The organism is Pseudarthrobacter phenanthrenivorans, assembly GCF_036455295.1.
GTDB classification, from domain to species: domain Bacteria; phylum Actinomycetota; class Actinomycetes; order Actinomycetales; family Micrococcaceae; genus Arthrobacter; species Arthrobacter phenanthrenivorans_C.
On the sequence record NZ_JAYXNX010000005.1, the window covers coordinates 51628 to 109298 of the forward strand.

Consider the following 57671-nt stretch of genomic DNA (forward strand, 5'->3'; position numbering starts at 1 on the left):
GGGCCCCACCACTGGTGGGGCCCGACGTCGTTTTACGTATTTTGCTTAGTGCGCGTGGTCGCCGCGGCTGTATTCATACACCCAGCCAACGAGAGCCACGATGGCGATGCCGCCTGCAATGAAGATGATCCAGGCACCTACAGCCAGGCCGAGGAAGCCGGTAGCGCAGGCAATCCCCAAAACCAGGGGCCACCAGCTCCAGGGGCTGAAGTGCCCCTGCTCGCCGGCGCCTTCATGGATTTCAGCGTCGCTGCGGTCCTCGGGCCGGAGGCCTACACGCTTACCCGTGAAGCCAAGGTACGCGCCGATCATGCCGGCGAGGCCGCCCACCAGCAGGATGCCCAGCGTACCCACCCACTCACTCCAGCTGGTGAGGAAGCCGTAGACGAGTGCGACGGGGACGAAGAAGAAGACTCCGGAACCAAAAATCCAGGATTCGATTTTCACAGTGCGGTGTCCTTCTGGTCGGCGTTGCCGAGAACCGCTGCTGCGGGAGCCGGCGACTCAGCGGTGTGGACCTGGCGGAGTTCGGGGTGGTGCAGGTCCAGTGCGGGACGCTCCGAACGGATCCGGGGCAGGGACGTGAAGTTGTGGCGCGGCGGCGGGCAGGATGTGGCCCACTCGAGTGATGCACCGAAGCCCCACGGATCATCAACCTGGACACGCTCTGCACTGCGCCAGGTGATGTAGATGTTCCAGAAGAACGGGATGAGGGACGCACCGAGAACGAACGACGAGATGGTGGAGAACTGGTTCATCCAGGTGAAGTTGTCCTCCGGCAGGTAGTCGGCGTACCGGCGGGGCATACCCTCGACACCCAGCCAGTGCTGGATGAGGAACGTCCCGTGGAAGCCCAGGAACAGGAGCCAGAAGTGGATCTTGCCCAGGCGCTCGTTGAGCATCTTGCCGGTCCACTTGGGCCACCAGAAGTAGAACCCGGCGAACATGGCGAACACCACGGTGCCGAACACCACGTAGTGGAAGTGCGCCACCACGAAGTAGGAGTCCGAAACGTGGAAGTCCAGCGGCGGCGAGGCCAGGATGATGCCGGTAAGGCCGCCGAAGAGGAACGTGATCATGAAGCCGATGCTCCACAGCATGGGGGTCTCGAAGGTCAGCGACCCTCGCCACATGGTGCCGATCCAGTTGAAGAATTTCACGCCCGTGGGCACTGCGATCAGCATGGTCATGAAGGAGAAGAACGGCAGGAGGACTGCACCGGTGACGTACATGTGGTGCGCCCAAACCGTCACCGACAGCGCGGCAATGGCGATGGTGGCGTATACCAGACCCTTGTAGCCGAAGATCGGCTTGCGGCTGAAGACCGGGAAGATCTCCGAGACGATGCCGAAGAACGGCAGCGCGATGATGTACACCTCGGGGTGGCCGAAGAACCAGAACAGGTGCTGCCAGAGGACAGCGCCACCGTTGGCGGGATCGAAGATGTGCGCACCGAACTTGCGGTCAGCACCCAGGGCGAACAGGGCGGCGGCCAGCGGCGGGAAGGCCATGAGCACCAGGATGGCGGTGATCAGGGTGTTCCAGGTGAAGATGGGCATCCGCCACATGGTCATGCCGGGGGCCCGCATGCAGATGATGGTGGTGATGAAGTTGACCGCACCGAGGATGGTGCCGAAGCCGGACAGCGCCAGGCCGAAGACCCACAGGTCACCACCGATGCCGGGGGTGAACGTGGTGTTGGACAACGGCGCGTAAGCGAACCAGCCAACGGACGCAGCACCCTGCGGGGTGATGAATCCGGAACCGGCAATGGTGGAGCCGAACAGGAAGAACCAGACCGCCAGCGCGTTCAGGCGCGGGAACGCAACGTCAGGGGCACCGATCTGCAGCGGCATGATCACGTTGGCAAACCCGGCGAACAGCGGGGTGGCGAACATCAGCAGCATGACCGTGCCGTGCATGGTGAACAGCTGGTTGTACTGCTCCTTGGTCTGCAGGATCTGCATGCCGGGCTCAAACAGCTCGGCGCGGATCAGCAGCGCCATCACGCCGCCCAGGCAGAAGAACACGAAGGACGCAATCAGGTACATGTACCCGATGGTCTTGTGGTCAGTGGAGGTGATCCAGTTGACGACGATGCGCCCCTTGGATTTGGGTACCACGGGAGCCGGCAGGACTCCCGCTGGTGCGGATTGGGTGTACGTAGCCACGTCGCTCCCCTTACTTGGTTTCGTTCAGGTTCGGGTTGCGGTCGTACTCCACGCCGAGCAGGCCGGTGTTGCCTTCAGCCTTGAGCTGGTCCATGTGGGCCTGGAATTCGGATTCCGACACCACCTTCACGCGGAACAGCATTTCGGAGTGGTACTCGCCGCAGAGTTCGGCACACTTGCCGTCGTAGGTGCCCTCTTTAGTGGGGGTGAACCGGATGTAGTTGGTCTTGCCGGGGATCATGTCGCGCTTCTGGAGGAAGGCGGGGACCCAGAAAGAGTGGATGACATCGCGGGAGTTAAGTTCAAGGTCAACGGACTTGTTGACCGGCAAGTACAGGGTGGGGAGCTGTTCCTTGTCAATGGGGTTGCCCGTGAGGTGCGCCTGGACGCCGGCCTCGTGAAGGTCTTCCTGGATGACGTTGCCGGACTTGTAGTTGAAGTCCCAGGCCCACTGCTTGCCGCGGACGTCAACTACGACGTCGGCCGGCTGCGAACGGTCATCGATGGCCTGCTGGTCGCGGTCGGTGAAGTAGAAAAACACCAGGACCATGAAGATGGGGATGGTCAGGTAGAAGACCTCGAGCGGGAGGTTAAAGCTGGTCTGCCGCGGGAAACCTACGGTTCCCTTGCGGCGGCGGTAGGCAACCAGGCACCAGATGATCAGGCCCCATGTAATGGTGCCCACCACGAGCGCAGCAATCCATGAGTTGACCCAGAGGTCCATGATGCGGTCGGTGTTGCTGGTGGTGCCACGTTCAGTGGGCATCCACCCTTTCTCTACCTCTGGCGAACATCCGGTCAAAACCAACGCGCCGGCAATTGCCAAGCTTGAGATCGTGGTGATCGTTTTGCGTCGGCTGCCGGTTCGGTTCTGCGAACTCACAGACGGCCCTTCCTACTTGTTGCTGTTGACCGGGCAGCCAAAGGCGCTCCGGGCACAAAAAAAGTTTTACTACTCGGTGTAGAGCTTACCGCTCCGCCGGGCGTTTCGCCCACATGTCCGCGCCGAGCCCCCGTACCGTTTTGGACGGCAGGAAACCCGGCGCGGACATCAGGCGAAATAACCGGCTTAGTGGAATGAATCGCCGCAGGCGCAGGAGCCGCCGGCGTTCGGATTGTCGATGGTGAAACCCTGCTTCGAGATGGTGTCCTCGAAGTCGATGCTGGCGCCGCTCAGGTACGGGACGCTCATCTTGTCGACAACAACCTCGACGCCGTCAAAGTCGCGCACGGCATCGCCATCAAGGAGCCGTTCGTCGAAGTAGAGCTGGTAAATCAACCCTGAGCATCCACCGGGCTGCACTGCCACGCGCAGGCGCAGGTCCGTCCGGCCTTCCTGCTCAAGGAGGCTGCGTACCTTGCCGGCGGCGACATCGGTCAGATTGACCTCGTGAACGGGCAGTTCGTCGCTGGCCACGGTGGTGGCGGTGCTGGTTTCGTTGGTTGAGGTGCTCATTGGCCTACCTTCTTAGGACGGTCTGGCGGCGCCGCCGGAACGGCGCCTGCCCCTACAAATACGGTATGGGCTATAGCTACATGCTACGCGCGGCAGTCCTGTAGCTCTAACTCCTGGCGTAACCGTCAAAGCACTCCGGTTGTTCCCTGGAAGCCCGCACGGTTCGCCCTGCCCAAAAAGGAGCTCAGTGCTGCGCAGCAAGTCCTTCGCCGTTGAAACGGGCAAGCATCAGCGCCTCTGCCAGGATGGCGTTGCGGAAGTCGCCGATATGAAGGGACTCGTTGGCGCTGTGGGCCCGCGAATCAGGGTCCTCCACGCCCGTAACCAGGATCTGGGCAGCCGGGTACAGCTCGGTCAGATCGGCAATGAACGGAATGGAGCCGCCAATTCCGGTCTCCACGGCACTAACGCCCCAAGCCTCCCCCAGGGCCCACAGGGCCACGGACGCGGCGGCGGAGGAAGTGTCGGTCCGGAACGGGTTGCCGGCCTCCCCCGGGGTGAAGACGACCCTGGCGCCGAACGGGGCGTGCGATTCCACGTGCCGGCGCACTGCTTCCATGGCTTCCGCGGGATCCTGGCCCGGCGCCAGCCGCAGGCTGAACTTGGCCCGCGCGCGCGGCAGCAGGGTATTGGATGCCACGTCCACGGCGGGGGCATCGAACCCGATGATGGAGAGTGCCGGCTTGGTCCACAGCCGGGAGGCGATACTTCCCGTCCCGGCAAGCCTGACGCCGTCGAGCACCGAAGCGTCGCTGCGGTAGTCCGCTTCCGGCATCTCGACCGAGGCCGTGTCCCCGGTGACCAGGCCCTCGATGGCCACGTTGCCGTCGTCGTCGTGAAGCGTTGCGATGAGACGGGACAGCAGGGTGGGTGCGTCCAGCACCGGACCGCCGTACATGCCCGAGTGCACGGCGTGTTCCAGGACCTGCACCTCTATGCTGCCGTCCACCAGGCCGCGAAGGCTGGTGGTGAGCGCTGGGATCCCGACCTTCCAGTTGCTCGAATCGGCCACGACGATGACGTCGGCCCGCAGCAGTTCCCGGTTTGCCTCAAGGAACGGGCGGAACGTGGGTGATCCCGCTTCCTCCTCCCCTTCGATGAAGAAGGTCACCCCAAGCCCCAGGGAACCGGCCAGGACGTCAGCGACGGCGGTGTAGGCAGCGATGTGCGTCATGATCCCGGCTTTGTCGTCGGCGGCGCCCCGGCCGTACAGGCGGCCGTTTTTCTCGACGGCGGCGAACGGCTCGGTTTCCCAGAACGACTCGTCGCCCACCGGCTGGACGTCGTGGTGGGCGTACAGGAGGATGGTCGGTTTTCCTTCGGCGGCCGGACGGCGCGCGACGACGGCCGGGCCGCCGGGGGTGCCGTCCGCTTTGTTGACGGAGAGTACCTGGACATCGTCAAGGCCGGCGCCACGGAGGAGTTCGGCGACGGCGTCAGCGCTGCGTTCCAGCGGTGCACGGTCGAAGCTGGGCCACGCTATGCCTGGGATGGACACGAGATCCTTGAGCCTTGAGAGCGTCCGGTCGAAAGAGCGGTCTACTGCCGAACGGAGATCTTCCGTCCCAGCAGTTGTCCCGGTGTCCGTTCCCGGGGTGTCTGCGGTGCTGTGCGGGGTGGCCGCGGGTGATGAAGTCATGGCCAAAACATTACCCCCGTCACATTCGGCGGCCGTCCGGGGCAGCCGCGGGCACCGGCAAAGGGTGCCCCGCTGCAAGGTATTCTGGTCAGGTGTTCGGACGTAGAAAAGAAGCGCCCACGGCGCAGGAAACCATAGACCAGCAGGCAGCGGAGGCGGCCGCACGGCAGAACAGCGCCGTCGGAAAGGGGGCGCCCACCCCTACGCGCAAAGCCCAGGAAGCTGCCCGCAAGCGCCCGCTGGTGCCCGAGGACCGCAAGGCCTCCAAAGCTGCCGAACGCCAGGCCGTCCAGGACCAGCGCCTCAAGATGCGCCGGGCCCTGGATACCGGCGACGAGAAGTTCCTGCCGCTGCGGGACAAGGGTCCGCAGAAGCGCTTTGCCCGTGACTTCGTGGACGCGCGGTTCAACCTGGGCGAGTACCTGATGTTTGGCGCCCTGGTCTTCGTGCTGGTGTCCCTGGTGGTCCCGGCCTCCAGCGACATGATGATTTACGTCCTCGGTGCTTTCTGGGTGATGTTCCTGGCCGTTTTCGTGGACGTCTTCATCCTTTCGCGGAAGCTTCGCAAGCGGCTGGCCGAAAAGTTTGGCGCAGTGGAGGGCGGTACCGTCTGGTACGGCTCCATGCGCTCCCTGCAGTTCCGCAAACTGCGGCTCCCCAAGCCCCAGGTGCAGCGCGGGCAGTACCCCGCCTGAACCGTCACCACTTCAAGACAGAAAACCCCGGCGGGATGATCCCGCCGGGGTTTTCTGCCAGTTAATCGTTGCCACGCTGCCGGGGTGCCCGCGGCACCCCAAGGGTCAGGAGCGGCGGTTCTTTGCCAGCTGCCTGTTGATCCTGGCTGCCCAGAACGGTCCCTCATACAGGAAGGCGGTGTAGCCCTGCACCAGGGTTGCACCGGCGTCGAGCCGTTCCTGGACGTCCTGCGCCGATTCGACGCCGCCGACCGCAACCAGGGTCAAAGCATCTCCGGTAGCTTGTTTGAGCCGCTTCAGCACCTCCAGCGAACGCTGCTTCAACGGTGCGCCGGACAACCCGCCTGCACCGCATTTCTCCACCTCGTCCGCAGGCGAGGTCAGTCCCGTCCGGGCGATGGTGGTGTTGGTGGCGATGATGCCGTCCAGCTTCAGGTCCAAGGCAAGCCGGGCAACGTCATCGATGTCCTCGTCGCTGAGGTCAGGGGCTATCTTCACCAGCAGCGGCACATGCCGGCCGGCGGCGCGGTCGGCTTCCTGCCCGACGGCGGTAAGCAGGGGACGCAGCGACTCCACGTCCTGGAGCAACCGCAGTCCCGGCGTGTTGGGCGAACTCACGTTCACCACGAGGTAGTCCGCGGCAGGTGCCAGGCTGCGGGCGCTGACCAGGTAATCGTCCACAGCGTCGGCAAGCTCCACAACCTTTGTCTTGCCGATGTTGACGCCGATGACCGGCCGCACCGCCGGGTAGCGGCGCTGAAGCGCGGCACGCGCTGCCCTCAGCCGGGGGGCCACGGCCGCGGCGCCGTCGTTATTGAATCCCATGCGGTTGATGACCGCCCGGTCCTTTACCAGGCGGAACAGCCGCGGCTTGTCATTGCCGGGCTGGGCCTGCCCGGTGATGGTGCCTACCTCCACGTGGCCGAAGCCAAGCTCAGAGAGCGCCTCGACGCCGTGGCCTTCCTTGTCGAAGCCCGCGGCCAGCCCGAAAGGCGAGGGAAAAGTGACGCCGAAAGCCGTGGTCTGCAGCGCCGGGGACGGCGCGGTCAGCTTCTGCAGCACCTTCCCGGCACCTGATGCATGCGCGAGGCGGATGCCTGTGAATCCGATCTTGTGGGCGCGCTCGGCGTCCATCCATGAAAAGGCCAGCCTGAAGAAAGTGGGGTAAACGCGCATGCCTACAGTTTCCCGTTCTTGGGGCGCGGTTCCAAAACGAGGAAGCCGGCCGCATGACATGCGTACCGGGCCCTCCGGTTTAGCATGAGGGCATGCAGTGGGAGCAGGACATCCTGGGCGCGGACTTCGAGTCCCATTCCTTCGTGGCGTCGGGACCTGACGGGGTGGAACGCACCGCCACCCTGGTCCGGCTCCGGCCACCGCGGCGGGACGGCGCGGCCACCCTCCCCCGCCGGGCTGTGCTCTTCCTGCATGGCTGGAGCGATTACTTCTTCAACAAGGACCTGGCGCGGTTCTGGGCTGCGGCCGGCTACGACTTCTACGCCCTGGACATGCACAACCATGGACGGAGCCTGCGTCCGGAGTCACCGGGTGGTTACGTGGGCGACCTGGCTGCCTACGATGCCGAAATCGAGGAGGCGTGCCGGCTCATCAGCCTTGAAGGGGCGCCCGGACCCGTGGCTTTGATGGGCCATTCCACCGGCGGCCTGGTGGCGGCCCTGTGGACCAGCAGGCATCCGGAGGCGGTATCGCTGCTGGTCCTTAACAGCCCGTGGCTTGAGATGCATGGCAGTTCACTGGTGCGTCGTGCCGCTTCCGGCATGGTGGGCCCCGTGGCCCGTCTCCGGCCGCAGACAGTACTCCGCCTGCCGGAGCGGGGCCACTACTGGCGCACCATCAGCAGTGCGGCCGACGGCGAATGGCCGCTTGACGAGCGCTACCGGCCCCGGCTGGCTTTCCCCGTGCGGGCGGGCTGGCTAAGTGCGGTTCTGGCCGGGCACGCTAGGGTGGCACGGGGCCTGGAGATCGAGGCGCCGATACTGGTGCTGCTCTCCAAGGGCAGCGCAAACGGGTTGCTGTGGTCGGAGGAAATGCGCCGCACCGACGCCGTCCTGGATGTCAACACCATCAGCGCCAGGGCACTGAGCCTGGGCCGCACGGTGACTGTGGAGCGAATCGACGGCGCCCTCCACGACGTGCTCCTGTCGCCCGAGCCCGTCCGGTCGGATGCCTACTCCCGGCTGTCCCGCTGGCTGCGGGCGTACGGGTGACGCTACTGCGACGGAAGACCCCCACCGGAGTTCGCGGGCGCGGCGGCATCCACCGCACCGCCGTAGCGCCGGTCGCGCCGGGCATATTCCTCAACGGCAGCCCAGAGCGTGCGCCGATCCACGTCAGGCCACAGCGTGTCCATGAACACGAACTCCGCGTAGGCCGACTGCCACAGCAGGAAGTTGGACAGCCTCTGCTCCCCCGAACTGCGCAGGAAGAGGTCCACGTCCGGGAGGTCCGGTTCGTCGAGGTATTTCTGGATGGTCCGTTCGGTGATGGCGCCCGGTTTTAGCTTGCCGGCCGCAACGTCGGCAGCGATCGCGGACACGGCATCAGTGATCTCAGCGCGGCCGCCGTAATTAACACACATGGTCAAATTACACGTCGAGTTGCCGGCAGTGAATTCCTCGGCCTCCTCCAGTTCCCGGATCACGGAGCCCCACAGCCGCGGCCTCCGTCCTGCCCACCGGATCCTGATTCCCCAGTCATCCAACTGGTTCCGCTGGCGTCGCAGCACATCCTTGTTAAATCCCATCAGGAAGCGGACTTCCTCAGGAGACCTGCGCCAGTTCTCGGTGGAGAAGGCATAGACACTGACGTACTCGATGCCCAACTCGATGGCACCTGCCATGACATCCAGCAGCGCGGGCTCGCCCGCCTTGTGCCCCTCGATCCGCGGCAGGCCCCGCTGATTGGCCCAGCGGCCGTTGCCGTCCATGACGATGGCCACGTGCCGGGGAACGAATTCCGCCGGGATGGACGGCGCCACCGCGCCGGAGGGGTGCGGGTAGGGCGCCACCACAGGATGGGTGCGCCTGCGGGCTGCGTTGTTCTTTTTTCCCAGGGCCACTGTCAGCTACGCTCCACATGTTTGAGGGACTTCAATACTCGTTCCAGGTGCCACTGCAGGTATGCGGCTACCAATCCCGCAGCTTCCTTACGGTGCTGGGGCAGGGAAGCGTCCGCCGTCGTCCACTCCCCGGTCAGTAACGCAGCCAACAGGATGACGGTCTCGGGCGCGGGCGCGGGGGACCCCGGCGGGCGGCACTGGGGGCAGACCATGCCGCCCAGCGGTGCGGAAAACGCGGTGTGCGGACCGGCCACACCGCACCGGGCGCAGTCGGTGAAGCTGGGAGCCCAACCGCCGGTAGCAAGGGCGCGCAGCAGGTAGGAGTCCAGGATCAGGCCGGCCGCATGTTCGTCGCGGCTCAGGGAAGCAAGGGCCCCCACCAGCAGGTTGTACTGCGCAGTTCCGGCCTCACCGTCCACGTCCGTAAGCTTTTCCGCCGTCTCTGTCATGGCCGCGGCGACGGTGTACCTGCCGTAGTCAGCGGCGATGCTCCCGCCGTACGCACCTTTGGCGACAGCCTGCGTGACAATGTCCAGCGTGCGGCCCGAGACCAGCTGGAGGTCCGCCACCATAAAAGGTTCAAGCCGGGCGCCAAAACGGCTGCTGGTGCGCCGGACCCCCTTGGCGACGGCGCGAACCTGCCCGTGGTGCTTGGTCAGGAGGGTGATAATCCTGTCCGCCTCGCCCAGCTTGTGGGTACGGAGCACCACGGCGTCGTCCCGGTACGCGCGGGAGGCAAAAGACTGTTGGACCACGCTCTATCTTCCCATCCTGCAGTGGCAGGAGCCGGCAGGACCCGGCGGTGCCGCCGGAGCGAACCGGCGGCACCACTGTCCCGTATCAGGCCTGGGCGTCCCGGATGGCACGGTTGACCGCTGAGATAACGGCCTTGAGCGAGGACATGCTGGTGTTGGCGTCGATGCCGACACCCCACAGGACGCGCTCACCAACAGCACATTCGACGTAGGCCGCGGCCATGGCGTTGCCGCCTTCGGACAGGGCGTGCTCGCTGTAGTCCAGCACCCGGACGTCCACGCCGTCCTCGTGCAGGATGTTCAGCAGGGCGGCAATAGGACCGTTCCCGGTGCCCGTCCGGCTTACCTGCGCACCGTCAATGGTGAGCGAAGCATGGAGCGTCATGCCGCCGTCGGCGTCCGTCTCCGTTTTGACCCCACCCAGGGAGTAGCGTCCCCACTGGCCGTCCGCCTTGCCGGAGGGCAGGTACTCGTCCTGGAAGATCTGCCAGAGCTGGGCGCCGCTGACCTCCCCGCCCACGGTATCCGTGCGGCGCTGGATGACTCCGGAGAACTCGATCTGTGCGCGGCGCGGCAGGTCCAGGCTGTGTTCGTTTTTCAGCAGGTAGGCTACGCCGCCCTTGCCGGACTGCGAGTTCACGCGGATGACGGCCTCGTAGCTCCGGCCCAGGTCCTTCGGGTCAACCGGGAGGTACGGAACCTGCCAGGTAAAGTCGTCCACGGCCTTGCCGGCGGCGGCGGCATCCCGCTCCAGCGCTTCAAACCCCTTCTTGATGGCGTCCTGGTGGGAGCCGGAGAACGCCGTGAACACCAGGTCCCCGCCGTACGGGGAGCGTTCCGGGACTGGCAGCTGGTTGCAGTACTCAACGGTCCGGCGGACGTCGTCGATGTTGGAGAAATCGATCATGGGGTCAATGCCCTGGACGAACAGGTTCAGGCCCAGGGTGACCAGGTCCACGTTTCCGGTACGCTCGCCGTTGCCGAAGAGGCAGCCCTCGATGCGGTCGGCGCCGGCCATGTAGCCCAGTTCGGCCGCAGCCACTCCGGTGCCGCGGTCGTTGTGCGGGTGCAGGGAGAGGATGATGCCCTCACGGGGGTGGAGGTGGCGGCTCATCCACTCAATGGAGTCGGCGTAGACATTCGGAGTGGCCATTTCGACCGTTGCGGGCAGGTTGATGATCACCTGTCGGTCGGCGGACGCTTCGAAGACGTCAGCCACTGCGTTGCAGACCCGCACGGCGTATTCGAGCTCGGTGCCGGTAAAGGACTCCGGGGAGTATTCGTACGTGACGTGCGTGTCAGCGAGCGTTTCCTCGTACTTCTTGCACAGGCGGGCGCCCTGGAGTGCGATGTCCAGGATGCCGTCCTCGTCCTGGTTGAAGACCACGCGCCGCTGCAGGACCGAGGTGGAGTTGTAGAGGTGGACGATGGCCTGCTTGGCGCCTACGAGGGACTCATAGGTGCGTTCGATGAGGTGTTCGCGTGCCTGGGTCAGGACCTGGATGGTGACGTCGTCAGGAATGTGGTTGCCCTCGATGAGCTGGCGGACAAAGTCGAAGTCCGTCTGCGAAGCGGACGGGAATCCAACCTCAATCTCCTTGTAGCCCATGCGGACCAGCAGGTCGAACATCTTCATCTTGCGGGCCGGGCTCATGGGGTCGATCAGCGCCTGGTTGCCGTCGCGCAGGTCCACTGCGCACCACCGCGGAGCCTTGGTGATGACCTTGTCCGGCCAGGTGCGGTCCGGGAGTTCAACCTTGATCTGGTCCTGGAACGGCGTGTACCGGTGGGCAGGCATTCCTGAGGGCTTCTGTGCGTTTCGCATGATGTTCGTGGCCTTTTCTATCGATCTTCAGTGAAAGGGTGGCCGGGCAACACAAACTCCGCAGCGAGGGTGGGCCGTGCGCTAGATAGCGTCTGTGGCCTCGCCGCGGCAGCTAAGGAGAAGGAGCTCTGCACGCACTCTTTGAGGGTAACACGGGTGCGTAAGATGAAAGGGCACTACCGTCCGTAAAGTCCAGCATGCAGACGCCTCGGGTGTATCGCCCGGCAGCGGCGTCCCAGCAAAAGGAGTTGCAGTGCCCATTTCGGGGATCGATCTGTCCACCTTTGATCACACAGTCCGGCCGCAGGACGACCTCTACCAGCACGTGAACGGCGCCTGGCTGAAAACCACCGAGATTCCTGACGACCGGCCCCTTGAGGGTACCTTCACGGCACTTCGGGACGGGTCCGAGATCGCCGTCCGGGACATCATCGAGGAAGCTGCGGCCAAGGGCGCGGACGCCAGCGGGATCGAGCGGAAAATCGGGGACCTCTACAACAGCTTCATGGACGAGGCGACAGTGGAAGCCAAGGGCATGGAGCCCATCCGGGGCCGGCTCGCTGAAGTGGCTGCCACCGGATCGGTGCCGGAACTCATTTCGCTGGCCGGCCGGTTATTCCGTGCCGACGTGGGCGGCCTGTTCTACATCTATCCTGCTCCCGATGCAGGAAACCCCGACCGGGTCCTGTTGTACACGGGGCAGGGCGGGCTGGGCCTGCCGGACGAGTCCTATTACCGGGAGGAGAAGTTCGCGCCCGTCGTTACGGCCTACACGGCGCACGTGGAGAAGATGTTCGAACTGGCAGGACTTCCGGATCCCCACGGCGCTGCCGGCCGGGTGGTCCAGCTGGAGACAAAGCTGGCCTCGCACCATTGGGACAACGTCACGCTGCGGGACCCGCAAAAAACGTACAACCTTAAGACCGCGGACGAGGCCAATGCGCTCTTCCCGCTCCTGTCCACCTGGTTTGACGCTGCCGGAATCGACCCGGACAAGCGCGCCGAAATCGTGGTGAGTACTCCTGACTTCTTCTCCGGAGCTGCGGCGCTCCTGGACGAAGTGCCGCTGGCCACGTGGCAGGAATGGCTGGCCATGCGCGTGGTCAGCGCCGCTGCACCATACCTGTCCCCCGCGTTCGTGGACGCCAATTTCGCCTTCTATGGCACCACCATCAGCGGCACGCCCCGGAACAAGGACAGGTGGAAGCGCGGCGTCGCCGTCGTCGAAGCCGCCCTTGGCGAGGCAGTGGGGCAAATATACGTGGCGCGCCATTTCCCCGAGACGCACAAGGCGCGCATGCAGACCCTGGTGGCCAACCTCATCGAGGCCTACCGCCGCAGCATCAATGACGTCGGCTGGATGGGTGCGGACACCAAGGCAGAGGCCCTCCGCAAGCTTGAAGCCTTCCGGGCAAAGATCGGCTACCCGGACGAATGGATCGACTACTCCGCCGTGGAAATCGACCCCCGCGATCTGCTGGGAAACGTGGAACGGGCCCACAACGCGGACGTCGACAGGCACCTGGACGAGGTGGGCAAGCCGGTGGACCGGAACAAGTGGCTGATGACACCGCAGACGGTCAATGCGTACTACCACCCGATGATGAATGAGATCGTGTTCCCGGCGGCCATCCTGCAGCCTCCGTTCTTCACTGCCGACGCGGATGACGCGGTCAACTACGGCGGCATTGGCGCCGTGATCGGCCACGAAATCGGCCATGGCTTTGATGACCAGGGATCACAGTTCGACGGCGGGGGAGCGCTGCGGAACTGGTGGACGGACCAGGACCGCCAGGCATTCGAGGCACTGACGGCCCGGCTCGTGGCGCAGTATGAGGCGTTGTCCCCCACTGCCGCGCCCGGGCACCATGTCAATGGCAGGCTCACGCTCGGTGAGAACATTGGAGACCTGGCGGGCCTCACCATCGCCTACAAGGCGTACCTGATCAGCCTCGACGGCAAGGAACCGGAGGCCCTGGACGGCATGACGGGACAGCAGCGTTTCTTCGCCTCGTGGGCTGCCGGGTGGCGCCAGGTCATCCGGCAGGAAGAGGCCATCCGGCGGCTGGCCACTGATCCCCACTCCCCCAACGAGTTCCGGACCAATGCGATCGCGAAAAACCTGGATTCGTTCCACGAGGCATTCGACGTCACCGGCGAGGACGGCATGTGGATGCCCCCCGCGGAGCGGGTCAGCATCTGGTAGCCGGAACCCAATGCACGATGGGCCCCGCCTTTGACGGCGGGGCCCATCTCCTTAGTTGGCTGAAGCCTGGTCCGAACGGACTGCGGCGGTGCCGTTACTGCCGGACGATGACGTTCGGATTGGCCTGCTGGCAGACCTTGTCGCCTGCCGTCTGGTTGACGATGTCCTGCGGCAAAGCGGCCGCGCCGGCGCCCCCTGCGCCGGCCCCGAAAGCGGTGCCGGTGGTGAAATCGCTGCCGACGTACACCTGGACTCCTGTCACGGCGGGAGCCGGAATCATGAGGGTTGAAGGGATCCCCAACAGCGCGGCGACGTCAGCCGCCACATCATCGAAGCCGTTGCCGTAATAGACAGCCGTCTTCGCGACGGGCTGGGCGAGGAACTGTCCGGTCTGGGTGAAGCCGCCGGCGACGAGGGCCTGCACGAGTTCCTGCGCGCGGCCGTTGACGCCGCTGCCGTTCGCAACGGTTACGGGCTGGATGGCTTTGTTGTAGGGCGGCACCGGCGGCGCCGTCGCCGTTGGAGACGCGGACGGGGATGGCGTCTCATTTGGCGACGGAGTTGTTGGCGCGGTGGGGTCGGTCAGGTCAACGTTCTTCCGCAATGCCGAGAAAAGCTGTGCGCCGGCAGGCTCCGCGATGACCAGCCGGTTGGGGTCGATGGGCGCGGGCGTGGTGGGTACTGCCACGAACGCGACCTTGCTGATGTCGATGTTCTTGAGCCGGTTTCCAATGGTCAACAGGGCTGGAACGGAAGCAAGCCCCTCGTCAACGGTCAGGTTCTGCGTCACCACATCGGCAATCTTCAGCATTTTCGCCGGATCGGACAGGGTTCCGTCGTCCTTGATCTTCCGGGTCAGCGACGACAGGAAGCTTTGCTGCGCCTTGATGCGGCCCAGGTCGCCGCCGTCGGCAAAGGCATGGCGGGCGCGGAGGAAGGCAAGGGCCATCTCCCCCTGCACAGAGGATGTCCCGGCGGGCAGCCGCAGCCCTGAGTCGGGATCATATACTGCGTCACTGATGCAGACCTCAACACCGCCCACCGCATTGGACAGCTCCTTGACGGCGTTGAAGTCGGCCATCATGAAGTGGTCCACCTGCATACCGGTGAGTTTGTTGACGGTGTCCACGGCACAGCCGATGCCGGCCTCGCTCATGGCGTCGTTGATCATGACGCCGGTACGGGCCGGGTAGTCCTTGTTGGTTTTCCTGTCCTTGCAGTCGGGAATGTCCACCAGCAGGTCGCGTGGGAAGCTGATGACGTTGACGCGCTTGTTGTCCTCGGAGATGTCCATCAGCATCATGACGTCCGACTTGCCGTAACCGGTGGAATCATCAGCGGTCCCGTACTGGGAGTTCTTTCCGTCCCGGGTATCAGAACCAAGAATCAGGATCTGCAGCCGGCCCGTGGCATCGTTCCCGGGTGACTCGGTGGTCTCGCCGCCGGCGTTCAGGGGTGCTTTGGAAATATTGTTCTGGAGCCTGAAGAACCAGAACCCGGCAAATACGATTCCGGCCACCAGGACCAGTGCCACCACGCCGGTGACGGCCTTCAGCCACACCGGCATCCCGCGCAAAGGTCCAAGGTGCCGGGCAGCCCCAACAGCCCCGCCGTCTGAATGGCGGGACACCGGTCCCGGCCCGGCTGACAGGTCAGCCTCGTTGTCGCGCTGATCGCGGCCTTGACCCACGTGGTGAACCTTCCTCTAGATTCGAACCCGGCCCAACTTGGTGGTCCAGCTCGGAGAACTTCCCCGCCCCGCTCCCCGGGGGCCCCCTTGTCGTGGGTCAGAAACCCAATTTAACCAGCTGCTTGGGGTCACGCTGCCAGTCTTTGGCCACTTTGACGTGAAGGTCCAGGTAGATGCGAGTGCCCAGGAGGGCCTCGATGCCCTTGCGGGCGTTGGTGCCCACCTCACGCAGCCGGCTTCCGCCCTTGCCGATGATGATGGCCTTCTGCGATGGCCGCTCAACATAGAGGTTTACGCGGACGTCCAGCAGGGGGTTGTCTTCCGGCCGGTCCTCCCGGGGGACTATTTCCTCTACCACCACGGCCAGCGAGTGGGGAAGCTCGTCCCGGACCCCTTCCAGGGCGGCTTCGCGGATCAACTCAGCCACCATGACGGCTTCGGGTTCGTCCGTGAGCTCGCCGTCCGGGTACAGCGGAGGGGACGGCGGCATGTGGCTGATCAGCACATCGGCAACGGTCTCCACCTGGAAACCGTCTGTGGCGGAAACGGGAACAATGTCCTTCCAGCCGTCCTCCCCCATCACCTCACGGCCAAGGGCCGCCACGGCAAGGAGCTGTTCCGTCAGTGCCTGCTTGTCCACGAGGTCTGCCTTGGTGACGATGGCAATAACCGGCTTGCGGCCGACGGCGGCCAGCTGGGCGGCGATGAACTTGTCACCCGGGCCGATTTTCTCGTTGGCCGGAAGGCAAAATCCGATGGCGTCAACTTCGGCGAGGGTGTCCGCGACGAGGTCGTTAAGGCGCTTGCCGAGGAGGGTACGGGGGCGGTGCAGGCCCGGTGTATCCACGAGAATCAACTGGGCGTCGTCCCGGTGCACAATTCCCCGGATGGTGTGCCGCGTGGTCTGCGGCTTGGCGGACGTAATGGCCACTTTCTTACCCACCAACGCGTTGGTGAGGGTGGATTTGCCCGCGTTGGGGCGCCCCACCAGGACGGAAAACCCTGCGCGGAAGCCGCCAAAGTCGTCCGTATCCGCAACCTTATTTTTCTTGCTCACGTGGAACTCCCTGCTGGGTTGCTTCGGCCTCTTCCAGGAGGCCTTCAAGGTCAGTCTCTACTCTTGGTACCGGTGCCGCAATGATGTGGCTGACACGGTTTCGCCGGCCTTCCAGCCGGTCCGCACGCAGGGACACGCCCTGCACCTCAACGCTGCTGCCGACGATCGGGACCCGGCCAAGCGCCTTGGCGAGGAGGCCACCAACGGTGTCCACTTCGTCGTCGTCAATTTCCAGGTCGAAAAGCTCGCCCAGGTCGTCAATGCCCATCCGCGCACTGACGCGGTAGGACCCGTCACCGAGGGCCACCGCGTCCGCGCTCTCGGTGTCGTATTCGTCCACGATCTCGCCCACAATTTCCTCGATCAGGTCCTCGAGGGTCACCAGGCCGGCCGTGCCGCCGTATTCGTCGATAACAATGGCAACGTGTGTGGATTCCTTTTGCAGTTCGCGCAGGAGGTCGCTGACCGGCTTCGATTCCGGCACGTAACGGACCTCGCGGGCCAGTGACTCCACCAGGGGCGGCTGCTGGCCTGCGCCCAGCTGGTGGACGACAGCGGCAACATCCTTGAGGTAGACGATGCCAAGGATGTGGTCCGTGTTTTCGTTGATGACCGGAATCCTGGAATAGCCTGAACGAAGGAACAGGGACATCGCCTGGTGCAGGCTTGAGCCGGCTTCAATGCTGACGATGTCCGTCCGGGGCACCATCACGGCCCGCACCAAGGTGTCTCCGAAGTCGAATACGGACTGGATCATCTCCGCCTCGGTGTCCTCGATCATGTCGGACTCGCTGGCCCGGTCCACAAGTTCCCGGAACTCCTGCTCGCTGAAGAACGCGTCGTCGCCGCCGGGCGCACCAGGAGCTGCAGAGCTTCCCAGGGCAACCAGCCAGCCCGGAATCGGTCCCAGCACGCTGGTGAGGAACCGGACCATCGGAGCGGTGAAGCGCACCACGGCCCTGGAATGCAGCCGCCCGAGCTGCCGGGGTGACACGCCCACGATCACGAATCCCAGGAGAGCCATGATGCCGGTGGCCACCAGCCCGGCCAGCCACACGTTGTCGAGGAGGCTCGCGATCAGGACTGCGACAGCGACGGCCGAGGCCATCTCGAACCAGACACGCCAGAACCGAAGGGCCCGGGTGTGGGCTACGGGTTCGGCCAGGATCCGCCGCATGGCGGTGCCGCGGCTTCTGTGCAGGGCCTCTTCGGCGTCGTGCCGGGGAAGGAAACTGAACGCGGCCTCGGCAGCTGTCAGCACGGCCGCGACGGCAAGGAAGACCAGTGCCACCGCTACCAGGAGCAGTTGCGTCACTGGGTGGTCTCGGCGGGTGCTTCTTTGCCGGTGAAGCCGGACAGCAATTCACGCTGGAGACCGAACATCTCCGCCTTCTCCTCGGGCTCGGCGTGGTCGTAGCCCAGCAGGTGGAGGATGCCATGCGTGGTCAGCAGCAGCATCTCGTCCTGGAGCGAGTGGCCGGCGTTCCTGGCCTGGACCTTCGCCACCTGCGGGCAGATGGCGATGTCGCCCAGCATGCCCTGCGGGGTGGGCCGGTCCGGGGTTCCGGGAGTCAGTTCGTCCATGGGGACCGACAGCACGTCCGTGGCACCCGGCTCGTCCATGAGTTCGATGTGCAGCTTTTCCATGGCTGGTTCATCCACCAGAAGGATGGACAGTTCGGCCTGCGGATGAATGTAGAGCTGCTCGAAAATGTACCGCGACAGGGCAACGAGCTCCGATTCCTCCACTTGGATGCCGGACTCGTTGTTCACCTCGATGCTCACGCGTGTTCCCCCCGTTTTTCCCTGCTTGCTGAATGCTTGACACGGTTCCGCTGGGTTTCATCCCAGATGCTGTAGGCGTTGACGATGTCCCCCACGAGCCGGTGCCGCACAACGTCTGCGGCGTCCAGGACCGAGAAGCTTACGCCGTCGATGCCCTGGAGGATTTCCTCAACGATCCGCAGCCCGGAGCGCGTCCCGAAGGGCAGGTCCACCTGCGTGACGTCTCCGGTCACCACCATCTTGGAACCGAAGCCAAGCCGGGTGAGGAACATTTTCATCTGCTCGGGCGTCGTGTTCTGGGCCTCGTCCAGGATAATGAAGGCGTCGTTGAGGGTCCGGCCGCGCATGTAGGCCAGCGGCGCAACTTCGATGGTTCCGGCGGCCATCAGCCGCGGGATGGACTCTGGATCCATCATGTCGTGCAGAGCGTCATAGAGGGGGCGCAGGTAGGGGTCGATCTTGTCACTGAGCGTGCCGGGCAGGAACCCAAGCCGCTCCCCTGCCTCAACCGCGGGACGGGTCAGGATGATCCGGCTGACCTCTTTCTGCTGCAGCGCCTGGACTGCCTTGGCCATGGCCAAATAGGTCTTGCCGGTGCCGGCAGGGCCGATGCCGAAGATCACGGTGTTGGCGTCAATGGCATCAACGTAGTTCTTCTGGTTCAGCGTCTTGGGCCGGATGGTCCGTCCGCGGCTGGAGAGGATGTCGTGGGTGAGCACCTCAACCGGGTTCTGCAGGGATTGGGTGCGCAGGAGGGACACCAACTGCTGCAGCACGGCGGGAGTGATAACTGTGCCGCGCGCCACCAGGCCACGGACCTCCTGGAGCAGCCGCATGATCCGCGGCACGTCGCTGACCGGGCCGCTGATGGACAGTTCATTGCCGCGGGCGTGGAAGTTGACGTCCGGGAACTGCTCTTCGATGAACCGCAGGGCCTCATCATGGCTGCCGAGTGATTGAACCATCTGGTCGGAGTTCTCAAAGAGGACTACTTCTGTCCGGATGCCGGGCATGGAGTGCGGGAATTCCCCCGGACCGCCTTCGCCCGTATTGAGCCGGCGCTTACCATTCGCTGATTCAGTCATGGTGCTGGCCCGCAGGCCCGTGGTCCCCTCGAAGTTCGACGTCATTAGTTTTTGTTGCTGATGCCGGCTCCCGTTGCCCGGAGCGCCGTGCCCAGCGATCCCTTTATCTTACGCCAGCACCTGGACGCTCCCCATACCGGGAAGGCGCCGCCCGGGCGGAACAGTCCTTCCAAGGGCTTTCAGCGGCCGTTAGGTATCAACTTCATATCGGCCTCATATCGTTCCCGTTGCAGTTGTGCCGGAAGGGGCCGGCAGCGGCTGTTGTTGCGCACCGCTGTGCAATGCTGGAAATCCAGCATCTGTTGGAACACCAGGCCGCCAGGGGATCGGCCAGCCACGCCAGGAAAGGACAAGGGCAGTACTGTGCCGGTAACCTCTGCGCCCTATGGGGCAGGACGATACAGGGCCCGCCTGCGCCCGGCTGTCCTGGCAGGGATCCTGGTGCTGGTTCCGGCCCTGGCGGGCTGCACTGCCGACGGCGGGTCCTCCCCCGTAGCCACCGTCGCGTCCGTCCCCGCATCCGGGGGCACCATGCCTGATGCTCCCGCCACCAGCGCTCCGCTCGAAACCACCCAGTCCTCCAACAAAGCCCCGGTTTACTGGATCGGCCGCAGCGGCGGAAACATCTTCCTGTACCGCGAATTTCGCGACGTGCCGGAGCAGGAGAACCCCGTCACACGGGCCCTGCGGGCCATGATGTCGGAGAAGCCGCTGGACCCCGACTTCTTCACCCCGTGGCAAAACCCGGACAAACTTGCCACGTCCATTTCCGGCAAGGACGTCATCACAGTGGATGTCTCCTCCGACGCCTTCAACAGCAACCTGGACGCCGACATGGCGGCCCGCGCCATCCAGCAGCTCATCTACACGGCAACGGCTGCTGCTGCCAGTTCGGGGCTGATCGACGCGGGGCAGCAGGTCCGCGTCCGGATCCTAGTGGACGGCCACACGGACTATGTTGCGTTCGGCAAGATCCAGTTGGGGTCCCTCATGACCCGGGCTGCCGGGCTGGTGGCACCGGTCTGGATCATCGACCCCCAGGAGAACACCGAGGTGCCGGCAGGCAGCGTCAAGATCACCGGACGCAGCACCTCTCCCGGGTCCAAACTCCACTGGCAAATCCTGCAGTCGACAGACGGCGGCAGCAAGGCGCCGTTCCTGACCGGCGAAACCACGGCGGCCACGGACCCTGCCGGTGCCTTTACCCTTGCCCTCAATCTGCCCGTGGGCGACTATGAACTGAGGGTGGCCCAGGCAGGCCAGGATGGCCAACCGGACCGGAACGAGGACACCAGGTCCTTCAAAGTGCGCTAGCGGCCCATCGGCCGAGAATGTCGCTGGCCAATACGACGGCGGCCGGCCCGGCCGTGGAGGAGCGCAGGACGTGGTGCCCCAGCAGGGCAGTCACGGCACCTTTGTCGCAGAGTTTCGTCACTTCGCGCGGTCCGATCCCGCCCTCCGGCCCAACGATCAGGAGGACTTCGCGGGGACCGGCGCCCTCCCCGGAGTGCCATTGCTCAAGGACGGTCCGGAAGGGGCGGACGGCGTCTTCATGCAGGATGACGGCCAGGTCGGCCGCCTTCACCGCAGCGGATAGCCCTGATGTGTCGACGGCGGCCCGCACCTCCGGGATCCAGGCCCGCCGTGCCTGCTTGGCAGCGGCGGCAACCGAGGACTCCCACTTGGCGTGCGCCCGGGCGGCCCGTTCACCTTTCCAGCGCACAATGGATCGTTCGGACTGCCACGGTATGACGGCGTCGATCCCGAGCTCGGTGGCGGTTTCGATGGCAAGCTCGTCCCGGTCGCCCTTGGCCAGGGCCTGGACCAGCACCAGCCGGACCTCCGGCCTTTCTTCCACTGTCAGCGAACCGCACTCCACCTCCATCCCGGAGGCGGCGGCGGAGACGACCTTCCCGGCCATGCGGGCGCCGGCACCGTCGACGATGTCCACCGCCTCCCCTGGGGACAGCCGTTTGACGGTTACGGCGTGGCGGGCTTCCGCACCATCGAGCACGAAAATATGCCCAGGCAGCATCCCGGCCAGCGAACCGGGCGATGTGAAGAAGACTGGGTTGCTCACCGCTACAGGTTACCGAACCGGTCCCGCAGCTTGGCGAACATGCCGCCGCTGGCCGCCAGCTTGCCTTCGGTGATCTGCTCTCCACGCAGTTTGGCCAGTTGGCGTAGAAGGTCTTCCTGGGCGGAATCGAGTTTGGCCGGGGTATCCACCTGCAGATGGACCTTCAGGTCGCCGCGGCCGTAACCCCTCAGGTGGGTGACGCCCAGGCCGCGGAGGGTGATGATTTCACCGGACTGGGTGCCGGGCTTGACGTCGATTTCCTGGGCACCGTCGAAGGTCTCCAGGCTGACATCCGTGCCAAGGGCCGCCGCTGTCATGGGGATGTGCAGGGTGGCGTGCAGGTCGTCGCCCTCGCGTACGTAGGTGGCATCGTTGTTGACCCGGATCTCGACGTACAGGTCACCGGCGGGTCCGCCTGCGGGGCCGGCTTCGCCCTGCCCGGACAGCTGGATCCGGGTTCCGGTTGCGACTCCGGCAGGAACCTTGATGGTCAGGGAACGGCGGCTGCGGACGCGGCCCTGACCGCTGCATTCGTTGCAGGGGTCCTTGATGACCGTGCCGAAGCCTTCACAGGTGCCGCAGGGGGCTGCGGTCATGACCTGTCCCAGGATGGAGCGGACGGCCCGCTGCACCTGGCCGCTGCCGCCACAGATGTCGCAGCGTTCAGGCTGGGTGCCGGGGCGGCAGCAGGATCCGTCACAGGTGGGGCATACCACTGCGGTGTCCACCTCAAGCTTCTTGTTGACCCCGAACACGGCGTCACGGAGGTCGATGCGGACACTGATGAGCGCGTCCTGGCCGCGGCGCACGCGTGAAGCAGGTCCGGTGCTTCCGCCGGCGCCGAAGAAGGTGTCGAAGATGTCCTGGAAAGCGAACCCCTGGCCGGCATACCCACCGCCACCGAACCCGTTGTCCGTTCCGTTCTCGTTGCCGGTGGTGTCGTAGATCCTGCGTTTTTGGGGATCGGAAAGGACCTCGTAGGCGTGGGTTACGGCCTTGAAGCGTTCTGCAGCGTCCTCCCCGGGGTTCACGTCCGGGTGGAGGGTGCGGGCCAGCTTGCGGTAAGCCTTTTTGATCTCTTCGCCCGTTGCTTCGGGTGAGACTCCAAGGACGTCATAGTGGCTGCTCAAAGTTCGTGTCTCTTCCTTGTTGTACTGCGTTCAGATGGGCGCCCCGGCTTCATTGATGGGCAGCCGGAGCGGGCTCCGGCTGCAAAAAGTCAGGGCCCCAGAATCCTGGAAAGGTAACGGGCCACGGCCCTGACGGCGGCCATGGTGGTGGGGTAGTCCATCCGGGTGGGGCCCAGGATGCCTACTTTTGCGGCGCTGTCCGGGCCGTAGCCGGTGGCAACCACGGATGCTTCCGCAAGGCCGTCATACGGGTTTTCCCTGCCGATGCTAACGGCCACGCCACGGTGGTCCTGCGCCATTTCGCTCAGCAGCCGCAGCATCACCACCTGTTCCTCCAGCGCCTCGAGCACCGGACCGATACTCAGGGGGAAGTCCACATTGGACCTGGCGAGGTTGGCGGTCCCGGCCATGACCATGCGGTCTTCGCGGCTGCTCTGGGCCAGCCCCTCCAGGCCCAGGGCCAGGGCATGTGCTGCCTGGCGCTGCGGATGGGGAGTTGCCGCCACCACCGCGGGCAGCGCCTGGGCCAGGTGGCTCAAGCGCGTTCCGCCCAGGGCCCCAAGGAACCGGGTGCGCAGCGCTGCCACCGTTTCGTCACCAAGGTCCTGTCCAACGTCGATGACCCGCTGCTCCACTTTGCCGCTGTTGGCGATGAGGACCACCAGGACCTTCCGCGGGGCCAGCAGGACGAATTCGATATGCCGGACAAGTGCCCTGCTCAGGTGCGGATACTGCACCACCGCCACCTGGTTGGTCAGCTGGGACAGCAACCGGACGGTGCGGTCCAGCACGTCGTCGAGATCGTCGGCACCCTCGAGCAGGGTCTGGATGGCGCGGCGTTCAGGTGCCGAGAGGGGCTTCACCGCGGAGATCTGGTCGACGAAAAGCCGGTAGCCCTTGTCCGTGGGAATCCGGCCGGCGCTGGTGTGGGGGGCCGTAATGAGCCCCTCATCCTCCAGGGCTGCCATGTCATTGCGGATGGTGGCACTGGAAACGCCAAGGTGATGCCGCTCCACCAGGGCTTTCGACCCGACCGGCTCGCGGGAGTGGACGTAGTCCTCCACGATGGCCCGCAGTACTTCCAGTTTGCGTGGCTCGCTCACTCTCCACCTCCATTCATGGTCCGGGCACATGCCCCTACCGGTGCAACGCAAGGGTTAGCACTCGACATGCCTAAGTGCTAACAGTCTATTATGCCTTGGCCCGTTGTTAGCATTGGTACCGCTCCGGGCGAAATTCCGGACGAAGGACCTAGCGCTAGGCGGATCGATTCCATGGATTACCAGAACTGGGGGCCTCGCGGCATTTCCACTCCCAAACGGACGGAACTGCCCGAAGTGCCCGTGGAGCGGGGCATGGTGCTCGAGGAAGTGCAGTCCGGGTGGGTAGGAGCCGTCACCCGTGTGGAGAAATCCGGCGGGATGCATGTGGTGGCCCTGGAGGACCGGAGGGGAAAGTCCCGGTCATTCCGGCTTGGCTTCGGCTTCCTCCTTGAGGGCCAGCCCATCCGGCTGATGCCGCCGGCGCCGAAACCCGCTGCCGGTGGTCCGCCCTCCGGCAGGACTGCCTCGGGATCAGTACGCGTGGAAGGCCAACGCGCACAAGTGGCGAAGGCCAGCCGGATCTGGGTGGAAGGCAAGCACGACGCCGAACTGGTGGAAAAGGTCTGGGGTGACGACCTGCGCGTGGAGGGCATCGTCGTCGAACCTTTGCATGGCATCGATGACCTGGCTGCAGCCGTGGCGGACTTCAGGCCCGGTCCGGGCCGCCGGCTCGGTGTGCTGGTTGACCATCTGGTTCCCGATTCCAAGGAATCACGCATCGCGGACGCCGTTATGGCCTCCCCCGGGGCTGCCGGCAACGTGCTGATCGTGGGGCACCCCTACGTGGACGTCTGGCAGGCGATCCGGCCTGCTGTCCTGGGGATCGACAAGTGGCCCGCCGTGCCCCGGGGGCAGGACTGGAAGACGGGCATCCTCAAAGCCTTCGGGTGGCCCCACGCCACGAAGGAAGACGTCGGACTCGGGTGGCAGAAGTTGCTGGGCGCCGTCCGCACCTACGCGGACCTCGAAGCCTCGCTGCTGGGCCGCGTTGAGGAGGTCATTGACTTCCTCACCGTGCCCTGACGGGCGGCACGGCCCCGAAAGCCAGTATTCTTGGTAGTTGTCAGCACCACTTGCACCCCGAAGGAAAACGACTGTGGCAGAAAACGCACGTGATCACAGGGACGGCCAGGGCCGTTCCGAGTACCATGGCGTCCCCGCCAATGCCCTGCCGCTGACGGCCAGCGAAGACCGCCAGTGGGCAACCCTGGCCCACTTTGGGGGGATCCTGGGATGCGTGCCCTCCCTGTTGATCTACCTGATCTTCCGCGACCGCGGGCCGTTCACCGCCCAGGAGTCCAAGGAAGCCCTGAACTTCAGCCTGCCGCCCACCATCGCCGCGGTGCTGGCCAACATCCTGGTGTTCATCCCCTACGTGGGGAACATCTTCGCGGTCATCGCCACCCTGATCTGGGTTGCGCTCACGTGCTTCTCCGTGGCCGCGGGCATCCACGTCAACAAGGGCCAGCCGCACCGCTACCAGTACAACCTGCGCTGGATTAAGTAGCCGAGCCTCCCGCGGGCCACCGGCCCCGCGGGGCGGCCCGACGGGCGTGGGCCCACTCAGTCGGGCAGGATGCGGCGGACTACTGCGTCCGCCAGGAGCCGGCCTTTGAGCGTGAGGACCAGGCGCCCCTGGAAGGCAGCCGCAGGTTCCACCAGGCTGTCCGCTATAAGTCCGGCCACTTGGTGCCGTCCCGCAGGGCTAAGCGTGGAAATGTCCAGCCCTGACTGCAGGCGCGCCTCCAGCATCACCTTCTCCAGGTTCCGGGTTTCAGCGTCCAGGGTTTCCCGGCCGGCGGCCGGTGAGAGCCCCTGTGAAAGCCTGTTTGCATACGCGGACGGGTGCTTGACGTTCCACCAGCGCACTCCGCCCATGTGCGAGTGGGCGCCTGGGCCGATCCCCCACCAGTCGTCACCGCGCCAGTACGCCAGGTTGTGACGGCACGCATGCTCCGGACTCCGCGCCCAGTTGCTGACCTCGTACCAGCCGAGCCCGGCTGCGGTGATGAGCTGGTCGGCGAGCTCGTACTTGTCGGCGTGGTCGTCGTCGTCAATTCCCGGGACCTCGCCGCGGCGCATCTGCGCTGCCAGCTTGGTGCCGTCCTCGACAATCAGGGCGTAGGCGCTGATGTGGTCCGGTCGGTAGGACAGGGCCGTTTCCAGGGAGTGCCGCCAGTCGTCGAGTGACTCCCCCGGCGTCCCGTAGATCAGGTCCAGGCTGACATCAAGTCCGGCTTCGCGCGCCCACTGCACCACCTGGGGTACACGGCTGGGGGTGTGGGTCCGGTCCAGGACCTTGAGCACATGCGGAACAGCTGACTGCATCCCGAACGAGACCCTGGTGAAGCCCGCCTCCTTCAGGATGGCGAGGGATTCGGGCGTGACCGAATCGGGGTTGGCCTCGGTGGTGACTTCGGCGCCGTCCTCGATCCCCCACTGGCCGATGGCAGCGCGAAGGATCCGGGCAAGGTCGCCGGCCGGCAGCAGAGTGGGCGTGCCGCCCCCGAAAAAGACCGTGCTGAGCTTCCGCTCCGGCACTCCGGAACGTGCCAGCACCTTGGCTGCCAAGGCCACTTCCGATACCGCGGTCTGCGCGTACGCATCCTGTGACGCGCCGCCGCCCAGTTCCGTGGCGGTGTAGGTGTTGAAGTCGCAGTAGCCGCAGCGCACGGCGCAGAACGGGATGTGGACGTACAGGCCGAAGGCCCGGGCCGCCGCACCGTCCGCAGCCTGGGCAGGCAGCAGACCGTCCGACGGCGCCGGGTCGCCGAGGGGAAGCACGCTGGGCATCAGCGCGTTCCCCGCTGTGCGGTGGTCACTTCTTCTTGGCCTTGTCCTTTGATTCGTCGGTGGTGAGGGCGGCGATGAAGGCTTCCTGCGGCACCTCGACGGTACCCACCATCTTCATGCGCTTCTTGCCTTCTTTTTGCTTCTCCAGCAGCTTGCGCTTACGCGAGATGTCACCGCCGTAGCACTTGGCCAGCACATCCTTGCGGATGGCCCGGATGCTTTCGCGGGCGATGATCCTGGAACCAATGGCCGCCTGGATGGGCACCTCGAACTGCTGCCGCGGGATGAGTTCGCGGAGCTTGCCGGTCATCATCACACCGTAGGCGTAGGCCTTGTCCCGGTGCGTGATGGCACTGAAGGCATCCACCTGTTCACCCTGGAGCATGATGTCGACCTTCACAAGGTCGGCAACCTGCTCACCGTCGGCCTTCCAGTCCAGGGAGCCGTAGCCCCGGGTCTTCGACTTGAGGATGTCGAAGAAGTCGAACACGATTTCCGCCAGTGGCAGGCGGTAGCGGATTTCCACCCGGTCCTCGGAAAGGTAGTCCATGCCGTTCATGACGCCGCGGCGTGACTGGCACAGTTCCATGATGGCGCCCACGAACTCGTTGGGGGCCAGGATGGTGGCGGAGACCATGGGCTCGCGTACCTCGGCGATCTTCCCGGTGGGGTACTCGCTGGGGTTGGTCACGCGGACCACCTTCTTGTCCTCCAACGTCACCTCGTACTCCACGTTCGGCGCGGTGGAGATGAGGTCCAGGTTGTATTCGCGCTCCAAGCGCTCGCGGGTGATCTCCAGGTGCAGGAGACCCAGGAACCCCACCCGGAACCCGAAGCCCAGCGCAGCCGAGGTCTCCGGCTCATACACCAGGGCCGCGTCATTGAGCATGAGCTTCTCGAGGGCGTCGCGAAGTACCGGGTAGTCGGCACCGTCCAGCGGGTAAAGGCCGGAGAACACCATGGGCTTGGCATCGGCGTAGCCGGGGAGCGACTCGGCTGCGGGCTTGGCCAGATTAGTGACAGTGTCACCAACCTTGGACTGCCGGACGTCCTTTACGCCGGTGATCAGGTAGCCCACTTCCCCGACGCCGAGACCCTTGGAGGGCGTAGGTTCCGGCGAGCTGACGCCGATTTCCAGGAGTTCGTGCGAAGCCTTGGTGGACATCATCTGGATGCGTTCACGCGGGTGGAGCATGCCGTCCACCACGCGCACATACGTCACCACGCCGCGGTAGGTGTCGTAGACCGAGTCGAAAATCATGGCACGGGCCGGCGCATCGGGGTCGCCCTTCGGTGCCGGCAGGTCGCGGACGATCTTGTCCAGGAGGGCTTCGACGCCGATTCCGGTCTTGCCGGAGACCCGCAGGACATCCTCGGGGTCGCCGCCGATCAGGCTGGCCAGCTCTGCCGCGTACTTCTCGGGCTGCGCCGCCGGCAGGTCGATCTTGTTCAGCACCGGGATGATGGCAAGGTTGTTTTCCATGGCCAGGTACAGGTTCGCGAGCGTCTGGGCCTCGATACCCTGGGCTGCGTCCACCAGCAGGATGGCGCCCTCGCACGCGGCAAGCGAACGGGACACCTCATAGGTGAAGTCCACGTGCCCCGGGGTGTCGATCATGTTCAGCGCATAACTGACGCCGTCCACCTCCCACGGCATGCGGACCGCCTGGGATTTGATGGTGATGCCGCGCTCGCGCTCGATGTCCATCCGGTCCAGGTACTGGGCCTTCATGTCGCGCGCCTGGACCACCCCGGTGGACTGCAGCATGCGGTCAGCCAGGGTGGACTTGCCGTGGTCAATATGCGCGATGATGCAAAAGTTCCGAATAATTGCCGGATCTGTCGCGGCGGGCACCGGTGCGGTGCGGGCCATGGGAGACACGCAGGGTCCTTACTGTTGGCTTTTCTGCAGCCATCCGCCAGGCACACAAAAAGCGCCCGCGGGCCAGCCGCACATCTTCAACGTCCAGTGTCCCACGTCCGGGACGCCGCCACCGCATCGCTGCCGGAGCTTATTCGGGGTTCGGGTGGACAGCCGCCTAGGCTTTCGGGATGGCCCTGAATCTCCGTTCCCTTCAAAAGGCAGTGCGCCGCGGTCTGCGGATGCTCCAGAGCAGGCAGTCCGCGCCCCCGGCCCCTGCCAGCGCCCGCCGTCCACCGGCAGGAACCCGCCGCACAACAGGTGGGCCCGAAGGTGCCGGCTACCCCGGCGACTACCAGGGCCGTGCCACGGTCCGGTACGCGCCGCAGCCTGACGGGGATCCGGACCCCGGCGAAGTTGTGTGGGCCTGGGTTCCCTACGAGGAGGACCATGCCAGGGGGAAGGACCGGCCGGTCCTGCTGGTGGGGCACAACGGCCCCTACCTGCTGGCATTGATGATGACCAGCAGGGACAGGATCCCGGCCGGAACCACTTCGGACGGGTATGTGGACCTTGGCGCCGGCGGCTGGGACAAGGCGGGCAGGGCCAGCGAGGTGCGGCTGGACCGCGTCCTGCAGATCCGTCCGGACAGCATCCGGCGGGAAGGGGCGGTGCTGGACAGTACGCGGTTCGAAAAGGTGGCGGCCGGGCTGCGCCGGAGACACGGCTGGTCCTGACCCGTGTAAATGGCCAGTCCCGCCACTGACCTGCTATTCTTTATTGCTGTGTGTCCGTGCAGGTCGACGGTCACTGATGGTTGGCCGCCATAGGTATCCCCACGCCGCTCAGTCAAGGCCAGCCTGAAAGCCCTCTAGACCATTTCCGCATTACAAAGAGAGTTCACACGTGGCGAATATCAAGTCCCAGAAGAAGCGCATCCTGACCAACGAGAAGGCTCGCCTGCGCAACAACGCAGTCAAGTCTGAGCTGAAGACTGCCATCCGCGCCGTCAACACCGCCGTTGAGTCCGCTGACAAGGAAGCTGCTACTACTGCGCTCGTTTCTGCCAGCCGTAAGTTGGACAAGGCTGTCAGCAAGGGTGTTCTGCACAAGAACAACGCAGCGAACCGCAAGTCGGCGATCTCCAAGAAGGTCAACGCACTCTAAGGTTTCCAGTTCCCACGAACTGATGGTCTGGCCGGTACCCTTGGGTACCGGCCAGACGCCTTTTAAGCCCTGATATGCACCGCCCCGGACTCCGCGGCAACCCACCCCGTCGGGCGGCTTGGCCCATCCGGCGCTGCTACCGGCCCTGGACAGACATGGCGATCACGGTCACGGCATGTTCGACGGCGTAGACGGGGTCCCGGGACAAGCCTTTAACCTGGGCGTCCGCCTCGGCAGTTGCCTGGATCGAGCGCACCAGCCCATCCGGCGTCCAGCGGCGGACGTCACGCTGCGCCTGCTCCACCAGCCAGGGCTGCATTCCGAGTTCCGCGGCGATCTGCGCGGACGACCCGGAGGCACCGGCCACACGGGCCACGGTGCGCAGTTTCGCTGCCAGGGCGGCAACCAGTGGCACGGGGTCAGCACCGGTGGCAAGCGCGTGGCGCAGCGTTGACAGTGCCAGGGGCGCGTTGCCGGCCATTGCTGCGTCGGCAACTTTGAACGCCGTGGCCTCGATCCGCCCGCCGTAGTACTTGTCCACGGTCTCGGTGGTAACGGTGCTGCCCGCGTCCGCAATCAGTTGCGCGCAGGCAGCAGCAAGTTCGGACAGGTCTGCCCCTACGGCGTTCACCAGCGCCTGGATGGCGTCCTGGTTGATGCGGCGCCCGGCTTCCTTGAACTCAGCACTAACGAACTGCACCTTGTCCGAATCCTTCTTCAGCGGCTGGCAGTCGATCACCGGCCAACCGCTTCTCCTGACGGCGTCGAGGAGCTTCTTGCCGCGGTTGCCACCGGCATGCCGGAGCACAACGACGGCGTCCTGCTCCGGGTGCTGCAGGTAGGTGAGCGCATCTGCCAGGAACGCGTCGTTCATTCCCTCCACGGCCTCCACCTCGATGAGTTTGCTTTCACCGAAGAGCGACGGACTCACCTGCATGGCCAGGGCTCCGGGTTCATAACCGGCAGCGTTCATCCGGCTCAGTTCGACGTCCGGCGCGGCGGCCCTGACCCGGGACCGGATGCTGTCCATGGCCCGGATCCCCAGGTATTCCTCGGGGCCGGTGACCAGCACGATGGAGGCCGGGGCCGCGTCCCGCCAGGATGCTGCATTCGATGCCGGGGAGCGGGTTGCTCGCTTTTGCACAGCGGCCATCGACGGTCCCTTCCGGAGGTTTTATTGCAATATCCCAGCCTGCCACGTCTGCGCCCGCCGTCCAAGCCGTGCATCCCGGCAAGCCGTTGCAGCCGCAGTTCCACCAGCTCTATCAGCGCCATGGTGACCGTGTGGGCCTCCGTTACCTTGTGGAGGAGGCGGGCGGGCCCTGTGGCCATCCATACAGCGGCAAGTGTCACCAAGGACATCAGCACCATGGAGACCAGCCCGGGAACCCCTTCGGGCCAGGGAAGAGCGGAGCCGGGCAGGTGTGCGGCGAACCTGGCTATGGCAGCGACGCCGGCACTGAACAGTCCGGCCACGGCGATCAGTGCCGCTGCTGCCCAGGGCAGCAGGCCTACCAGGGGCACGGCCACCGTGCCGAGGAGGGTCACGGGCGCCACCAGGGGCGAGGCAACCACATTGGCCGGCAGGGAATACGTTGCGAATTGCGGCTGCAGGAGGATGATGACGGGGCCGCACAGCAGCTGGGCGGACAACGGGACCGCCACGGCTGCTGCCATCCACCGTGGCACGGGCGCCGGGATCCAGCCGACGAACCTGCTCCCCAGAAGGATGATCCCCAAGGTGGCCAGGACGGACAGCAGGAATCCGTAACTTGAGCCCAGCGCGGGATCGGTCAGCAGCAGGGCGATGACAGCCAGGCACAGGAAGCTCAGCCCGCGTCCAGAGCGGCCGCCGGCGAGGGAGGCGACACCGATGGCACCCATCAGTGCTGCGCGCAGGACACTGGCATCGGGTCCCACCAGGACCACGAAGAGGGCCAGGCCCGTGAGGGCGCAGGCGGCAGCGGCAACCCGTGGCAGCCGGAACCGCCTGCACAGCACCAGCAGCGCCCCCAGGACCAGGCTGCAGTTGGCCCCGCTTACGGCTGTCAGGTGCGTCATTCCGACCGCCTTCATCGCGTTGCCCAGCCCCTCATCAAGGGCGCTGGTGTCACCGGTGACCATTCCCGGGAGGAGCCCGCGGGCGTCCGGCGCAAGAAAGGCCGACGCTGAGACGAACCGCGCGCGCAGGTCCCGCGCTCCCGCTTCAAGCAGGGCACCGCCCGTGGCCTTGCCCGGTGCGGCCGAGGCGGCCAGTTTCCCTGCCGCCTGCTCCCCGGGTTCTGCCTGCCGGAGTTTGCCGGTCGCCCGCAGTGTCTGCCCGGGCACCACGTCACCCCATGCGTCCCCGCCCATGACCACCAGCCGGGCCCGGGTGCGCACCAGGACACCGCCAGTGCTTACTTCCCGCGTCCACACCGGCACCGCCCACCGCGCGTCCATGCCTCCTGGACCGGAGACCGTCCGCGGGTTTCCGGCCACCTCGACCACGGCAACGGCTGATTTGCCGGCCGCAATGGCGTCGGCGAGGGGCCCGTCGAAGCGCTGGATGGCGGACGTAGCGGAATGGGCCGCGGCAGCAGCGGCCAGCATCAGGGAAAGGCCCAGGGCAGCGACGGCACTCCGTCCCCTGGCGTTGCGGGTGAAGTTTGTTGGACGGCTGACGACGGCATGAACCTTCCGTCCCTGTGACGCCCTGGCGGCCCGGGCAAGGATCAGTCCGCCGGTTCCGGCCAGGGCACAGCACAGGGCAGCCAGGCCGAAGGGCGGCAGCCACAATCCGGCAACTGATGCGGCCCATACCAGGGCTGCGGGCAGTGCGAGGCGGAGGTCCGCCCGCCGGCGGGGTGCGGCCGAATCGGGTCCGGTGCCGTTCTGAGCCACGGCACTGGACGTTATCCGTTCGCGAAGACGGCCAATACCCAGCGCCCATGCCGTCCGGAGCAGTCCGAGGCTGGAAGATCCCGGGGACCCTGGTGCTGGTCGGCGGGCCCGCGCGGACGGGTGTGGTGCTGTTGCTTGGACCCTGCCGCTTCGCCCCGCTTGCAGGGGCCATTCCCGCGCCGGTATCAGTGGCCCTGACGGCCCGGGCGCCTGCCGTTCCGCGCCGCCGCGGACAGCGGACTCAATGTATCGGCTCCAGCGGCTTCCCTTTCCCGACCGGCCACTCCAGCCGGCTGCAGGACCCACCTGCCCGGCCCTCCTGGTTCCCCCCTCCGGTTCCACTGCCACGGCGGCCGCCCTACACCGTCACCAAGGGAAGGAGGGCCTCAAGCATCTTCGGGCCGACCCCATCCACGGCGTCCAGCTCATCCACTGTCTTGAATGGGCCATGTTCCTTGCGCCAGTCCACGATCCGCTCGGCCAGCACGGGGCCCACTCTTGGCAGCGTACCCAGCTCCGCCGCATCAGCGGTGTTGAGGTTGACCTTTCCTCCTGTCCCGGCGCCACCGGCATCGGAAGCCCCGGGTGCGTCGGCCAGGGCCTCGCCCCGCTGCGGAACATAGATCTTCTGGCCGTCCTCCACAACGAGGGCAAGGTTGAGCCGGTCGGCATCCGCGTCCCCTGTTGCACCACCGGCAGCAGCAATGGCGTCACCCACACGGTTGCCCTGCGGGAGGCGGATGACACCGGGCTGGGCTACGGCCCCGGCCACATGAACTACCACCATCGCCTCGGCGGTTGGGGCGCCCTGCCGCTGGCCAGGGTCCCCGGCAGTTCCTGCGGCACCGACGGATGCGAAGCCGGTGGCCGCCGGCGCAGCGGCGGCCCCAATACCGCTCAAGGGCACCACCTCCGGGGTGGCTGCGCCTGCCTGCCACCAGAACCAGGCACCTGCCACTACGCCCAGCACGGCCAGCACCACGGCAACGCGCTGCCCTATCCGCCACCGTACGGAAGACACGCCACCGGCGACGGTTCCGGAACCAGCGCCGACTTCACCGGCCACCGCTTCATCCGGACCCCGGTATTCGAAACCGCCGGGGTCGGATCCGTTTTGAAGGAGCCCCGGAGGGGACTCCCCCAGTGCCGCCTGCAGCCGTTCCCTCGCATGGCGCGCCCGCTGACCTGCTGCTGCAGTATCCCGGCGTGACATGGTTCAACCCTAGGAACCACTTCCAGGCACCGGCACCCGCTGACAGCCCTATGTGGAAACGTGGCTGTCGGAGCCAAACGGGGAGCCGACCTACTACGCCCGGTCGAACTGCCCCCAACGAGCACAGAAAAGCCCCGGACCGCGGTCCGGGGCCTTTGACGACTGCTATCGGTCGATAGTGACGCTGAGATCCAAATGGATATCAGCCGTCGCGAGCCGGTCCTCCAGGAACCGGGCGAGGTCCGCATCGGTCGTCGTGTGGACGCCCTGTGGGACGGCGCCTCGGAAGACGGCCTGCGTACCGGTTGACCTGAGCACATCAAGGGGCGCCCAGTGAAGGTGTCCGGCGCTCAGCCGTTCGACGTCGGTGCGGAAAGTGCGGCGGTGGCCGTCACGGGCTGAAGCGCGCATGGTGAAGGGAATGAAAGCTGTGGGCAAGAGGGTCCTTTCGAAGAGGCAGCCAGCGGTCGGCGGCCCCACTTAAAGACAAGCCTCTGCAAAGCTTCCTTATTCCCATCCTACTCCGGGAGTACTTCCAGCCCGGCACATGCCAGGGCTTATGTGGGAGAGTGCGGGGCGCCGCCGGACCCGTTGCCCACCCTGCCCACGATGACCGCAAGGACGCCCAGCCCCGCGTGGGCGGCCAGGACCGCCGGAAGGGAGCTGATCTGGGCAGGGGGACACCCGGGAAGGGCCGCTTCCAGCCTTGCTGCGAGGCTCTTCGCCTCTTCAGGGTTGCCGAAGTGATGCACCGCCAGGCACACGGATTCGCCAGGGCGCGCCGCGGCCTCGGCCACCACAATCTCTTCAAGCCGCGCTACTGCCCTGGCGGTCGAACGGACCTTCTCGAGCGGAACGATCCTGCCGCCGTCAACGGCGAGAATCGGTTTGATGGCAAGCATGGTGCCCAGAAGCGACGCCGCGGCACCGATCCGTCCTCCGCGCCGCAGCTGCTCCAGGCTGGGCACGTAGAAGTAGACCTTGGTGCGTGACGCCTGCGCCATGGCCGCCGCGGCAACTGCTGCACCGTCGGCACCTGCTGCGGCAGCCTCGACGGCGGCCTGCACCGCCATTCCTTGCGCCATTCCGACAGTCCGGGTGTCTACCACGTCCACCGGAATACCCACCCTGGTTGCGGCGAGCCGGGCAGCGTCTGCCGTGCCAGACAGCTCACCGGAGATGTGGACCGAAACGATCCCCTCAAATCCCCGTTGCTGGGCAGCGCGGTAAGCCTGCTCGAACTGGCCCGGCGAAGGCCTGGACGTTTTGACCGGGGTCCCTGCGGCGAGGGCTACAGCGATGGTCTCCAGGATGTCATCTTCGCCTTCCCCGTAAATCTCCGCGCCCACCATGACCGGCATGGGCGTTACGGTCAGGATGCCGTCCCGCGACAGTCCGCTGGAATAGTCCGCCGGCAGCGCAGCGGCCGAGTCGGTAACGACGGCGGTGCGCACCACGGCGCTTCCGCCACGCCGGCCCCCCGGCCGCCCGGCCGGACGAAGGCCCGACAACCGGGCACGGACCCACGGCCAGGCGGCGGCGTTACTCTCTGGCAATGGGCCTCCTGGAGACGGTGTCCGGCTCAGTCAGCACCGGCCGCCGGAGAACCTCCGACGGCCGGTACCTGCTGCGGCTGCGGCTAGGCCGGGACGATGTTGACCAGCTTAGGGGCACGGACGATCACAGTCCGGATGCCACGGCCGTCAAGGGCGCGCTGGACGTTCTCCGATGCCAGGGCGAGCTCCCGCAGCTGGTCCTCGGAGACCTCCGGGGATACCTCCAGGCGGTCACGGACCTTGCCCTGTACCTGGACAACAGCGGTGACGGTCGCCTGGACCAGCAGGGCGGGATCATGGGCAGGCCAACCTGCACTTGCCACGGACGCCGGGTGGCCGAGCAGGTTCCACATGTCCTCGGCGGTGTACGGCGCGAACAGGCTGAGGATCACGGCAACGGCCTCAGCGGCTTCGCGGACCGCCGGGTCCGCTGCACCGGCACCGGTGTCGATGGCCTTGCGGGTGGCGTTGACCAGCTCCATCAGCTTGGCCACCACCACATTGAACTTGTTGGCATCCAGCAGTTCGGCGGCGTCGGCGATGGTGCGGTGCGTGACCGAACGCAGCGCGCGGTCGCCGGCGGCGAAGTCAACGCCCGCCGCACTGGTGACATCCTGGGCCAGGCGCCAGGCACGCGCCAGGAACTTGGCGGAACCGGACGGCGAGACGTCGGCCCAGTCCACGTCATCCTCGGGCGGGGACGCGAACACCATGGTGAGCCGGACCGCGTCCACGCCGTACTTGTCCAGTTGCTCGCCGAGGTCAACGCCATTGCCCAGGGACTTGCTCATGGCCTTGCCGCCGTTGAGCACCTGGCCCTGGTTGAGGAGTGCGCTGAAGGGTTCGTCAGCATCGATCATGCCCAGGTCGTGGATGACCTTGGTGAAGAAGCGCGCGTACAGGAGGTGGAGGATGGCGTGCTCCACTCCGCCCACATACTGGCCCACCGGCATCCAGTCGTTGATCTTCTGCGGATCGAACGGCCCTTCGGTGTAATGCGGCGAAACGAAACGCAGGAAGTACCAGGAGGAGTCAACGAACGTGTCCATGGTGTCGGTGTCCCGCTTGGCGGGGCCGTGGCAGGTGGGGCATTCCACGTTGACCCACGACTCGGCCGCGGCCAGCGGCGAGGTACCCTTGGGCGCCAGGTCCTCACCACGGAGATCCGAGGGCAGAGTGACCGGCAGCTGCTCGTCCGGGACGGGAACTTCCCCGCAGGACGGGCAGTGGATGATGGGGATGGGCGTGCCCCAGAAGCGCTGGCGGCTCAGCAGCCAGTCGCGGAGCCGGAAGTTCACGAACTTCTCGCCGGTACCCTGCCGCTCCAGCATGGCGATGGCGGCGGGGATGGCCTCTGCCTTGGGCATGCCGTTCAGCTCACCCGAGTTAATCAGGGTCCCCTCCCCCGCCGTGGCAGTGCCGGAAACTGCGGGGTCCTCCTCGCCGGTGTCCAGGACCGCACGCACCGGCAGGTCGAAGGTGCGGGCGAAGTCGAGGTCGCGCTGGTCGTGCGCTGGAACGGCCATGATCGCACCGGTACCGTAGTCTGCCAGGACGTAGTCGGCGGCCCAGACAGGCAGCTTCTCCCCGTTCAGGGGGTTGACGGCGTAGCGGCCGGTGAAGACGCCGGTTTTTTCACGCTCGGTGGACTGGCGTTCGATTTCGGACAGCGCCTTGACCCGTTCGCGGTAGTCGTCCAGGGCTGCGGCGTGCTCGTCCGTGACGAGTTCGACGGCGAGTGGCGCGTCGGCCGCGACCACGAAGAAAGTAGCACCGTACAGGGTGTCCGGCCGGGTAGTGAAGACCGTCACCTCTTTGGCGGCCTTGCCGCCGTCGGCCTCCACCACGAACTTAACGTGGGCACCCTCGGACCGGCCGATCCAGTTCTTCTGCATGGCCAGGACCCGCTCTGGCCAGTGGCCGCGCAGTTCCTCCATGTCATCCAGCAGGCGGTCGGCGTAATCGGTGATCTTGAAGTACCACTGGTTCAGGGACTTCTTGGTGACCGTGGTGCCGCAGCGCTCGCAGGCGCCGTTGACAACCTGCTCGTTGGCCAGGACCGTCTGGTCCTTGGGGCACCAGTTAACCGGGGAGTTCTTCCGGTACGCCAGGCCGCGCTCGTAGAAGCGCTTGAACAGCCACTGGGTCCAGCGGTAGTACTCGGGATCGGAGGTGTGCAGGCGGCGGGACCAGTCCGCGGAGATGGCGTACCGCTTGAAGGACGCTGCCTGGGTGTCGATGTTGGCGTAGGTCCACTCGCTGGGGTGGGCGTTGCGCTTGATAGCCGCGTTTTCCGCGGGCAGGCCGAAAGAGTCCCAGCCGATCGGGTGCAGAACGTCGTAGCCCTGCTGGCGCAGGTATCGGGCCACCACATCACCCATGGCGAATGCTTCGGCGTGGCCCATGTGCAGGTCACCCGAAGGGTACGGGAACATGTCCAGCACGTAGCGTCGCTCCCGGGACCCGTCATCCACCGGGGTGAAGACCTTGAGGTCCTCCCACACCCGCGGCCATTTGGCCTCCATGGCGGTGAAACTGTAGGTGCCCTCTTCAGGCTCCGCCGACACTGTTGTTGCTGTTCCGGTCTCTGTCTCCGGCTGAACGCCCACTGCTGCCCTCTTCTGTTCTGTTACGGCATCTGTGCTGCCATAACGGCCTGATCCCCCTGCTGCCGGCCCGGCGCATAGCCCCGGACACACAAAAGCCCCTCACCATGGAGGGGCTGCCGCTCAGCTGTCCGGTATTCGGAAGCCGGCGGCTAACTAAGCAGAAGGATCGCACGCATATGAATACTTTAGCGCACGCTGCGCCACGGATGACGTGCCTGGAGTCTGTGCAGGCTTTGTTTGGGCTGTTGGCCGGACACCAGGTCCCCGCCTGTTTTTGGCGGGCGGGGACCTGGGGGCACCCTTTCCCGGGCCGGCCAGGGGTTTTCACCACCGGCAGCCCGAGGACGTGGGAGCTCGATGCCGGGAGCCAATGAGCAGGCTCCCGGACGCATCAGGAGTAGGCGAGGCTCAGCATCAGCGATTTGAGCCGGGCGTACTGTTCGGTGCCCATCCATGCCTGGGCTGATTCCCTGCTCGTGAAAGTCGCCTGCGGAGGGGGGCTAAAGATCACGGCGGCCTGTGAAGCGCCGTTGCCCATAGTCAGCAACGGGCAACCCGACGAGGTCTCGCCCTCCGCGGAGTACCGGGGGTGGCTCAGCGTCATGCTGTACCAGTCCTGGCCGCGGGTGGTCTCGACCGTGAAGACAAAGAGCGGCACGGTTCCCTCCACATCCCGCATGGCGGGCACCGCCGCCTTGTCCAGGACGGTGCGGTAAGTGGGACCGGACGTGCAGCCAACGCCGTCAGCCCCACTGGAAACGCGGAACAGATCATCGCCGGCGCCGTCGGAAACAACGGCTTCGGCGGGTTGCAGGCCCGGGCCGTCCCGCCCCGGGCCACGCTGGATCCTCACGGACCAGTCTTCCGGGTAGGAGAAGGAAATGTGCCCGTCCGGAAAGGCAAAAGTTTTCAGCAGCGCCGGCGCCTCCGGCTCCGCGGTCGTAGCCGGTACTTCAGGAGAGGGTGCGGTGGTGATCACCGCAGAGGGAGCGATGGAGCCGGCCAGGGACGGCTCAGCACTGGTTTGTAACGTCGAAGCCGGCGGCGCTGTCATCGCTGCTGGTCCGTTTCCCTCTTGGGTTCCGCAAGCCGAGAGCGCCATGCTTGCGAACAGAAGGTACACGGTGGCTGCGGTCCTGCTGATCAAGCGTCTTGATTCCATGCCTGTTTTATCCCCCAAAGTAAGACTGTCGTCCGGCTGATGCCGGCCCGTCTCTAAAGTTTCCGGCACCGGCGCAGAGGTTACAGACAGCCGGAAGTCCTGCCGCCACGGGATATGCCCAGGCGGCCGGCAAAGATGGGGGCGGGACTACTTCACGTCCTCGTCCACCCAGTCCATGGACTTGGTGACGGCCTTCTTCCAGAGCCGCAGCTGCCGGTCCCGTTCGGCTTGGTCCATCTGCGGTTCCCAGCGCTTGTCCTCGGACCAGTTGGCCGAGCACTCGCCGAGGTCCTTCCAGAAGCCAACTGCAAGGCCAGCCGCGTAAGCGGCCCCCAGCGCGGTGGTTTCAATGACCTTGGGCCGGATGACCGGGACGCCGAGGATGTCCGCCTGGAACTGCATGAGCGCATCGTTGGCGACCATGCCGCCGTCGACCTTCAGTTCGGTGAGCGGAACGCCGGAGTCCGCGTTGACGGCGTCGAGCACCTCGCGGGTCTGGAAGGCGGTGGCCTCCAGGGCGGCGCGGGCAATGTGGTTCTTGTTGACGAAGCGGGTCAGGCCCACAATCGCGCCGCGGGCGTCGGAGCGCCAGTAAGGAGCAAACAGGCCGGAGAAGGCCGGGACGATGTAGACGCCGCCGTTGTCCTTGACTGAAGCGGCAAGGGTTTCCACCTCGGCGGCGCTGCTGATCATGCCAAGGTTGTCACGCAGCCACTGGACCAGCGAGCCGGTGACGGCGATGGAGCCCTCCAGCGCGTAGTGCGGCTTGGCGTCGCCCAGCTTGTAGCCCACGGTAGTGAGCAGACCGTTCTTCGAGTGGACGATTTCCTCGCCCGTGTTGAAGATCAGGAAGCAGCCGGTGCCGTACGTGTTCTTGGCTTCGCCCGCTTCGAACGCGGCCTGGCCGAACGTGGCAGCCTGCTGGTCGCCCAGGATGCCCGCCACCGGCGTCTCGCGGAGCAGCTGCGAGCCGTGGACTTCCCCGTAAACCTCGGAGGAGGACTTGATTTCCGGCATCATGCTGCGCGGGACACCGAAGATGCCGAGGATTTTGTCGTCCCACTGAAGCGTTTCGAGGTCCATGAACAGGGTCCGGGAGGCGTTGGTGACGTCCGTGACATGGACGCCGCCTTCCACGCCGCCGGTCAGGTTCCACAGGACCCAGGCGTCGGTGTTGCCGAAGACCAGGTCCCCGGCTTCAGCTTTTTCCCGGGCGCCGTCGACGTTGTCAAGGATCCATTTGATCTTGGTGCCGGAGAAGTACGTGGCCAGCGGCAGGCCCACCTTCTGTTTGAAGCGGTCCGCGCCGCCGTCCCTGGCCAGTTCGTCCACGATGTTCTGGGTGCGGGTGTCCTGCCACACGATCGCGTTGTAGACCGGCTTCCCCGTGGTCTTGTCCCACACCACTGCGGTTTCGCGCTGGTTGGTGATGCCGACGCTGGCAATATCGTGCCGCGTCAGGTTCGCCTTTGAGAGGGCCGAACCGATGACCTCGCGGGTGTTGTTCCAGATTTCAGTTGCATCGTGTTCCACCCAGCCTGGCTGGGGAAAGATCTGCTCGTGCTCCATTTGTCCGGAGGAGACAATGGCGCCGCTGTGGTCGAAGATGATGGCGCGCGTGCTGGTGGTGCCCTGATCGATGGCGACTACGTACTGGTTCATTGTGACGTCCTTGTCTTGTTGGTTCTCAAGAGGGTCCGGGTCAGGCAGCAGCCGTGACGATGATGTGAACATTGCCGTCGTCGGACCGCCGATGGCAACAGCGGTCCGACGACGAGCAGCGCCACGGCGAGGGGGCCAAGGCCTGAGGGCGTGCCGATGAAGGTGAGGATTGCCAGCACCAGCGCGAAAGTGCCGATGCCTTCAGGTGCACACCCGACTTGGCGGCGACAAAAACACCCGCGAATCCGGCGATTCCCCACCCCCCTGTGGCCACCAGGAAGCCGCCGTTGCTACCTTTTGTCCCCCTCAAAGCCACGTTGGCAACGACGCCGCAACCCAACAGTGTAAGCATGCACGTGCCAAAAACTTCGGAGAGGAAGACTATTCCTAGAGACATCTTCGACTCCTTCTTTTTTAGTTGTCGGTCCCCCGCGGGTGAAGGGCCCTTGGGCCGGGGCACTGGGGCGCCCCGGCCGGCCGCGTGGCCTTAGGAAACCAGGCTGTGCGTCTCCACGCGGTGGAAACGCTGCAGCACGCCCTGGGCGTGCTTGATCTCAGCGGCGCGGGCTGCCGCGTCCCATTTCAGGGGGACGGACAGCACCTCCGCCACTTCATTGAGAAGTTCACCGGTCACCAGCCCCCGGAACGCCAGGGAGGTACGCCGGATGAAGACATCCACCAAGTGTCCCACCTGCTCGTTTGCCGCCATGAACTCCAGCTCCCGGACGCTGAGCTCCCGGGTTGACCGCAGCGGCTGGTCGGGTTCTGCGTCGAGGTATTCGATGACCGCTTCGGCGCGGGTACCGTAGCGCGTCAGCAGACCTGCGGTACGGTCCGCGTCCCGGCCGGCAGCCATATGCGCCTTGATCCACTTCTGCTCTCCCGCTTCATCCGCAGGGAAGCCGGCACCGCCGCCGATGGGAAGCTGGGCTGTTGACACCTTGCGCTGTACGCCGAGTTCGTTGAGGACGTCATTGGTCAGGTGCTCTCCGAGGGCACGGAACGTGGTCCATTTGCCGCCCACGAGGCTGAGCACGACGGCGCCGCTCCCCTTGTCCCCGGAAGCCCGCCGTTCGATGCGGTAGTCGCGGGAGACGAAGCCCGGCTGGGTGGCATCATGGCTCGGCAGGGGGCGCACACCGGAGAAGGTGTAGACGATGTCGTCGGCGGTGACGTCGATCGAAGGAAAGACATGGCCGATCAGGTCAAAGAAGTACTGGATTTCCCCGTCCGTGCAGACGGCGTCCTCTGACATGTCCGCGTCAACGTCGGTGGTGCCCACCAGGACCCGGTCCCCCATGGGGTAGATGAGGACAATCCGGCCGTCCGTGTGCTCGAAGAAGATTTCGCGTCCGCGGCAGGCGGCAAGGAGGCCGGGGTGGTCCAGCACTATGTGCGATCCCTTGGTGCCACCCATGAAGGACGATGCAGCACCCATCGCCTCGTTGGTGAGGTCCACCCACGCCCCAGTGGTGTTCACGATGATGTCCGCCGTGAAGTCGAATTCTTCCCCGGTGAGTTCGTCGCGGAGGCGGATGGTGCCTCCCTTGCCGGTCCCCGGGTTGGGTGCGGATGACATCGACTGCAGGGAAAGGTAGTTGCTGGCCCGAGCCGTGTCCCCCTGTCCGCTGGTACGGGCAAAACCTGCACGGCCGGCCTTCTCACCGTCCTGCAGGACGTCCAGGGTCAGACGCTCCGGGTTATGGACGGACGCATCAAAGTAGGTGGCGGTGTATTTCACGTCCGGACGAAGGGCGGGCAGCTCTTCAAGGGCTGCCTTGTGCGTGCGGAACTGGTGCCGCGGCACCGTACCGCCATCGCGGGAAAAAGAGTCATAAAGGCTGAGGCCGGCCTTGATAAGGAATGCTCCCCGCTCCTTGGGCTTGCCCTGCTGCTTGTGGGTCAGGAAGCGCAGCGGTGCGGACAGGATCCCGGAAAAGGTACTGAAGATGGGAATGGTTGTCTGCAGGGGCTTGACGTAGTGCGGTGCGATCCTCAGCAGCCGGTTCCGTTCGACGACCGATTCGCGGACCAGGCGGAATTCACCGTTTTCGAGGTACCGGATACCGCCATGGATCATGTGCGAGGACGCGCCGCTTGCACCCTGGCAGTAGTCACCGCGCTCCACCAGGGCGACATCCACGCCCTGCAGCGCAAGGTCGCGGAATGTTCCCACACCATTAATGCCGCCGCCCACCACCAGTACTTTGGCGTGCGGACGGCGGCGCAGGTTGTGGACTGATTGGCGTTCCACCCCATGCCGGGGCGCAGCAACAGACGGTTGAGCAGATGAATCCTTGGGTCCCAAAACAACTCCCTTGGGGCTTTGTGTTATGCGGCCGCCGCTGGATGGCGCCGCCGTTCTGCTCTATTCTTCGGAGAAATGGAAAATGGCGTCAAGGACTATGCACGAATGTGCAGAACGGACGTGCGATGGCACTTTCGCGGGATCAAGAAGCGCTGCGAGCTGCACAAATGTACTACCTGCAGGACCTGACGATGGACGCCATCGCACGTGAACTGCGCACCTCCCGGTCCACAGTTTCACGGCTCCTGTCCTCCGCCAGGGAGTCCGGCCTGGTGCAGATCCAGATCCGCAACCCCCTGGACACCGGTCCGGAACTGGAGGGCATAATCCGGCACCGGTACGACCTGGACGTGCACGTAGTCCCCATCCTGGGCATCCTCAACGAAGCGGAAACACTTGACCGGGTGGCCATGCAGGCGGCCCGCACCATCGGGCCGCTGGTGGATTCCAATGCCATCATCGGCGTGGCCTGGGGCTCAACTCTCAGCGCGGTGAGCCGGCATCTCACCAGGAAAATCACGCACGACAGCGTCATTGTCCAGCTCAACGGCGCCGGCAACATGCACACCACCGGCATCACCTATGCAAGCGACATCATGCGGAGGTTCGGCAGCGCCTACGGGGCGCGGGTGGAACAGTTCCCCGTCCCGGCCTTCTTCGACCACGCGGCCACCAAGACCGCAATGTGGAACGAGCGCAGCGTCCAGCGCGTCCTGGAACTGCAGGCAAAGATGAGCATCGCCATCTTCGGCGTGGGTTCAGTGCACGCCGACTATCCCAGCCACGTGTACGCCGGAGGTTACCTTGACGAGGAGGACCTGAACGCGCTGGCCAAGTCGGACGTGGTGGGAGACGTTGCCACCGTATTCTTCCGCGGTGACGGCTCCTCCGACGGGATTGTCCTGAACGAACGCTCCACCGGCCCGTCGCTGGCCCAACTCCGCCAGGTCCGCCGCAGGATCTGCGTGGTGTCAGGGGTTTCCAAGATCAACGGCCTCCGCGGAGCCCTCGCGGCCAGGCTCGCCACCGACCTGATTCTTGACGAAGCCACCGCACGACGGCTGGTCGATTACGAGGGACTGACCAGCTGAAGTGGGTAGAGTCGTTGCCATGAGAACCTCACCCCGGCTCAGCCTCAACAACGGCGTGCTGATAGACCAGCTCGGCTTCGGGCTGTACAAGGTGCCGGCAGCTGACGCGGAAGAGCTGGTGGCCACCGCAATCGCCGCGGGCTACCGCCACTTTGACACCGCCGCGATGTACGGAAACGAAACCGGCGTGGCCCGCGGCGTCAGCTCCCAGCTGGATGCAGGGACCGGCAGTGGCGGCTCCGGCGAGCTGTTCCCGTCCCTGACCCGTGAAGACATTTTTGTCACCACGAAGGTGTGGAATGACCATCACGGCTACGACGCCACCCTGCAGGCCTTTGATGATTCCATGGTCAACCTGGGCCTCGACTATGTGGACATGTACCTGATCCACTGGCCCTGCCCGCGCCGGGGACTGTTCCCCGAGACCTACCGGGCCCTCGAAACCCTGTACCGGGAAGGCAGGGTACGGGCGATTGGGGTCAGCAACTTCCAGCCGGCGCACCTTGACCGCCTGCTCCAGACCGCCGAGGTGGTCCCCGCCGTCAACCAGATCGAACTGCACCCATGGCTGCAGCAGGACGAACTCCGTCATAAGCACGCCGAACTGGGGATCCGCACCGAAGCGTGGAGTCCGCTGGGCCGCGGCCAGGTGCTCTCCGATCCCGTCATCCAGGCCTGCGCCACGGAGCACCACCGCACCCCGGCGCAGGTGATCCTCCGCTGGCACATGCAACTGGGAAACATCGCCATTCCCAAGGCCAGCTCTGAGGCCCGCATCCGGGAAAACCTGGACGTTTTCAGTTTCGAGCTCTCCGAACGCGACCTGGTGGCCATCAGGGCTCTGGACCGCGGACAGCGGACCGGTTCACATCCGGACAACGTCAATTAGGCCGCGCATGGATACCGTGAACCCGGGGACTTCCCCTGCGCCTGAATACTTCAGCCAAGGCCTTGCCACCCGTGCCTCCGCCTCCACAATCACCCTCGACGACGGCACTGTGGCCTTTTGGACCTATGAGCCCCTCGAAGCGACGCCGGACACCCGCACCGTGCTAGTGGTGCACGGGTTCCGCGGCGACCACCACGGATTGCTGCGCGTGGCGGACCAACTTCCCGATATGCGCATCATCATGCCGGACTTGCCCGGCTTCGGCAGCTCCGACGCTTTTGCCCGGGACCCGCACTCCGTGAAGCGGTACGGACAATTCATCTCCGACTTCATGGCCGCCCAGGACCTCGGGCCGGACACCGTGCTTCTTGGGCACTCCTTTGGCTCCATCGTGGCGGCCCACTTCGTGGCCGACAACCCGGGGGCCGTGCGCCCGCTGATCCTCATCAACCCCATCGCCGCTCCTGCATTGGAGGGACCCAAAGGGGTGATGACGCGCCTCGCCGTGCTGTACTACCGGCTCGCTGCACGGCTGCCCCGCCGCCCGGGCCTGGCGTTGCTGCGCAATCCGCTGATAGTGCGGATAATGAGCGAGACCATGGCCAAAACCCGGGACCGTGAGCTGCGGGCCTTCATCCACGGCCAGCACCATGCCTATTTCAGTTCGTTCGCAGACCGCGACAGCCTCCTGGAATCCTTCACAGCCTCCGTCAGCAGCCACGTGGCTGAAGTAGCCGGGCAACTGGAACTGCCCGTGCTGCTGATCGCCGGTGAAAAGGATGAGATCGCCACCCTTCCCAGCCAGCACCGCCTCCTGGAACTCCTGCCGGACGGCGAACTCAAGGTGATTCCCGGCGTCGGACACCTGATTCACTACGAAACGCCGGAACCGGCCGCCCGCTACATCCGCAGCTTCCTGAAGGACCATCCCGCGTGAAGATCGTCATTGATGCACGTTTTACCCGTACCGACCACCACGACGGCATCAGCCGTTACGGCGCGAGCCTGATCGCAGCCACGGCGAAAATCGCGGATGTGTCCATGCTCATCTCGGACCCCCGGCAGCTCGCCCTGCTCCCGGACGTCCCCTACACGCTCATCAGCAGTCCGCTCTCACCCCTGGAACTCTTCGTTGCGCGCAAGGTCAACGCCGTGGGGGCCGACGTCGTGGTGTGCCCTATGCAGACGATGGGGACCTGGGGCCGGAAGTACGGCTTGATCCTGACCCTGCACGACCTCATCTACTACGAGCACCCCGCTCCCCCCGGCTTCCTTCCGGCCCCTGTCCGGCTGCTCTGGCGGCTCTACCACAAGGCGTTCTGGCCACAGCGTCTGCTCCTCAACAGGGCCGACACCGTGGCAACCATCAGCAGGACGACGGAGGCGCTGATGGCCAAGTACCGCCTGACCCGCCGGCCGGTCCGCATCATCGCAAACGCTCCCCAGCCCGCGCAGGAACCCCGCGATCCGCGCGAGGGAGCGGACAAGACGATCATCTACATGGGCTCGTTCATGCCCTACAAGAACGTGGAAACCATGGTGGCCGGGATGGCCGGCCTGACCGGGTACACCCTGCACCTGCTAAGCCGGATCACTCCGCAGCGGAAGTCCGAACTGGAAACCCTTGTCCCGCCGGGCGCATCCGTGGTGTTCCACAACGGCGTGACAGACGAAGAATATGACGCACTGCTGCGGCGGGCCACGGCGCTGGTGAGCCTGTCCCGGGCCGAGGGGTATGGCCTTCCCCTGGTCGAGGCCATGGCTGTGGGCACGCCCGTCATCGCCAGCGACATTCCGATTTTCCGGGAAGTCGGCGGAGATGCGGCCCTTTATGTTGACGCGGAGTCGCCTGCGCAGTTCGCAGATGCCGTGGGGCAACTACAGGATGGGGCGCACTGGCAGGACCTGTCCGGCCGGTCGGTTGCCCGCGCGGCACAATTCAGCTGGGACGAATCCGCCCGCCAGTTGGTGGATGCGGCCCACGAGGTGATGGCGAAGAGGCGCCGCTAAAGAACGTCCACACCGTCAAGGCGCAGCTGCACCGGGTCCGTGGTCCGCTTGGCTGCCACCGCTGCCCGGGTTACCCGCAGCGCGCGGACGACGGCGGCGGCCTGGGCGTACGTGAAGAACAGCAGGGTCCGGACGTCCTCGGCTGAGCGCCTGCCGGAGGGAGGCGCGGTGAGCAGCAACGGGGCCGGCCCTGCTGTGCGCACCGTCATGGCCTCGCCGGCCAGGTGCGCTTCCACCGCACCGGTGAAGTGTTCAACCGCTGCCCGCGGCCCGGTCACCGATGCGATCCGCACGGCGGGGGGAAGCCCCAGTTCTGTCCGAAGGGACAGCTCCCGCTGGGCGTAGCCTGCCGGATCCCACCGCAGCAGGGCGCCGGTGGCGGCCGGGTCCGTGGCCGTGACAACAACCAGTCCGCCGTCAGGGGCAGGCCGGACAAGGGCGGCCGCATTGAACCAGCGCCGCACGGTGTCCTCCCCCGCCCGGAGGGTCTCCCGGCGCAGCAGTGAATCGCCGTCCAGCAACAGGGCAGCGGCATATCCGCCCTCCGCAACCGGCTCCGCACCCACCGTTGCCACCACCAGCGCCTTGCCGGCAGACACCTTTGCCTTCACCTGGTCTCCGGAGGAAGTGACTACTGTCCTGCCCGGAAAGGCCCGGCCGAGTTCCTCGGCAGTGCGCAGGACTCCGGTGGCGCCTTTTCGAAGCCGTCTGCCGCCGCAGTGGGGGCATTTCCAGTCCGGAGCGGGGGTGGAACACCAGCGGCACTGGGGCAGCGAAGAGGTGCCGGCCAGTGCCAGGGGCCCCTGGCACTGGCCGCAGCGGGCAGGTTCCCGGCAGGTGTCACAAACCAGGGAGGGGGCGTAGCCGGCCCTCCCTACCTGTACCAGCACCGGGCCGCGCTCCAGTCCTTCCTTGGCCGCCTGCCATGCGGCATGGGGCAAGCGGGCGATGGTGGCGAGCGGGTCCCGCTCCTGCTCGAAGCTGTCAGCGGTGTTGATCACGCGGGCAACGGTGCTGCGGAGGGTGGCCCTGTCAGTCTCAATGGGGAGTGCCCAGCGCGCCTCCACCAGCCGCTGCGACTCAGTGCTGCGGGCGTGCCCGGCAAGGAGGCAGGCCGTTCCCTCCTGTTCTGCCCGCAGGAGGAGGACTTCGCGCGCATGGGCATAGGGCGCACGCTGCTCGATATGGAGGTCGTCCCCGTCGTCCCAGCAGGCCACCAGTCCGAGGTCCCGGACCGGGGCGAAGGCTGCCGACCGGGTACCGATGGCAATCCTGGCGCGGCCCGCCAGCAGGCGCAGGAAACTCCGGTAGCGGGGCGTTGGGCCGTCATCGGCGGTTAGCCGGGCCACCGCCTCCGCCGGTACCAGAGCTTTGAGCGCTTCCTCCAGCCGGTCCAGGTCCCGGTAGTCGGGCACCACCAGCACCGCGCCGCGGCCGGAGGAGTAGGCGGCGGCGGCGGCCTCCGCGAGGAGGACCGGCCAACCTGCGGATCCGTAGCCCTGCAAGGGGTTGACGACGGCTCGAGGGGATCCGCCACCAGCCAGATGCCGCAGGAACGCGGCACCGGTGCGGTACGCCGCCCAGGCTGAAACGCCGGGGGCCGCAGGAGGAGCAGCGTCGGCTTCCGTTGTCCCGGTGTCCAGCGCAGCGGGGTAATCCTTTTCCAGCCTGGCAACCCGGGGCGGCACGGCAAGGCGGAGGACGTCGCTGACCGTACCCGCATACCGGGCAGCGACCGCGGCCGCCAGCTCCCTGATGGCGGCCGTCAGGACCGGGACCGGGGACACAACCTTGGCCAGGGGCACCAGGCTGTGTCCGGCGTCGGACTCCGCTAACCGCTCAAGCAGGAATCCGGTGAGGTCCTGGCCGTTGAACTTGACCTTCACCCTGACTCCAGGCTGGGCGGCCTGGTCCAGCTCAGCCGGGACGGCATAGTCGAAAGGACGGTCCAGGTGCGGCAGGGAGGAGTCAACCAGGACCCGCGCCACCGGAAGCTCCCCCGCCAGAGTGACGCCGCCGGCCATCTTGCGCGCGGGAAAACCCTGCAACAGGCTTGGCTGCACGGAACTGTCAGCAACCATGGCAGTTACCTCCGTTCAGCCGCCGCTTGGACAGGAACAGCAAAGCACCCGGCACTGACATGGGACTGCCGGCCTGCGCGGCAGGCTCCCGGCGTGGACAGGCGCGCAACTAGGCGTTGAAGAAAGCCTTGAGATCGTCCACGCGGTCCAGGCGCTCCCACGTGAAGTCCGGTTCGTCGCGGCCGAAGTGGCCATGCGCGGCCGTCTTGGCGTAGATGGGCCGCTTCAGGTCCAGGGCGTCGATGATCGCACGGGGACGCAGGTCGAAGATTTCCGCGATGGCTTCACTGATGCGGGCCGGATCAACTGTTTCAGTCCCGAAGGTCTCCACGTAAGTTCCCACCGGCCGCGCCTGGCCAATGGCGTAGGCAATCTGGATTTCGGCGCGCTTGGCCAGCCCGGCAGCCACCACGTTCTTGGCAACCCAGCGCATGGCATAGGCGGCGGAGCGGTCCACCTTGGACGGGTCTTTTCCGGAGAAAGCGCCCCCGCCGTGCCGGGCCATGCCGCCGTACGTGTCCACGATGATCTTGCGGCCTGTGAGGCCGGCGTCGCCCACCGGGCCGCCAATGACGAACTCGCCGGCAGGGTTGAGGATGTTCGCGGCGCGCGAGACGTCCAGGTTGGCCGCGGCGAGGACAGGGGCGATGACGACGGCGGCGAGGTCTGCCCGCAGCTGCTCCAGGCTTGCGCCCTCGGCATGCTGGCTGGAAATCACCACGGTTTCCACGGAAACCGGCACGTCCTTGTCGTAGCCCACGGTGACCTGCGTCTTGCCATCCGGGCGAAGGTAGGGCAGCTGGCCCGTCTTGCGGACCTCGGTGAGCCGTTCTGACAGGCGGTGCGCCAGCCAAATGGGGGTTGGCATGTAGGACGGCGTTTCGTCGCTGGCGTAGCCGAACATGAGGCCCTGGTCGCCGGCGCCCTGGAGGTCGTAGTCGTCCTCCTGGCGGCCTTCGCGGGCCTCCAGGGAGTTGAAGACGCCGCCGGCAATGTCGTTGGACTGCTGGCCGATGGATACGGAGACGCCGCAGCGGGCGCCGTCGAAGCCGTTGGCGGAGGAGTCGTAGCCGATGCCCAGGATGGTCTCACGGACGATCTGCGGGATTTCGACGTAGGCGTCGGTGGTGACTTCGCCGGCCACGTGCACCAGCCCCGTGGTGGCCATTGTCTCCACTGCCACGCGCGATTCGGGATCCGTGGCCAGCAGCGCGTCCAGGATGGCGTCACTGATCTGGTCGCAGATCTTGTCCGGGTGGCCTTCCGTAACGGACTCGGAGGTGAAGAGCCGGAGCGCAGAGGGCGTGGTCCCATGGGTCTGGGGAAGGTGCAGCGGTAAAGTCACTCAATTACCTTACTGGTTGGTGTTGGTTGCCAGACGGGAGATGTCCCCGTGCTAAGCAAACGTGGCCCGAAACACGTCAGGCCCGGGGCGAAACGTGGTTCAGTTCAAAGCTGATGCGGCTGATGATGGCCTCGGAAACCTCGGTTTTGGTTCCTGATGCTTCCTGTGGTTCGGCGCCGGACCGGGAGAGGATGACCACCGAGTTGGAATCCTGCCCAAAAACTTTGTCCGTGCCCACATGGTTGACCACCAGGAGGTCACAGCCCTTGCGCTGCAGCTTTGCTTCCGCATAGGCCAGCACACCGCCCTGGCTGTCCCCGGTTTCTGCGGCGAAGCCGACTATGAGCTGCGGGGCGCCGCCGGTGCCGGCCTGCCGCTGCTCGACAAGTTCCTGCAGGATGTCGGGGTTCCGGACCAGCGTGATGACGGGATCCGCGGTGTCGTCCCGCTTTTTGATCTTGGTATCGGAGATCTCGGCGGGGCGGAAATCAGCGACGGCCGCGGACATGATGACGGCGTCCGACCCGCTGGCAGCCTCCAGCGCGGCTTCCCGGAGCTGCAGGGCAGTCTCCACCCGCACCACTTCCACTCCTGCAGGTGGCGGGACTTCCATGTGGGCTGCCACGAACCGGACAGTGGCCCCGGCGTTTCGGGCGGCGACGGCCAGCGCCACACCCTGCTTGCCGGACGAACGGTTGCCAAGGAAACGCACGGGGTCGAGGGGCTCGCGGGTTCCGCCGGCGGTGATGGTTACGGTGCGGCCCGCCAGGGGCATCTGGTAATCCGATTGTCCCTGGACCAGCGCCATGGCCGCGTCGAAGATCACCTGCGGCTCCGGCAGCCGTCCCGGCCCCGAGTCCGCGCCGGTCAAACGGCCGGAGGCGGGTTCGAGGACGGCGGTCCCGCGCGCACGGAGTGTTTCCACGTTGGCGCGGGTGGCAGCATGCTGCCACATTTCCGTGTGCATGGCGGGGGCAAACAGCACCGGGCCATGGGCCATCAGCAGGGTGTTGGTGAGCAGGTCTCCGGCCTGGCCGGTGGCAGCCTTGGCCAGGAGGTCGGCCGTGGCGGGTGCCACCACGACAAGGTCCGCTTCGTGGCCAAGGCGTACGTGGTTGACCATGTGCACGTCATCAAAGACGCTGTTGCTGACCGGGTTTCCGGACAGCGCCTCCCAGGTGGCGGTACCGATAAAGCGGGTAGACGCTTCCGTGGGAATCACGGTGACGTCATGGCCGGCTTCAGTAAAAAGCCGGAGGAGCGACGCCACCTTGTAGGCGGCAATCCCTCCCCCGACTCCGAGGACTATGCGCACGTGACCTCCGTCAACTGCGGATCAGTCGGCTGCAGTTACTCTGCGGCTTCGATCGGCGTGGAAACCAGCTTGCCTTCGTTGATCTCGCGCAGGGCGATGGAGAGCGACTTTTCGTTCAGCTTGGTGTCGACCAGGGGCCCGACGTATTCAAAGAGGCCCTCGTGCAGCTGGGCGTAGTAGGCGTTGATCTGACGAGCGCGCTTGGCACCGAAGATCACCAGGCCGTACTTGGAGTCGGCAGCTTCGAGCAGCGAGTCGATCGGCGGGTTGATGATGCCTTCAAGGTTCGTGGACACGGATTCTCCAAATTCCTAGCGGGCTGACGGTTCCGGCAGGTGTGGATGCGGTGTCAGCCCCATGAGTGAAACAAGCTCGTCCGCTGCCCGGCGGACGTCGTCATTTATGACGGTATGGTCGAACTCCGGTTCAGCAGCAAGTTCCAGTTTAGCGGTTTCCAGGCGTCGCTGCTGTTCCTCGGGGGTTTCGGTGCCCCGGCCCACCAGCCGGCGGACCATCTCATCCCAGCTGGGCGGTGCCAGGAACACGAACTGGGCGTCAGGAACGGCGGCCTTGACCTGCCGGGCGCCTTGCAGGTCGATCTCCAGCAGGACGGAACGGCCCTCGGCAATGGCCCGGTTCACCGTGCTCTTGAGGGTGCCGTAGGTGTTCTGCCCGTGGACCACAGCCCATTCCAGCAGTTCGCCCTCGGCAATGAGCTGCTCGAACTCGTCCTTGGTCTTGAAGAAGTAGTGGACCCCGTCCATTTCCCCGGGCCGGGGCGCCCGCGTGGTGGCTGAAACGGAAAGCCAAACCTCGGGGTAGTTGTCACGGATGTAGGTGGACACGGTGCCTTTGCCAACAGCCGTCGGACCTGCGAGGACTGTCAGTCCAGGTTTCTTGCTCACGTATTCCTTTTGCGCAGTTGGGGGAAGACAGGCGCCGCCTGCCTCAATGCTCGTCTATAAAATCTACCAGCGCCCGGCGCTGGTGGACGCCCAGGCCCCGGACCCGGCGGGAGGCAGCAATTCCCAACTGCTGCATAATGGCGGCGGCCCGCACCTTGCCGATGCCCGGAAGGGCTTCGAGCAGTTCCGAAACCCTCATGCGGGCCAGAGCGTCGTCCTCCACCGCGGAGCTGATGATGTCAGCGGCGGTCCTGTCCCCATTCCGCAGGCTTTCCTTGGCGGCGGCCCGGGTTGCCCTGGCCGCCGCAGCCTTGCCCAGCGCATCGGCCCGTTCAGACGCAGATAAGGGTCGCAGGACCATCACGGACACCCCCGAAGTCGGCGGATTCATCCAAGGGCGGCCGCCCTTGGACCTGTCCTGAAACTACCCTCTGGTGCAGCCCGAATCAATGCATTCGGGCAATTGCACGCTATCCCCGCAACCCGTCCAGGGTTCGCAGCGCTGCTTCCCGCAGTCCGCTGACCTGCGGTCCCGCCGACAGGATGTCGCGGCTCGAGGTTCCCAGGACCAGCGGATAGGCAGCGCCGAAGGTGGCCCGAAGGTCCGCCGGAGTTGCCCCCTGGGCCCCGAGCCCGGGGGCCAGGATGGGTCCGCGGACGGAAGCCAGGTCCAGCTCCAGGTCCGTCAATGCGCTGCCGACGGTGGCGCCGACAACCAGGCCCACGGAACCGAGGCTGCCCGCGTACCGGGCGTTCTCCGCCGCAGCCGATTCCGTGATCCTGCGTGCCACGGAATCTGTTCCGCCCACGTGCTGGACCGAAGCTCCCTCGGGGTTCGATGTCAGCGCCAGCACGAACACGCCACGCCCGGTGTCGGCCGCGAGGTCCAGCGCGGGGCGCAGGGACTCAAAGCCGAGGTAAGGGCTCAGCGTGACCGAGTCGGCTGCCAGCGGGGACCCGTCGCGGAGCCAGGCGTCCGCGTAGGCGGCCATGGTGGAACCGATGTCGCCGCGCTTTGCGTCAGCAATCGTAAGCACGGACAAGTCCCGGGCCGTGGCCAGGACTTCCTCCAGCACAGCCATGCCGGCCGAACCGTGGCGTTCATAAAGTGCCACCTGGGGCTTCACCGCGGCCGCGAGCGAAGCCACCGCCTCAAGGACCGTCAGCGAGAAACGCCGAAGCCCCGCGGCGTCGTCGTCCAGTCCCCAGGCATGCAGCAGGGCCGGATGCGGATCAATGCCCACGCACAGCGGCCCGCGGGCCGCCATGGCGGCACCGAGCCGGGAGCCAAAGGACTCCCGGCCTGCGGCAGGTACCTGCTCAGGCATGCTGCAGGGCCGCCTTCTGCGACTCCGCAAGCGCTGCGGCGTGCTCCTGCAGGCTGGTGACGGACCACTCGTAGGTGCGCATGGCCTCGATGGCCTGGACGGCGGCGTTGAACTCGGCCACCGTGGTGATGCACGGGATGCCGATGGACGTTGCCGCGGCACGGAGTTCGTAGCCGTCGCTGCGGGCTTCGCCGCCGGACGGGGTGTTGAAGACCATGTCGATCTCGCCGGCCACAATCAGGTCCGCGATGGTGCCCTCACCTTCAGCGCTGCTGCCCTCGGCCACCTTGCGCACCGGGGTGGCCTGGATGCCGTTGCGGCGCAGGACATCGGCGGTGCCCCCGGTGGAGACGATCTCGAAGCCGAGGTCGGAGAGCCGCTTGACGCCCATGATCACCGAGCGCTTGTCCCGGTTGGCCACGGAGACGAACACCTTGCCCTCGGTGGGCAGCGCGTTGTTGGCACCGGCCTGGCTCTTGGCGAAAGCGGTGTCGAAGTGCTTGTCGATGCCCATGACCTCGCCAGTGGAGCGCATCTCGGGGCCGAGAAGGGAGTCCACCACCTTGCCTTCAAGGGTGCGGAACCGGCTGAACGGCAGCACGGCTTCCTTGACGGCCACGGGGGCGTCCAGCGGCAGGCTTGATCCGTCGCCAACTTCCGGCAGCATCTTGTAGGCGCTGCGGAGCTGGTTGATGGTCACGCCGGTGCCGATCAAGGCAGCTGCTTTGGCCATTTGGACCCCGGTGGCCTTGGACACGAACGGCACGGTCCGGGAAGCACGCGGGTTGGCTTCCAGGACGTACAGGACGTCGGAGGCCAGCGCGAACTGGATGTTGATGAGGCCGCGCACGCCCACGCCTTCAGCGATGGCACGGGTTGCCACGCGGACGCGTTCGACGACGTTGCTCCCCAGGGTGATGGGCGGCAGGACGCAGGCGGAGTCGCCGGAGTGGATGCCGGCTTCCTCGATGTGCTCCATGATGCCGCCCAGGTACAGATCGGTGCCGTCGAAGAGGGCGTCGACGTCGATTTCGACGGCGTCCTCCAGGAAGCGGTCGATCAGCACCGGGTGGTCCGGGGTGATTTCGGTGGCGTTGGCGATGTAGCGGGAGAGGTTGGGTTCGTCGTAGACGATTTCCATGCCGCGGCCGCCCAGCACGTAGGACGGGCGGACCAGGACCGGGTAGCCAATCTCGTCGGCGATGCTCTTGGCGTCCTCGAAGGAGACGGCGGTGCCGTTCTTCGGTGAGACCAGGCCGGCCTTGTCCAGCACGCGGGAGAAGGCACCGCGGTGCTCGGCGAGGTCGATGGCTTCCGGGGAGGTGCCCAGGATGGGCACGCCGGCGTCGGCCAGCTGCTGGGCCAGCTTCAGCGGGGTCTGGCCGCCGAGCTGGACGAACACGCCCATGACGCCGCCGGTGCGTTCCTCTGCGGCGATGACCTCCAGGACGTCCTCAAGCGTGAGCGGCTCGAAGTACAGGCGGGTGGAGACGTCATAGTCCGTGGAGACGGTTTCCGGGTTGCAGTTGACCATGACGGTTTCGTAGCCGGCCTTGCGCAGCGCCATGGAGGCGTGGACGCAGGAGTAGTCGAACTCGATGCCCTGGCCGATGCGGTTGGGACCGGAACCGAGGATCAGGATGGACGGCTTGGAGTGCAGCGCAACCTCGTCCTCCTCGTCATAGGCCGAGTAGTGGTACGGCGTGTACGCGGCGAATTCGGCGGCGCAGGTGTCCACGGTCTTGTACACCGGACGGATTCCAAGGGCCTGCCGCACACCGCGGACCACGGCCTCGGAGTTGTGCGTCAGGGCGCCGATCTGCTCGTCAGAGAAGCCGTGGCGCTTGGCGCGCTTGAGCATGTCGGCCGTGAGAGCGCCCGCCTGGCGGATTTCTTGGGAGATCTCGTTGAGCAGCTGGAGCTGGTCAAGGAACCAGGGATCGATCTTGGTGGCTTCGAAGAGCTGCTCGACGGTGGCGCCGCCCAGGAGGGCGCGCTGGACCTGGTGGAGGCGCCCGGTGGTGGGGCGCTTGGCCTTTTCAATGAGCTCCGCCACTTCGTATTCGGGGACGGAGCTGAAGTCCAGCTGCGAGCCCTTCTGTTCCAGGGAACGCAGGGCCTTCTGCAGGGCTTCGGTGAAGTTGCGGCCCATGGCCATGGCCTCGCCCACAGACTTCATGGTGGTGGTGAGGGTGTCGTCCGCCGCCGGGAACTTCTCGAATGCGAAGCGGGGTACCTTGACCACTACGTAGTCCAGGGTGGGTTCGAAGGACGCGGGGGTCTTCTGGGTGATGTCGTTGGGGATCTCGTCCAGGGTGTAGCCCAGGGAGAGCTTGGTGGCGATCTTGGCGATGGCGAAGCCGGTGGCCTTGGAAGCCAGAGCGGATGAACGGGAAACACGCGGGTTCATCTCGATGACCACCACGCGGCCGGTCTTGGGATCGATGGCGAACTGGATGTTGCAGCCGCCCGTATCCACGCCCACCTCGCGGATGACGGCAATGGCCACGTCGCGCAGCTTCTGGTACTCGCGGTCCGTCAGGGTCAGGGCCGGGGCAACGGTGATGGAGTCTCCGGTGTGTACGCCCACGGGATCGAAGTTTTCGATGGAGCAGACGACAACCACGTTGTCGTTCTTGTCCCGCATCATCTCGAGCTCGTATTCCTTCCAGCCCAGGATGCTCTCTTCGAGCAATACCTCGCTGGTGGGGCTGTACTGCAGGCCTTGTCCAACGATGCGGCGCAGGTCCTGCTCGTTGTAGGCCAGGCCGGAGCCCAGTCCGCCCATGGTGAAGGAGGGGCGGACCACCATCGGGTAGCCCAGGTCGACGGCGGCCGTGAGTGCCTCGTCCATGGTGTGGATGATGTGGCTGCGTGCGGATTCGGCGCCACAGCGTTCCACGACGCCCTTGAACTTCTCGCGGTCCTCACCGAGCTCGATGGCGGCGATGTTGGCGCCGATCAGCTCCACGTTGTACTTCTCCAGTACACCGTTCTTGTCCAAAGCGATGGCGGTGTTCAGCGCAGTCTGGCCACCCAGGGTGGGCAGCACGGCGTCGGGGCGCTCCTTGGCGATGATCTTCTCCACCACCTCGGGGGTGATGGGCTCCACGTAGGTGGCATCGGCGAACTCGGGGTCGGTCATGATGGTGGCCGGGTTGGAGTTCACGAGGATGACGCGCAGGCCCTCCTCTTTGAGGACCCGCAGTGCCTGCGTGCCGGAGTAGTCGAATTCGGCGGCCTGGCCGATGACGATCGGGCCGGAACCAATGACGAGGACGCTCTTGAGGTCGGTACGTTTCGGCATTACTTCTTGTCCTCGGTCTTGTTGTCGGTGGCGGTGTTGGTGTCAGCGTTCTTCGTGTCCGCCATCAGGTCAATGAAGCGGTCGAACAGGTAGGCGGCGTCGTGCGGGCCCGCCGCTGCTTCCGGGTGGTACTGCACGGAGAAGGCCGGGATGTCCAGGCAGGCGAGGCCTTCCACGACGTCGTCGTTCAGGCTGATGTGGCTCACTTCCACCCGCCCGTAACGCGCCTCCGGAGCCTCGGTGGCGCCGTCGAGCGGTGCGTCCACGGCAAAGCCGTGGTTCTGGGAGGTGATCTCCACCTTGCCGGTGCGCCGGTCCATGACCGGCTGGTTGATGCCCCGGTGGCCGTAGCGCAGCTTGTAGGTGCCAAAGCCGAGAGCGCGGCCGAGGATCTGGTTGCCGAAGCAGATGCCGAAGTAGGGGAGCTTCT

At 65.7% G+C, this 57671-nt stretch carries 50 protein-coding genes and 1 pseudogene (1 of these 51 running past the window's edge); 13 read left to right on the forward strand and 38 right to left on the reverse strand.

Annotated features, from left to right (window positions below; genetic code table 11):
• Positions 1–45: 45 nt before the first annotated feature.
• The 3 genes from VXJ37_RS08075 to ctaC are packed head-to-tail and all read right to left on the reverse strand — an operon-like array spanning position 46 to position 2997.
• Entirely contained in the window at positions 46–447 is a 402-nt protein-coding gene (locus VXJ37_RS08075) for a cytochrome c oxidase subunit 4 (protein ID WP_141941446.1), read from the reverse strand.
• The gene (gene ctaD / locus VXJ37_RS08080; protein ID WP_331322535.1) at positions 444–2171 is read right to left on the reverse strand and encodes an aa3-type cytochrome oxidase subunit I; all 1728 of its coding nucleotides are present in this window, start codon (positions 2169–2171) and stop codon (positions 444–446) included. The genes VXJ37_RS08075 and ctaD overlap by 4 nt, the downstream gene beginning before the upstream one ends.
• Positions 2172–2181: 10 nt before the next feature.
• Positions 2182–2997: an aa3-type cytochrome oxidase subunit II gene (gene ctaC, locus VXJ37_RS08085; RefSeq protein ID WP_440589783.1), complete on the reverse strand. Its 816-nt coding sequence runs from the start codon at positions 2995–2997 to the stop codon at positions 2182–2184.
• Here ctaC and VXJ37_RS08090 point away from each other — a divergent pair.
• Positions 2930–3136: a hypothetical protein gene (locus VXJ37_RS08090; protein WP_331322537.1), complete on the forward strand. Its 207-nt coding sequence runs from the start codon at positions 2930–2932 to the stop codon at positions 3134–3136. The two genes, ctaC and VXJ37_RS08090, sit on opposite strands and share 68 nt — an antisense overlap.
• A gap of 104 nt (positions 3137–3240) precedes the next feature.
• Here VXJ37_RS08090 and VXJ37_RS08095 read toward each other — a convergent pair whose 3' ends face one another.
• Both VXJ37_RS08095 and VXJ37_RS08100 read right to left on the reverse strand, forming a co-directional pair.
• Entirely contained in the window at positions 3241–3627 is a 387-nt protein-coding gene (locus VXJ37_RS08095) for a HesB/IscA family protein (protein ID WP_043456239.1), read from the reverse strand.
• 184 nt (positions 3628–3811) lie between these two features.
• Positions 3812–5266, reverse strand: coding sequence for a dipeptidase (locus tag VXJ37_RS08100; RefSeq protein ID WP_331322538.1), 1455 nt, complete (start codon positions 5264–5266; stop codon positions 3812–3814).
• Between the two features lie 92 nt (positions 5267–5358).
• Between VXJ37_RS08100 and VXJ37_RS08105 the strand changes: the two genes are divergently transcribed.
• The gene (locus tag VXJ37_RS08105; protein WP_331322539.1) at positions 5359–5961 is read left to right on the forward strand and encodes a DUF3043 domain-containing protein; all 603 of its coding nucleotides are present in this window, start codon (positions 5359–5361) and stop codon (positions 5959–5961) included.
• Positions 5962–6066: 105 nt separating this feature from the next.
• Here the strand turns inward: VXJ37_RS08105 and VXJ37_RS08110 are convergent, their stop codons facing one another.
• Entirely contained in the window at positions 6067–7137 is a 1071-nt protein-coding gene (locus tag VXJ37_RS08110; protein WP_331322540.1) for a quinone-dependent dihydroorotate dehydrogenase, read from the reverse strand.
• 92 nt (positions 7138–7229) lie between these two features.
• Here VXJ37_RS08110 and VXJ37_RS08115 point away from each other — a divergent pair, with 92 nt between their 5' ends.
• Positions 7230–8189 (forward strand): alpha/beta hydrolase, encoded by a 960-nt coding sequence (locus tag VXJ37_RS08115; protein ID WP_331322541.1) that lies wholly within the window; start codon positions 7230–7232, stop codon positions 8187–8189.
• A 2-nt stretch (positions 8190–8191) separates the two neighbouring features.
• On the opposite strand, the gene VXJ37_RS08120 is transcribed toward VXJ37_RS08115, so the two are convergent.
• From VXJ37_RS08120 to leuA, 3 genes are all read right to left on the reverse strand, one after another.
• The gene (locus VXJ37_RS08120) at positions 8192–9040 is read right to left on the reverse strand and encodes an isoprenyl transferase (protein ID WP_331322542.1); all 849 of its coding nucleotides are present in this window, start codon (positions 9038–9040) and stop codon (positions 8192–8194) included.
• 2 nt (positions 9041–9042) lie between these two features.
• Positions 9043–9795 (reverse strand): DNA repair protein RecO, encoded by a 753-nt coding sequence (recO, locus tag VXJ37_RS08125; protein WP_331322543.1) that lies wholly within the window; start codon positions 9793–9795, stop codon positions 9043–9045.
• An 85-nt stretch (positions 9796–9880) separates the two neighbouring features.
• Positions 9881–11620 (reverse strand): 2-isopropylmalate synthase, encoded by a 1740-nt coding sequence (leuA, locus tag VXJ37_RS08130; RefSeq protein ID WP_331322544.1) that lies wholly within the window; start codon positions 11618–11620, stop codon positions 9881–9883.
• Between the two features lie 253 nt (positions 11621–11873).
• On the opposite strand from leuA, the gene VXJ37_RS08135 reads away from it, so the two are divergent.
• Positions 11874–13826 (forward strand): M13 family metallopeptidase, encoded by a 1953-nt coding sequence (locus tag VXJ37_RS08135; RefSeq protein ID WP_331322545.1) that lies wholly within the window; start codon positions 11874–11876, stop codon positions 13824–13826.
• Positions 13827–13920: 94 nt separating this feature from the next.
• Here VXJ37_RS08135 and VXJ37_RS08140 read toward each other — a convergent pair whose 3' ends face one another.
• The 5 genes from VXJ37_RS08140 to VXJ37_RS08160 form a co-directional block, all read right to left on the reverse strand.
• Positions 13921–15516 carry an LCP family protein gene (locus tag VXJ37_RS08140; protein ID WP_440589784.1) on the reverse strand — a complete coding sequence of 532 codons (1596 nt, stop codon included), beginning with the start codon at positions 15514–15516 and terminating at the stop codon, positions 13921–13923.
• Between the two features lie 97 nt (positions 15517–15613).
• Positions 15614–16573, reverse strand: coding sequence for a GTPase Era (era, locus tag VXJ37_RS08145; protein ID WP_331322546.1), 960 nt, complete (start codon positions 16571–16573; stop codon positions 15614–15616).
• Entirely contained in the window at positions 16557–17888 is a 1332-nt protein-coding gene (locus VXJ37_RS08150; RefSeq protein WP_331322547.1) for a hemolysin family protein, read from the reverse strand. The genes era and VXJ37_RS08150 overlap by 17 nt, the downstream gene beginning before the upstream one ends.
• Positions 17885–18358: an rRNA maturation RNase YbeY gene (gene ybeY / locus VXJ37_RS08155; RefSeq protein ID WP_141941473.1), complete on the reverse strand. Its 474-nt coding sequence runs from the start codon at positions 18356–18358 to the stop codon at positions 17885–17887. Before ybeY ends, VXJ37_RS08150 begins: the two co-directional genes overlap by 4 nt.
• A complete protein-coding gene (locus VXJ37_RS08160; protein ID WP_331322750.1) occupies positions 18355–19443 on the reverse strand; it encodes a PhoH family protein in 1089 nt (362 codons plus the stop codon). The genes ybeY and VXJ37_RS08160 overlap by 4 nt, the downstream gene beginning before the upstream one ends.
• Positions 19444–19806: 363 nt before the next feature.
• On the opposite strand from VXJ37_RS08160, the gene VXJ37_RS08165 reads away from it, so the two are divergent.
• Positions 19807–20757: a GerMN domain-containing protein gene (locus VXJ37_RS08165; RefSeq protein ID WP_331322548.1), complete on the forward strand. Its 951-nt coding sequence runs from the start codon at positions 19807–19809 to the stop codon at positions 20755–20757.
• On the opposite strand, the gene VXJ37_RS08170 is transcribed toward VXJ37_RS08165, so the two are convergent.
• The 3 genes from VXJ37_RS08170 to hrcA all read right to left on the reverse strand — a co-directional run bounded on the left by VXJ37_RS08170 (position 20744) and on the right by hrcA (position 23756).
• The gene (locus VXJ37_RS08170; protein ID WP_331322549.1) at positions 20744–21523 is read right to left on the reverse strand and encodes a 16S rRNA (uracil(1498)-N(3))-methyltransferase; all 780 of its coding nucleotides are present in this window, start codon (positions 21521–21523) and stop codon (positions 20744–20746) included. The two genes, VXJ37_RS08165 and VXJ37_RS08170, sit on opposite strands and share 14 nt — an antisense overlap.
• Positions 21524–21525: 2 nt before the next feature.
• Positions 21526–22653: a molecular chaperone DnaJ gene (dnaJ, locus tag VXJ37_RS08175; RefSeq protein ID WP_331322550.1), complete on the reverse strand. Its 1128-nt coding sequence runs from the start codon at positions 22651–22653 to the stop codon at positions 21526–21528.
• An 89-nt stretch (positions 22654–22742) separates the two neighbouring features.
• The gene (hrcA, locus tag VXJ37_RS08180) at positions 22743–23756 is read right to left on the reverse strand and encodes a heat-inducible transcriptional repressor HrcA (RefSeq protein ID WP_331322551.1); all 1014 of its coding nucleotides are present in this window, start codon (positions 23754–23756) and stop codon (positions 22743–22745) included.
• A 171-nt stretch (positions 23757–23927) separates the two neighbouring features.
• Here hrcA and VXJ37_RS08185 point away from each other — a divergent pair, with 171 nt between their 5' ends.
• Together VXJ37_RS08185 and VXJ37_RS08190 are read left to right on the forward strand one after the other, a co-directional pair.
• Positions 23928–24779: a DUF3097 domain-containing protein gene (locus VXJ37_RS08185; RefSeq protein ID WP_331322552.1), complete on the forward strand. Its 852-nt coding sequence runs from the start codon at positions 23928–23930 to the stop codon at positions 24777–24779.
• 73 nt (positions 24780–24852) lie between these two features.
• A complete protein-coding gene (locus VXJ37_RS08190; RefSeq protein WP_141941485.1) occupies positions 24853–25263 on the forward strand; it encodes a DUF4870 domain-containing protein in 411 nt (136 codons plus the stop codon).
• A gap of 56 nt (positions 25264–25319) precedes the next feature.
• Here the strand turns inward: VXJ37_RS08190 and hemW are convergent, their stop codons facing one another.
• Together hemW and lepA are read right to left on the reverse strand one after the other, a co-directional pair.
• Positions 25320–26549 carry a radical SAM family heme chaperone HemW gene (hemW, locus tag VXJ37_RS08195; RefSeq protein ID WP_331322553.1) on the reverse strand — a complete coding sequence of 410 codons (1230 nt, stop codon included), beginning with the start codon at positions 26547–26549 and terminating at the stop codon, positions 25320–25322.
• Positions 26550–26574: 25 nt separating this feature from the next.
• Complete coding sequence (gene lepA, locus VXJ37_RS08200) at positions 26575–28431, reverse strand: translation elongation factor 4 (protein ID WP_331322554.1); 1857 nt, start codon at positions 28429–28431, stop codon at positions 26575–26577.
• Positions 28432–28601: 170 nt separating this feature from the next.
• Here lepA and VXJ37_RS08205 point away from each other — a divergent pair, with 170 nt between their 5' ends.
• Positions 28602–29147, forward strand: a complete 546-nt coding sequence (locus VXJ37_RS08205; RefSeq protein WP_331322555.1) for a type II toxin-antitoxin system PemK/MazF family toxin — start codon at positions 28602–28604, stop codon at positions 29145–29147.
• A 169-nt stretch (positions 29148–29316) separates the two neighbouring features.
• A complete protein-coding gene (rpsT, locus tag VXJ37_RS08210) occupies positions 29317–29577 on the forward strand; it encodes a 30S ribosomal protein S20 (RefSeq protein ID WP_018761400.1) in 261 nt (86 codons plus the stop codon).
• 136 nt (positions 29578–29713) lie between these two features.
• Here the strand turns inward: rpsT and holA are convergent, their stop codons facing one another.
• From holA to VXJ37_RS08260, 10 genes and pseudogenes are all read right to left on the reverse strand, one after another.
• Entirely contained in the window at positions 29714–30607 is an 894-nt protein-coding gene (holA, locus tag VXJ37_RS08215; protein WP_331322556.1) for a DNA polymerase III subunit delta, read from the reverse strand.
• Positions 30556–32460 carry a ComEC/Rec2 family competence protein gene (locus VXJ37_RS08220; RefSeq protein ID WP_331322557.1) on the reverse strand — a complete coding sequence of 635 codons (1905 nt, stop codon included), beginning with the start codon at positions 32458–32460 and terminating at the stop codon, positions 30556–30558. The genes holA and VXJ37_RS08220 overlap by 52 nt, the downstream gene beginning before the upstream one ends.
• A gap of 358 nt (positions 32461–32818) precedes the next feature.
• The gene (locus VXJ37_RS08225; RefSeq protein ID WP_331322558.1) at positions 32819–33673 is read right to left on the reverse strand and encodes a ComEA family DNA-binding protein; all 855 of its coding nucleotides are present in this window, start codon (positions 33671–33673) and stop codon (positions 32819–32821) included.
• Between the two features lie 165 nt (positions 33674–33838).
• Positions 33839–34111 (reverse strand): hypothetical protein, encoded by a 273-nt coding sequence (locus VXJ37_RS08230; RefSeq protein WP_331322560.1) that lies wholly within the window; start codon positions 34109–34111, stop codon positions 33839–33841.
• Positions 34112–34230: 119 nt separating this feature from the next.
• Entirely contained in the window at positions 34231–35229 is a 999-nt protein-coding gene (locus tag VXJ37_RS08235; protein WP_331322561.1) for a DegV family protein, read from the reverse strand.
• An 83-nt stretch (positions 35230–35312) separates the two neighbouring features.
• Positions 35313–37838: a leucine--tRNA ligase gene (leuS, locus tag VXJ37_RS08240; RefSeq protein ID WP_331322562.1), complete on the reverse strand. Its 2526-nt coding sequence runs from the start codon at positions 37836–37838 to the stop codon at positions 35313–35315.
• Between the two features lie 391 nt (positions 37839–38229).
• The gene (locus VXJ37_RS08245) at positions 38230–39000 is read right to left on the reverse strand and encodes a hypothetical protein (RefSeq protein ID WP_331322564.1); all 771 of its coding nucleotides are present in this window, start codon (positions 38998–39000) and stop codon (positions 38230–38232) included.
• Between the two features lie 147 nt (positions 39001–39147).
• Positions 39148–40662, reverse strand: a complete 1515-nt coding sequence (gene glpK / locus VXJ37_RS08250) for a glycerol kinase GlpK (protein WP_331322751.1) — start codon at positions 40660–40662, stop codon at positions 39148–39150.
• 78 nt (positions 40663–40740) lie between these two features.
• A pseudogene (locus tag VXJ37_RS08255) lies at positions 40741–41059 on the reverse strand (hypothetical protein); the annotation flags it as partial.
• Positions 41060–41149: 90 nt separating this feature from the next.
• Positions 41150–42970: a glycerol-3-phosphate dehydrogenase/oxidase gene (locus VXJ37_RS08260; protein ID WP_440589785.1), complete on the reverse strand. Its 1821-nt coding sequence runs from the start codon at positions 42968–42970 to the stop codon at positions 41150–41152.
• Between the two features lie 125 nt (positions 42971–43095).
• Here VXJ37_RS08260 and VXJ37_RS08265 point away from each other — a divergent pair, with 125 nt between their 5' ends.
• From VXJ37_RS08265 to VXJ37_RS08280, 4 genes are read left to right on the forward strand one after another with little or no spacing between them, the layout of a single operon-like run.
• Positions 43096–44061 (forward strand): sugar-binding transcriptional regulator, encoded by a 966-nt coding sequence (locus VXJ37_RS08265; RefSeq protein WP_331322566.1) that lies wholly within the window; start codon positions 43096–43098, stop codon positions 44059–44061.
• A 19-nt stretch (positions 44062–44080) separates the two neighbouring features.
• Positions 44081–44950: an aldo/keto reductase gene (locus VXJ37_RS08270; protein WP_331322567.1), complete on the forward strand. Its 870-nt coding sequence runs from the start codon at positions 44081–44083 to the stop codon at positions 44948–44950.
• Positions 44951–44957: 7 nt separating this feature from the next.
• Positions 44958–45887, forward strand: coding sequence for an alpha/beta fold hydrolase (locus tag VXJ37_RS08275; protein WP_331322568.1), 930 nt, complete (start codon positions 44958–44960; stop codon positions 45885–45887).
• On the forward strand, positions 45884–46960 hold the full coding sequence (locus VXJ37_RS08280) for a glycosyltransferase family 4 protein (RefSeq protein ID WP_331322569.1): 1077 nt from the start codon (positions 45884–45886) through the stop codon (positions 46958–46960). The genes VXJ37_RS08275 and VXJ37_RS08280 overlap by 4 nt, the downstream gene beginning before the upstream one ends.
• Here the strand turns inward: VXJ37_RS08280 and VXJ37_RS08285 are convergent.
• The 9 genes from VXJ37_RS08285 to carA all read right to left on the reverse strand — a co-directional run.
• Entirely contained in the window at positions 46957–49041 is a 2085-nt protein-coding gene (locus VXJ37_RS08285) for a primosomal protein N' (protein ID WP_331322570.1), read from the reverse strand. The two genes, VXJ37_RS08280 and VXJ37_RS08285, sit on opposite strands and share 4 nt — an antisense overlap.
• A 109-nt stretch (positions 49042–49150) precedes the next feature.
• Positions 49151–50386: a methionine adenosyltransferase gene (gene metK / locus VXJ37_RS08290; RefSeq protein ID WP_331322571.1), complete on the reverse strand. Its 1236-nt coding sequence runs from the start codon at positions 50384–50386 to the stop codon at positions 49151–49153.
• A gap of 76 nt (positions 50387–50462) precedes the next feature.
• On the reverse strand, positions 50463–51701 hold the full coding sequence (coaBC, locus tag VXJ37_RS08295) for a bifunctional phosphopantothenoylcysteine decarboxylase/phosphopantothenate--cysteine ligase CoaBC (RefSeq protein WP_331322572.1): 1239 nt from the start codon (positions 51699–51701) through the stop codon (positions 50463–50465).
• Positions 51702–51736: 35 nt separating this feature from the next.
• The gene (gene rpoZ / locus VXJ37_RS08300; RefSeq protein WP_003800778.1) at positions 51737–51997 is read right to left on the reverse strand and encodes a DNA-directed RNA polymerase subunit omega; all 261 of its coding nucleotides are present in this window, start codon (positions 51995–51997) and stop codon (positions 51737–51739) included.
• Positions 51998–52012: 15 nt separating this feature from the next.
• Positions 52013–52606, reverse strand: coding sequence for a guanylate kinase (gene gmk, locus VXJ37_RS08305; protein WP_331322573.1), 594 nt, complete (start codon positions 52604–52606; stop codon positions 52013–52015).
• Between the two features lie 43 nt (positions 52607–52649).
• A complete protein-coding gene (gene mihF, locus VXJ37_RS08310) occupies positions 52650–52967 on the reverse strand; it encodes an integration host factor, actinobacterial type (RefSeq protein ID WP_331322752.1) in 318 nt (105 codons plus the stop codon).
• Between the two features lie 109 nt (positions 52968–53076).
• The gene (gene pyrF, locus VXJ37_RS08315) at positions 53077–53934 is read right to left on the reverse strand and encodes an orotidine-5'-phosphate decarboxylase (RefSeq protein ID WP_331322574.1); all 858 of its coding nucleotides are present in this window, start codon (positions 53932–53934) and stop codon (positions 53077–53079) included.
• Positions 53927–57241 carry a carbamoyl-phosphate synthase large subunit gene (gene carB / locus VXJ37_RS08320; protein ID WP_331322575.1) on the reverse strand — a complete coding sequence of 1105 codons (3315 nt, stop codon included), beginning with the start codon at positions 57239–57241 and terminating at the stop codon, positions 53927–53929. The genes pyrF and carB overlap by 8 nt, the downstream gene beginning before the upstream one ends.
• Positions 57241–57671 carry the final stretch of a glutamine-hydrolyzing carbamoyl-phosphate synthase small subunit gene (gene carA / locus VXJ37_RS08325; protein ID WP_440589786.1) on the reverse strand. 811 nt of this gene lie beyond the right edge of the window, so the window shows 431 of its 1242 coding nt (coding positions 812–1242); its start codon lies off the right edge, out of view; it ends in the stop codon at positions 57241–57243. Before carA ends, carB begins: the two co-directional genes overlap by 1 nt.

Coding starts and splice junctions, on each gene's coding strand:
- mihF (WP_331322752.1), bottom strand. CDS start 52,967: ATGGTCCTGCGACCCTTATCTGCGTCTGAACGGGCCGATGCGCTGGGC.
- VXJ37_RS08100 (WP_331322538.1), bottom strand. CDS start 5,266: ATGACTTCATCACCCGCGGCCACCCCGCACAGCACCGCAGACACCCCG.
- leuA (WP_331322544.1), bottom strand. CDS start 11,620: ATGCGAAACGCACAGAAGCCCTCAGGAATGCCTGCCCACCGGTACACG.
- VXJ37_RS08115 (WP_331322541.1), top strand. CDS start 7,230: ATGCAGTGGGAGCAGGACATCCTGGGCGCGGACTTCGAGTCCCATTCC.
- VXJ37_RS08275 (WP_331322568.1), top strand. CDS start 44,958: ATGGATACCGTGAACCCGGGGACTTCCCCTGCGCCTGAATACTTCAGC.
- VXJ37_RS08160 (WP_331322750.1), bottom strand. CDS start 19,443: ATGACTGAATCAGCGAATGGTAAGCGCCGGCTCAATACGGGCGAAGGC.
- VXJ37_RS08285 (WP_331322570.1), bottom strand. CDS start 49,041: ATGGTTGCTGACAGTTCCGTGCAGCCAAGCCTGTTGCAGGGTTTTCCC.
- carB (WP_331322575.1), bottom strand. CDS start 57,241: ATGCCGAAACGTACCGACCTCAAGAGCGTCCTCGTCATTGGTTCCGGC.
- VXJ37_RS08225 (WP_331322558.1), bottom strand. CDS start 33,673: ATGTCACGCCGGGATACTGCAGCAGCAGGTCAGCGGGCGCGCCATGCG.
- pyrF (WP_331322574.1), bottom strand. CDS start 53,934: ATGCCTGAGCAGGTACCTGCCGCAGGCCGGGAGTCCTTTGGCTCCCGG.
- holA (WP_331322556.1), bottom strand. CDS start 30,607: ATGGACAGCATCCGGTCCCGGGTCAGGGCCGCCGCGCCGGACGTCGAA.
- VXJ37_RS08110 (WP_331322540.1), bottom strand. CDS start 7,137: ATGCGCGTTTACCCCACTTTCTTCAGGCTGGCCTTTTCATGGATGGAC.
- VXJ37_RS08205 (WP_331322555.1), top strand. CDS start 28,602: ATGGCCCTGAATCTCCGTTCCCTTCAAAAGGCAGTGCGCCGCGGTCTG.
- glpK (WP_331322751.1), bottom strand. CDS start 40,662: ATGAACCAGTACGTAGTCGCCATCGATCAGGGCACCACCAGCACGCGC.
- VXJ37_RS08185 (WP_331322552.1), top strand. CDS start 23,928: ATGGATTACCAGAACTGGGGGCCTCGCGGCATTTCCACTCCCAAACGG.
- VXJ37_RS08265 (WP_331322566.1), top strand. CDS start 43,096: ATGGCACTTTCGCGGGATCAAGAAGCGCTGCGAGCTGCACAAATGTAC.
- hemW (WP_331322553.1), bottom strand. CDS start 26,549: ATGCCCAGCGTGCTTCCCCTCGGCGACCCGGCGCCGTCGGACGGTCTG.
- VXJ37_RS08270 (WP_331322567.1), top strand. CDS start 44,081: ATGAGAACCTCACCCCGGCTCAGCCTCAACAACGGCGTGCTGATAGAC.
- VXJ37_RS08245 (WP_331322564.1), bottom strand. CDS start 39,000: ATGGAATCAAGACGCTTGATCAGCAGGACCGCAGCCACCGTGTACCTT.
- VXJ37_RS08095 (WP_043456239.1), bottom strand. CDS start 3,627: ATGAGCACCTCAACCAACGAAACCAGCACCGCCACCACCGTGGCCAGC.